The sequence below is a fragment of the Vitreimonas sp. genome (genome assembly GCF_036392335.1).
Taxonomy (GTDB): domain Bacteria; phylum Pseudomonadota; class Alphaproteobacteria; order Caulobacterales; family Aquidulcibacteraceae; genus Vitreimonas.
On record NZ_DASVYD010000060.1, the window covers coordinates 1 to 53,569 of the forward strand.

A 53,569-nucleotide genomic window follows, 5' to 3' on the forward strand; every position below is an offset into this window, starting at 1 on the left:
CGATCGCAGGGATCAATTCGGGCAACACCGACGCCCAGGTCGGACGCTCGCCTTCGGCAATGCCGCGCCGCGCGCAGCCCGTATACGCCACGCCTTCGAACAGCACGTGCGCCGTGTATGGCAGTTCGCCGCCGCTCGACGTGCAGGGCTGGTTCATGATCGTGATCGTCACCGCGCCGGCGACAACGCGCATGCCGCGTTCGCGATAATCACGCTCGCCCGGAATGCCGCCATCTTCACCCAAGCCCGGCCGCGAGAATTGCGCATAGTCGGGCAGCAAGCGAAGCTCCCACGCGCCCTCCGACGAGCCTTCGCCCGTGTCGAGCGCGCCAATGCCGCCCGACGCTTGAAACTCGCCCTCGAACAAGGCGCGCTGCTGCGCATTGGCGGGTCCGCCCAGCGCGGCCAATTGCTCCGCCGCCATCGTCGCTTCGCGCTCGGCGTTTGTGGGCAATGAGGGACCCTCTTCGGTCGCCTCCTGCTGGCGCTGACAGCCCGCAATCGCCACCGCCCCCAGCGCAAGCGCCGAGGCCAAGCACAGTCCGCGCACAAAGCCCCGCATGGGCGTCCCCCAATTGGCCGGCGCCCCCCAAGGGAGCCAGAGCCGCCGAGAACCTGTACCATAAAACAATGCAGCGTGATTCCGGCGCCCCACTTTATGAGTTTTTCGCCGGTGGGGGCTTGGCGCGCCTGGGCTTGGAACCGGATTTCGCCTGCGTTTTCGCCAATGACTTCGATCCAGCCAAGGCCGCCGCCTACCGCGCGGCCTGGGGCGAAGCCGACATGCGCCAGGGCGATATCTGGAGCCTCGGCGCTGCTGACCTTCCGGGCAAGGCCGCCCTCGCCTGGGCCAGCTTCCCCTGCCAGGACCTCTCGCTCGCAGGTGCCCGCCGCGGCTTGGCCGCGCCGCGCTCGGGCGCGTTCTGGGGCTTCCACAGGCTGATCGAGAAACTCGCCCACGAGAAGCGCGCGCCAGATGTGCTGGCGCTGGAAAACGTCTCAGGCCTGCTCAGTTCGCACGGCGGCGCGGACTTCACCGCCCTCGTCCACGCGCTCGACGGCCTCGGCTATCGCGTCGGCGCGCTGGAGATCGACGCCGCACTCTTCACGCCGCAATCGCGGCCACGCCTCTTCATCATCGCCGCGCGCAACGCGCCATCGCACCTCATTTCCTCCGGCGCGATTGAGCCGTTCCACTCAATGGCGCTTCGCAACGTCGTCGCGCGTTTGCCAGACAATCTACGCAAGCATTTCGTCTGGTGGCGTCTCGACACGCCGCCCAAGCGCAACACGCGCCTCGCCGACGTGCTCGAAGACGACAACGTCGTTTGGAACAGCGAAGAACAAACAGCAAAGCTGCTCTCGCAGATGAGCCCGCTGCAACGCGCGCGCGTTGATGCCCTGAGCCAGAGCGGCCAGCGCGAAGTCGGCGCCGTCTTCCGCCGTATCCGCATCGAGCACGGCGAACGCGTGCAACGCGCCGAAGCCCGCTTTGACGGCATCGCCGGCTGCTTGCGCACGCCCGCTGGCGGCTCGAGCCGGCAATTGCTGCTTTTCGTCGAAGGCGACAAAATTCGCTCGCGCCTGCTCACACCGCGCGAGGCCGCGCGCTTAATGGGCGTTCCAGACGAATATCCTTTGCCCGCAAGCCAGACTGCGGCGCTGCATCTGATCGGCGACGCTGTCTGCGTGCCGGTCGTGCACTGGCTGTCGCAACATCTTCTCCGTCCGCTCGTCGGCGCAGCGGCGGCGCGCAGAACCGCCTGATGGCGGGCAGCCACGACGTTTTCGATCCAACCAAACGCTCCGCCATCATGCGCGCGGTGAAATCGAGCGGCACGGCGCCGGAGCTTGCGGTCCGCGCCGCCGTTCGCGCGCTTGGTTACGGCCGCCGCTATCGGCTCAACGGCGCAGCGCTTCCCGGCAAACCCGATCTCGTCTTCGGCGCCATGCGCAAAGCCATCTTCGTACATGGCTGTTTCTGGCACGGGCACGACTGCAAACGTGGTGCGCGCCAACCCAAGGACAATTCCGCCTATTGGCGAGACAAGATCGCGCGCAATCGCGCCCGCGACGCCGCATCGCTCGCCGCACTCAAAGCGCAAGGTTGGCGCGCGCTTATTGTGTGGGAGTGCGAGACACGCCAAGCCGAGACGCTGTCACGCAAGCTCTCGGCTTTTCTCGCGAAGCAATGAGGGTCTCCTCTCCCGCTGACGTGGCCGAAACGCGCGCGGGAGAGGAGATCGGGGCGCTGAGGTCGCAGGAGGATGCTTGCCCCCGCCCCAATACGGTTCGCTCGGCTTCCAGAAGGTCCGCCAACGCGCTGGCGCCGAGCATCAAGACAATCGTCACGCGTCGGCCCCAGCTCTATTGCAAATCAGTCGCAATAGCAATGTCCGAAATGGGCCAATGCGTCAAGGCCGCCCCTGGCGGCTCGGCGCGGCTACGCCGCGGCGTTCTCCCTGCGGAGGACAATGGGTGCGGGGACGATAAAGGTGAAAGCCGACCCCTCGCCTGGCTCACTTCTGGCCGAGATCGTCCCGCCCATCGCCCGCGCCAAGCGCAGCGAGATCGCCAAACCCAAGCCAGGTCCATCCCCGTCGCCGCCCACGCGGTCACGATTGAAAATCGCCGCCAATTGGGCGCGCGACATGCCTGCGCCTGTATCCGTGATCACGAAGCTCAATTGCACATGTCCCGCCGTGTATCCGGGCGCAGCGCTCACGCGCATGCGCACGCCGCCATGCGTGGTGTAGCGCACGGCGTTGCCAAGCAGGTTGAACAGGACCTGGCGCACGCGCAGCGCGTCCATCTCGACGCAGATTGGCGTATCCGCCGAGATGTCGGCGAACAATTCCAGATTCTTGTCATGCGCCGCCGCGCGGAAAGAGTTCACCACGCTGCGCACCACATCGCGCACCACGGCCGGCGCGGGTTCGATGTGCAAGACGCCGTTCTCCAGGCGATCGAGGTCGGAGATGTCGGCCATGACCTGCTTCAGCACGGCGCCCGCCTGCAGCAGCGTCGCGACCTGGGCGCGTGCGTTGGGCGTCGCCGCCACCCGGCGCAGATGCTCCGCCGCGCCGATCAAGGCGCTCAAGGGCGTCCGCATTTCATCGTTGAGCCGCCGTATCGTATCGGTTTTCGCGGCGGCGGCCGCGGCGGCGGCTTGTTGCTCTCGCAGCGCCGCCTCCTCCGCACGCGCATGCGCGGCGTCCGAAGCCAGCAGGCTCTTCCACAGGTTCATGCCGAAGCCCAGCAGCAACAACCCGCCCACCAGGGGGGTGAGATCGTGCGTGTTTCGCCCGCCATTTAAGAAGAACTCAGCGACCGGCAATCCGAGCATGAAGCAGATTGTCGGCGTCACACTGGCAATCGCGAGCGGCGTCGACGCCCGCAGGCTGGCCGCCGCGTTCGCCAGCCCGCCGCACAAGAAGATGATCGTCAGCGAGTCGCTCGGCATATAAGGCGAAAACCAAAGCAATATCGCGAGCGAATTGCCGTAGAGGCTCTGGAGCACGCACCAGAGCATCATAGGGCCAAGGTTTTTCGGCGCGCGCCCCGCCGCGCTCTCGCGCGCGAGCCGCTCGAATACGGCGCGATCCGTCAGGATGACAGGTACGAGCCCGACCAACCAATAGAGCGGCCACCAATTGCCGACGAGCGATGTCGCAACGACCGCAACGATCGCGCATGACCCAATGCGCAACCACGCATTGCCCACACGCGCCTGACCGACCTCGATCAGCGCGCGCGCACGCCGATCGACCAAAGCCTGCGGCTCAACTGCGGCCCCCGCGGGCCGCTCAAGGGGATTGGCGGCGTCCAAAACGCCCGCAGTCTCATGACCGCATCCTGAAATCTGGTTAACTAACAGGCCATGCTTGCAGTCGCGCCGCGCCAGGCGCTTTCTGCACTGAAAGGGGATTTTCAAATGCGATCTTTCGCCCTCCTCTGTTTCTTATGCGCCTTGATCGCGTCACCTCCCGCCCGTGCCGACGTGGCGTCCGCGGGGCCCGGCGCCTTCCTGATCCAGGCGGAGACCGAGACCAGCGCCCCACCCGAGCAGACCTGGCGCGCACTCACGCGCCTGAACCGCTGGTGGAGTTCGGACCACACCTATTCGGGCGACGCGGCGCGCATGAGCGTCGATATCCGCGCCGGCGGGTGCTGGTGCGAGCGCTGGGATGGCCAATCCGTGGAGCATGGCCGGGTCATTCTGGTGATGGCCCGCGATGGCGTCCGCACGCTCCGTTTTGACGCCGCGCTGGGCCCGCTTCAGGAGCTTGGGGTGAGCGGGGTGTTGACCTTCACGCTGACACCACACGCCTCGGGCACGAAAGTCCAAATGAGTTATCGCGTGGCGGGGGACCCTACATTGGGGCTCGACCAGGTGGCGCCGCTGGTGGATATGGTTTTGATGGAACAATTCGGGCGTCTCGTTCGCTTTAGCACGTCCGGATCGGTCAATTAGACGGTGCTGTTCAGGGTGCGCTCAGGCAGGCGTCGTCATGTTCCGCGTCGGAATGGGGCTCGATTTTCAGTCGCCCGTTTTTGAACTGGAGGGATTTCAATGATCCGCAAATTTGTGGCTATGGCGGCCGCGGCCCTATTGATGGTCGGCTGCACCAACGTCGACCCTGTGACGGGCGAACGCACGCGTAACAATACCGGCACCGGCGCTATCGTCGGCGCAATCGCCGGCGCGGCGGCTGGCACGCTGGCCGGCGGCGACGACCGTCGCAACGCCATGATCGGCGCCGGCATCGGCGCGCTCGCGGGCGCGGCCATCGGCAATTACATGGACCGCACCTATCAGAATCTGCGCGAGCGTCTCGCCGGCACGGGAGTTGGCGTCACGCGCGTCTCGCAAAGCCAAATCATGCTGAACTTCCCGTCCGACCTCACGTTCGATTACGACCGTGACGCGGTGAAGAGCCAGTTCGTGCCCACGCTGCAAAACGTCGGCTCGGTGCTACGCGACTACGAGCAGACCACGGTTGACGTGTACGGTCACGCCGACTCGACCGGCTCGGACGCCTACAACCAAAATCTCTCTGAGCGCCGCGCAATGAACGTGGCTTCGGTGCTGATGCAGGGCGGCGTGATCCGTCAGCGACTGGTCGCGCAAGGCTTTGGCGAAAGCCGCCCGATCGCCGACAACTCGACGGACTCGGGCCGCGCCCGCAACCGCCGCGTTGAAGTTTATATCAGCGCCTTCCAGGGCTAAACTTAGCTGGCTGAAGCAACAGACGCCGTCGCGCCCCAAGCGCGGCGGCGTTCTCGTTAGAGAAGGGAGAACACCGTGCGCGCAGCTCTGGTCGGCATCGCCCTCATTCTCGGCGCCTGCACGCAGGCGGCGGAAGAAGCCCCGGCGGATGCAACGTTGGACGCGGAGATCGCCGCAGCCAACGCGGTGCAAGAGGCGCTTGCGCAAATGCCGCCCGCGGACGGCGCGCGCGCCGCCGGCGTCGAATTCCGCGGCGTCGGCCAAGAGCCCGGCTGGATCGTCGACATCTATCAGCGCGATCGCATCCGCCTGTTGTTGGATTACGGCGAAACGCTGCTCGATTTCCCGCTGCCCGCGCCCACCAATCCAGCGGAAGGCGCGACGCGCTACACAACGCAGGCCGATGGCCGCACGCTTGCGATCACAATCCGCCGCGCTCCTTGCGAGGATGTGATGAGCGGCGAACCCTACCCGTCCACGGTCGAGATCACGATCGACAACCGTACCCTGAACGGTTGCGGTAAGAGCGTCTAAGAAAAAGGCCCGCCGGCAAAACCGACGGGCCTCTTTGCTCTAGCCGCGCTGCGCTGGTTTGCGCTGCTTGCGATATTTCGGCGGCGCGCCGTCATTGGCCCACACGCTGTTGCCCTTGCGGTCGCGGCGATCGCCACGATCGCGCGTCTGCTCATCGCGCGCCTTTGTCGCCCCATGCCCCTGCTTGGCGTGCGCATGACCATGCGCGTCCGACGCATGATGCTTCTTTGGTCCGGCGCCCGGACGGCGCGGCTGTTGCGGACGGCCTTGCTTCTGACCTTGCGGGCGTGGGCGCGGCGTACGCTCATCCGCTTTTGGCGTCGGCAGGGACAGCGCATGCTTCATCACCGGCACGTCTTGCTTGGTGAGGCGCTGAATATCCTTCAGGTATGCGCGCTCGTCCGGCGCACAGAACGACACCGCCATACCGGCCTTGCCGCCGCGCGCCGTACGGCCGATGCGGTGCACATATTGCTCGGGCACGTTCGGCAGATCGAAATTGATCACGTGACTGACTTCGTCCACGTCGATGCCGCGCGCGGCGATCTCAGTGGCGACCAGCACGCGCGCCTTGCCCTTCTTGAACGCGTCGAGCGCGCGCTCGCGCTGGCCTTGGCTCTTATTGCCATGGATCGCTTCGGCGGCGAAGCCCGCGTCTTGCAGCTTGCGCATGACGCGGTCGGCGCCATGCTTGGTGCGCGCGAACACCAGCGCGCGGCTGATGCTGTCGTCGGCCAACATCGCGTGCAGCAGATCTTGCTTGCGCGAATGATCGACGTGCACCACCGCCTGTTCCACGCGCTCCGCCGTCGACGACACCGGAGTCACCGCGATGCGCTCCACGTCGCCGTTGAGGAATTGGCCCGCCAGTTCCGCAATCGGCTCCGGCATCGTCGCCGAGAAGAACAGCGTTTGACGCTTCTTCGGCACGAGCTGCGCGATGCGGCGCAGATCGTGAATGAAGCCCATGTCGAGCATGTGATCGGCTTCGTCGAGCACGAGGATCTCGACTTGATCGAGGCGCAGCGAACGCTGCGAGATATGGTCAAGCAAACGCCCCGGCGTGGCGACAAGAACGTCGACGCCGCGATAGATCGCTTGCTTCTGCTTGTGCATCGACGCGCCGCCGAACACGACAGCGGTCGACAGGCCAAGGAAGCGGCCATAGGCGCGGAAGCTGTCGCCGATTTGGCTCGCCAGTTCCCGCGTCGGCGCAAGCACAAGCGTGCGGCAGGCCTTCTCGCCGGCATGGCGGCGATCGGCGTGCAGACGATGCAGGATCGGCAGCGCAAACGCCGCCGTCTTGCCGGTGCCGGTTTGCGCCAGACCGATCAGGTCGCGCCCGCTCAGCACGATCGGGATCGCTTGAGTTTGGATGGGGGTCGGCGTGGCGTAGCCCTCCGCGGCGAGCGCCTTCAGGATGGGCGCCGCGAGGCTCAGGTCTTGGAATTGAGTCACAAAGATACTTTCGGCCCTACGCGGCATCGCGCGGGCGCTTCAAACACTGGAACGATGCGACGGCGAAGAAGGGCGGCGAGCGAAGCTCAAAGCCGAACGTCGATGGTGGCGTCCCTGGGGTGACCGCGTTCGCGCTGGGCTCTCAATCGGCCCGCGAACGGTCGCTGGACGGGGATATCGAGCAAAAGCATTGCTAAGTCAATAATCCGTTCGGAACAGGCCTCACGCCGTCTGCGTTGTTTGCGCACTGAATTTCAGGAGGTTCATATGCGTAAACTCTTTTTGACCGCTGGTGCGGCGTTGCTTCTTTCGGCCTGCGGCACGCAATTGGGCGACCGCATGGCGTCTGGCGCGGCCATTGGCGCGGGCACCGGCGCGGTGTTCGGCGGCGTCGGCGCGGTGCCGGGCGCCATCGTCGGCGCCGGCGTCGGAGCCTTTACACCGCCGGATAAGGTGAATCTCGGTGAGCCGGTCTGGGAAGACGACGGCGTCAACAAATAAGGCGAACTGGCGTCAGCCTCGCCTCCTGGGCGGCAAGACTGGCGCTGGCGTCCTAACCGCACTACCCAAAACGGGCGGCGCAGCGGAGCGCCGCCCGTTTGATGTTGAGGAGTAGCGCATGAACAAGCTGGTTCTTGTTGCCGCCGCGACCGTGGCGTTGGCCGGCTGCGGCACGCAGATGGGCGATCGCATCGCATCCGGCGCCGCCATTGGCGGTGGCGTTGGCGCGGTCGCCGGCGGTGTCGGAATCGTGCCGGGCGCCATCGTCGGCGCGGCTGTCGGCGCCTTTGCCCCGCCGGAAAATGTGAACCTGGGCGATCCAGTTTGGAAGGACGACTGATTGCGCGACCCACGGCGCGGGCCTAAAGGCTCGCGCCCATAGGCGCCCGTCTGTTCTGCGGGAGTGCCCCGAAGGACGAGAAATGGCCACGTTGGAATTCACCCGGCGCTACGCGATGGCGCATCGCTTGCTGGCGACCAAGAGCGCGAAATGCGCGATCCCGCACGGACACAACGAATTCGTCACAGTGCGACTCGAGCCCGAGCATCGCTTTCAATTCTCGGACGCCAATTCCGTCGCGCCGTTCGACGTGGTGAAGAAGCGTTGGCATCAATGGATCGACGAGCACGTCGATCATGCACTGCACCTGGGCGAGGCCGATCCGCTCATCGGCTATTTCCGCGACAACGAGCCCGAGCGTCTGTCGCAGATCATGACCTTCCAAGGCGATCCCACCACCGAAGCGCTCGCCGCCTGCTTCTGGCTCAAGCTCAGCGCCTTCATCGCCGACGACAAACTCCCCTTCATCCTGCGCGAAGTCCGCATCGAAGAAACCCCGACCAACACGGTGATCATCAATCACACCAATTTCGATCCGCGCACCTGCGGCCTCCGCGCTGGCGCCTGGCCGTGGCGCGCCGACATGAGCATCAACGATTTTTGAGCTAGCGTGGGTTCGACTCATATTGGAGCGCCCATGCCGTCCTTCCTGACCTCGCCGCAAGTCGCGCCGATCCTGATGTTGATCGCGTCGAACGTGTTCATGACGTTCGCCTGGTATGGGCATCTCAAGTTCAAATCGACGCCCCTGCTGATCGCCATCGTCGCGGCTTGGGGCATCGCCTTTATCGAGTATTGCCTGGCCGTGCCGGCCAACAGGATCGGCAGCGCGGTTTATTCGACGGCCGAACTCAAGACGATGCAGGAAGTGATCACGCTCGTTGTGTTCATCGGCTTCTCGACGCTCTTCCTGCGCGAGCAACTCGGCTGGAACCACTTGCTCGGCTTCGCCCTGATCGCCGCGGGCGCAGCGGTGGTGTTTCTCGGCAAGGCGCCCGCCTAAGAGAGAACCCACACCACCCACGGCGAACCGATTGCGGCCGCCATGGCGGTCTCGACGCCGACGCTTAAACGATTGAATGGCGTGTCCGCCCCATCGCGCCAGATCGCGACCAAACGGCCAAAGGCGGCGCCACCCCAGCCGGCGCTCAGCACCGCGACTGCGCCAATCGCGGCGACGCCCATGACGGGGTGGCCGGTGTAGAGGTAGTAGGCTGCGAACGCGAGACCAACGAGGTGTAGCCCGAGAAACACGCCGCCATAGGTGGCGCGAAACTCGGCGAAACCGCCGCCCTGCTCGTCCGCCTGCAAGCGGACGAGCTTGGAGGCCCAACGCGGATCAACCAATCCGCGCGCACCTAGATACACGCCGACCGTCAGCGCCAAAGCGCTGACGACCCATGCGACCGTGATCAACGCATGCCCGGAAGACTCACGCCTTCTTCCTTCTTGCGCTTGCCAGTCCAGCCGTAGCGCGCGAGTTCATTGAGCGCGATCGTGCGGGCGTGCACTTCATCTGGGCCGTCGGCCAGACGCAGCGTGCGGATGCCTGCGTAGGACTTGGCGAGGCCAAAATCTTGGCACACGCCCGCGCCGCCATGCGCTTGGATCGCATCGTCGATGATCTTCAGGGCCATGCGCGGGGCGGCCACCTTGATCATCGCGATCTCGTTCTTCGCAACCTTGTTGCCAACCGTGTCCATCATGTACGCGGCCTTGAGGCAGAGCAAGCGCGTCATCTCGATATCGATGCGCGCATCAGCAATGCGCTGTTCCCACACCGAATGCTCGGCGATCGTCTTGCCGAAGGCGACGCGGCTCGTGACACGCTTGCACAGCGCTTCAAGCGCGGCTTCCGCGGCGCCAATCGTGCGCATGCAATGGTGGATGCGGCCGGGGCCCAAACGACCCTGTGCGATTTCAAAGCCGCGCCCCTCGCCGAGCAGCAAGTTCTCGGCGGGCACGCGCACGTTCTTCAATTCGACTTCCATGTGGCCATGCGGCGCGTCGTCATAGCCGAACACGTTCAACGGCCGAATGATGTTCACGCCCTTCGTGTCGATCGGGACCAGGATCTGGCTCTGCTGTGAGTGCTTCGGGTTCTCCGGATTGGTCTTGCCCATCAGGATAGCGATCTTGCAGCGCGGATCACCGAGCCCCGACGACCACCATTTGCGGCCATTGATCACGTATTCATTGCCGTCGCGCTTGATCTCGCACTGGATGTTCGTCGCGTCCGATGAGGCCACCGCCGGCTCCGTCATCAGAAACGCCGAACGAATCTCGCCATTCATCAGCGGCTTCAGCCACTGATCCTTCTGCGCGCGCGTGCCATAGCGTTCGAACACTTCCATGTTGCCGGTGTCCGGCGCCGAGCAATTGAACACCTCGGACGCGAAACCGACGCGGCCCATCAGTTCGGCGAGCGGGGCGTATTCGAGATTGGTCAGGCCCGGCCCTTCGAACTCGAACGTGTCGTCCACATGCGCATGGCCGCTCGTCGGCGGCATGAACATGTTCCAGAGTCCTTGCGCCTTGGCCTTGGCCTTCAATTCCTCCAGCACGGGGATAACCTTCCAGCGGTCCCCTTCCTTCTGCTGCGCCTCATAGGTCGGCACCGCCGGATAGATGTGGTCGTCCATGAAGCGCTGGACGCGGTCGATCCAGGATTTGGTCTTTTCGGAATACTCGAACTGCATGGGCTTCCTCCGGCGTCTTGGATCGCTGTCTGGTCCTGTTCTCGTCGCCACGCTAAAGGGCTGGGCTTGAGGGGGCAACGCGACTTATGCGGCCTACCGCTACGAAACGGGGCGTGATGAAGCTCGAACACCGGACACTCGCGAACCCATGGGTCAGCCTTGAGCCGCTTGACACACGTCATCGCGCCGACCTCCGTGAGGCGATCGGCGATCCGCTCGACACGCTCAAATTCAGCCCGAGCGCCCCGCTCTTTCACGACGGCTTCGACGCCTTTTTCGATTGGCAATATGAACAGGGCTTGGCGGGTCGCTGGCTGCCCTACGCGGTCGTCGTGGACGGTCGCGCTCTTGGTCAGACGAGTTTCATCAACCCGCGCCCGTACGACGGCGGCGTTGAAATCGGCGGCACCTGGTATGCCGCCGCCGCCCGCGGCGGTCGGGTCAATCCGTCCTGCAAGTTGTTGTTGATGACGCACGCCTTCGACAGCGGCGCCGAGCGGGTTGAGCTCAAGACAGACGCAGAAAACGCCCAGTCCCGCGCCGCCATCCTGAAGCTGGGCGCGCAGTTCGAAGGCATCCACCGCCACCACATGCGGCGTCCCTGGGGCGGCTGGCGCGACACTGCTTGGTACTCGGTGCTGCGCGCGGAATGGCCGACGGTGAAAGTGCGGCTGGAGGCGCGGCTGCCGTGAGCGCGCTGACGACCTTGGCGCTGCTCGCGGTCGTCCTGATCACCGCAACTATTTCTGGCGTGTTCGGCATGGCCGGCGGGCTCATGTTGATGGGCGCGCTGACCCTGGTCATGCCGGTCGCCGCCGCCATGGTCTCGCACGGGGCCGTGCAATTCGTCTCCAACGGCTGGCGGGCGATTCTGCACCGCAAGCACATCGCTTGGCCAATCATTGTCTTCTACGGCCTTGGCTCAGCCATCGCAGCGGGCGTGCTGGCGCTTGTCACATATGAGCCGACAAAAGCGTGGGTTTATCTTTTGCTCGGGCTCGTCCCTGGGCTCGCCTGGCTGCCCAGGAGGAGCTTCCAACTCGACGCGGCCCGCCCCGTGTATGCGGTCGCCTGCGGGCTCTCCGTTACAGGCCTCAACGTGCTTGCGGGCGTTTCCGGCCCGCTGCTCGATGTCTTCTTCGTTCGCACCGCCCTGACGCGTCACGCCATCGTCGCCACCAAAGCCGCGACCCAGGCGTTCAGCCACACCGTGAAGATGATCTTCTACGGCGCTCCCATGCTCGGCGCCGCGCAATCCAGCGGACTGCCGCCCTGGTATTTCTTCGTTGTCGCCGCGCCGCTCGCCATGCTCGGCGCATGGTTCGGCGGCAAAGTGCTCGATCGCTTGAGCGATGTGAACTTTCTCAAATACACGCGCTGGATCGTGACAGGCTTAGGCGTTGTTTATCTCGTGCAGGCAGCGATGCTGTTCGCAAGCCGCTGAGTCCTCCCCCGAAACGACTTTCTTCGCAGTGTGTGCCGTACGAAAAAGCGCTTATAAACAATATGTTCGCCAAGGCGCACCGGCGCGGCGTTAAGACTCGCGAAACCATATTTCTCGTCCCATGCTGACTGAAAGATTCGGGACGGCAAATAATGCCTATCATTACGCATGTGCTGCTCTACGCCGGCTACGCGATGATTTCGTTCGCGACCGGCGCTGCGCTGATGCAGATCGGCGGCGAGCCTTTGGGCTCGTCGCTGCTCGGCGGCATCGCGCTGTTCAGCGCTTGCGCGGTGACGCATGCGGGCATCGCCTCAAGCGCCGCGGCGAACCGCATCGGCGGCGCTGAAAAGCGCTTGAAGGCGGACAGCGAACGCATTCGCTCCTCGCAACGCGAAATTCTCGCCGATATCGACGCGATCCAGACCCGTATGGATAGTCTGGAAGCGCAGATCGCGTTCGCGCCGCCGCAGCAACCCCAACTCGAAGCGCCGCAATCGCCTGCGGGGGCGCTTGAGCTGAAACTGATCGATCAGATCGTGGATAAGCTCGGCGCCGCCATGGACGCGCGCCTTCAAGGCATACAGGCAGGCGCGGTCGCGCCGATCAATCCGAACGCGACGCGCGGCCCGATGGATCTCGTACGCGAGGCGCTGCTCGAAAACCGCGTCGAATTGCACCTGCAGCCAATCGTGCAGCTGCCGCAGCGCAAAACCGCATTTTATGAGGGCTTCACGCGCCTCAAGGACGCGAACGGGCGTCTGATCCTGCCGCAGGAATTCATCCCCGCCGCCGAACAAGCGGGTCTGATGACCACGATCGACAACGTGCTGCTCTTCCGCTGCGTCCAGATCGTGCGCAAGCTGATGAAGCAGGACCGCCGCGTCGGCATTTTCTGCAATCTCACCCCCAGCGCGCTCGCCGATGAATTGTTCTTCCCGCAATTCCTCGACTTCATGCGCGAAAATCGCGACCTCGCCGGCAGCGTGATTTTCGAGATACCGCAGGACGCATACGAAAACCGCACCTCGATCGAGGCGCGCGCGATGTCCAAGCTGGTCGATCTTGGCTTCCGCTTCTCGATCGACAAGGTGACCAACGCGGCGATCGATCTGCCTGATCTTGAGCGCGCCGGCGTGCGTTATGTCAAAATGCCCGCACGCGTTCTGGTCGAACAAATTGTCATCGGCGGCGTGCGCCCGCGCTCAGCCATCACCCGCGAGATCGCGGCGATGGACATCTCGGCGGTGTTCCAGCGCTACGGCATCGATATTATCGCCGAGCGGATCGAGAATGAGGACGCCGTCCTCGAAGTGCTTGACCTCGACGTGCCGTATGGCCAAGGCCACCTCTTCGGCGCGCCGCGCGCGATCAAAGAGAGCCTGATGGAAGAGACCGCCCCGCCGCGCGACTTCCTGCTGAAGCAAAACGGCCGAGTCGCCTAGCGAATAGCGGGTAGCGAATAGACCGGGGCCGACGGCTGGCATCCCTACGCGCCATTCGCTATTCGCTATTTCCATGAAGATCATCGCCATCACCGGCGGCTCCGGCGCCGGCAAGACCACCATCGCGCGCGCGCTGGCGCACCGCCTGGGCGCGGGCGCTGTGGTGATCGCGGAAGACGATTATTACCGGTGCGCTTCAACCATTCCGAATTTTGACGCCGCCACACACAATTTCGATGCACCCTCGGCCAAGGAGCACGAGCTGCTGCGCGCGCATCTTGCGCTCGCCAAGAGCGGAGAAGCCTTCGACAAGCCGATCTACGATCTCGTCACCCATCGCCGCAAACCGGAGGTGGAGCGCATCGCCCACGCCGACACGATCATCGTCGAAGGCATTCTGCTGCTGGCCGCGCCTGAACTCGTACCCCTGTTCGATCTCAAAGTGTTCGTCAGCGCCGATGAATCCGTGCGCCTGGCGCGGCGCATGATCCGTGACGTCGAGCAACGCGGCCGTTCGGCGCGTTCGGTCATGTCGCAATTCTTCATGACCGTGCGCCCGATGCATGATGCCTATATCGAGCCCCAGCGCGCCTTGGCCGATCTGTTGCTGCACTGCCCCTACGATGCGGGGCCAGAGCACGCGGAAGCGAACGCCGCGGAGATCGCGGAGCGGCTCCGCTAATGCATATCCTTTCCTCCCTGGACGAAGTTCTCGACCGCTACGACGCGGTTTTCTGCGACGTGTGGGGCGTGCTGCATAATGGGAGACGGCTTTATCCGGGTGCGGCGCCGGCGCTCCAGGCCGCACGCAAGGCCGGCAAGACGGTCATCCTGCTGACCAACGTACCGAAGCCGCGCGGCCCCATCCCCGCCCAACTCGATCGCATCGGATGCCCGCGCGATGCCTGGGATGTGATCGTCACGTCCGGCGACGCCACGCGCTTCGAATTGGGCGCACGTGCGCCTGGGCCGGTGTTCAAGATCGGTCCTGAGGAATTCGATCGCACGCTCTGGGAAGGCCTTGGCCTCCAAACAGCGACGCTCGATCGAGCCCGCTTCGTCGCCATCTCGGGCCTGAACCGCGAAGACGAAACGCCAGAGGATTATGCGGACATCCTCGCGCAGGCCAAAGCCCGCGATCTGGAAATGATCTGCGCCAATCCAGACATTGTCGTGCGGGTGGGCGATCGGCTGGTTTGGTGCGCTGGCGCGGTCGCGCGCGATTACAGCGCCATGGGCGGGCGCGTCGTCATGGCCGGCAAGCCGCACGCGCCGATCTACGACTTGGCCTATCGAGAACTTGAAACGCACACGGGCCGCGCCATCGACAAATCGCGCATCCTCTGCATCGGCGACGGCGTGACCACCGATGTCGCCGGGGCCAATGGCCAAGGACTGGATTGCCTCTTTATCGCCTCGGGCATGCACGGCGAAGCGCTGTTCAGCAACGGCGCGCTCGACGCCGCCAAGATCGACGCCGCTCTCGCCGCCGAAGGCGTGCGCGCCACCTACGTGATGCCGGAACTGGCTTAGTAGGTCCGCACGCCCAAATCCTCGAACGCACGGGCGATGTGCGGTTCGAAATCGCGCGCGCGGTTCATGTCGTCACGGCCTTCATTGTCGCCGCTGCGCCGCCGCGCCACGCCACGACCGAACAGAGCGCTCGGATTGCCTGGCTCTACTTCGAGCGCCGCCTCATAGGAGGCCTGCGCGCCTTCCCATTCGCCAGCGCGCAATTGCAGCAGCCCGCGGCACAGTTGCGCCTGCACGTTGCGCGGATCGGCTTGCGCCGCGGCGTCCGCATCGGAACGAGCCCGCCCAAGATTGCCGTCCTGCATCAGAACGTTCGACCAGCAGCGGCCCGCCATCGCCGTCGTCAATTGCGGATTGATGTTGAGCGCGGCGCTGTAATCCTCGATCGCGCCCGCGTAATCGAGTGCGTTCTGCTTGATGAGCCCGCGACTGGCGTAGGCCGGCGCGTAACGACGATCAGCCGAGATGGCTTCGCCATAGGCCACACGCGCCGCCTCGGGATCACCGCGCAAGCGCGCCATCTCGCCCACGAAGAAATGCGCATCCGCGGCATATGCGCCGCTCGCAAGCAAGCTCTGCACTAATGGCTCAGCCGCATCCAATTGGCCTGAGGCAATCATGATCGACGCGCGACCTTTGAGTGCGAGCGCGTTGGTCTCATCGATCGCCAACGCCGCGTTGTAATCGCGCAAGGCGTCCGTGACATCGCCCGCCTCTTGCGTCGCCGCCCCGCGCCGCGCCAGCGCCACGCCGCGCTCGGCTTCTTCCAGCGTGCCCGTGTTGATCAGTTCGCCGCAGGCTTCCATCCGCGCTTCAGCTTCGGCGCTCTCATCGGCGCACAGGCCTCGGGCTTCAGCCAAAGGATCAGGCGGCGTGCGCTCGCAGGCCGCGACGGCCAACACGAAAGCCAGCCCCACACCCCAAACCCAGCGCATCGCCATGTGGCCTCCTTCAACGTCAAACCTAGACCGGCCGGCGCCCCAGCGCCTAGGATGGGCGCGACATATCAGGGAGAAAACGCGTGGCCAATTTGTTCGATCTGACCGGCAAGAGCGCCATCATTACCGGCTCCTCGCGCGGCATCGGCAAGGCCATCGCCCACCGCTTGGCGGAGCACGGGGCCAATGTCGTCGTGTCCTCCCGCAAGCTCGACGCCTGCCAGGAAGCCGCCGACGAGATCAACGCCAAGGTCGGCCGCAAAGCCGCCATCGCCATTCCAGCCAATATCGCCGCGAAAGAGGCGCTGCAGAACTTGGTCGACGAAACCAACCGCGCCTACGGCAAGATCGACATCTGCATCTGCAACGCCGCCTCCAACCCCTATTTCGGGCCGATGGGCGGCATCTCCGACGATCAATTCACCAAAATCCTGCAGAACAACATCATCTCAAATCACTGGCTGATCCAGATGTGCGCGCCGCAAATGCGCGAACGCAAGGACGGCGCGGTGATCATCATTTCGTCGATCGGCGGCCTCAAGGGTTCGAACGTGATCGGCGCCTACGACATTTCGAAAGCGGCCGACATGCAGCTCGCGCGCAACCTCGCCTGCGAGTTCGGGCCGGACAATGTGCGCGTCAACACGATCGCACCCGGCCTCGTGCAAACCGATTTTGCCAAGGCGCTCTGGGAAAATCCGGCGATCCTGAAATCTTCCACCGATCGGGCGGCCTTGAAGCGCATCGGCCAGCCGGACGAGATCGCCGGCATGGCGGTGCTGCTGGCGTCCAAGGCGGGCGCCTTCATAACCGGACAGACATTGGTGATCGATGGCGGGGTGACCGCGCTTTAGAACGCGCCAAGCACCGGCACGAGCTTCGACTTCAGCGATTGCGCGTTGAACGGCTTCAAGATGTAGCCCGTCGCGGAACGACGCTCCGCTTCCGAGCCTTCATTGCTGTCATTCGCAACCATCACGAACGGCGTTTGCTTGGTGCGTTCGTCGGCGCGCACGCGCTGCAACAATTCCATGCCGGTCATCGGCGTCATCGTCGAATCGGAAATGACCAGCGCGTAGTTCTTCTGGCTCATTTTGGCGAGAGCGGTGCGGCCGTCCGAGGCCTCGTCGATGTTGGTGAAACCCAATTGGCGCAGCAGATTGCGCATGATGCGGATCATGGTGTTGTAATCGTCCACGATCAGGATCGGGGCTGTCATCGACACGGACATATTCATTCTCCCGCATACCTCTGCGCGGCGTTGCTTTAGTCGGGTCGCGCCCGCCGCCGGGTCAGGGTGCGATGACCCGGCGGCGGAGCGTCCCGGCGATTTTTTCCGCCGTTATGGTGATCACAGATAGCAAAGAGCCGAAAATTTTCGGTAAAACAGCACTTAAGCATGAATGAACGCGGGCGCGGCCCGCCGCGAAGGACGCAAGACTTTGGAAACGCCCGCCGCTGCATCTGGTCGCCAACGCAAGACTTTGTGAACCAATGCGCCGCCACTCGCCCACAGACTCTATTCCTGACGACGCGCGCGGCGCAGCGATCGCGCTGGGCAATTTCGATGGCGTGCATCGCGGCCATCAAGCGGTGATCGCATCGGCGCGCGGGCACGGCGCACATCTCGGCGTCGCGCTGTTCTGCCCGCATCCGCGCCGGTTCTTTCAGCCGGACGCGCCGCCCTTCCGCCTCCAAAGCGACGCGCAGCGCGCGCGCGCGTTGGCGGCGCTCGGCGTAAAGGATTTGTTTGAGATTGGCTTTGACGCCGCGCTCGCCAGGCAGAGCGACGAAGACTTCGCACGCGCGCTGCTGCGCGATCGTCTGGGCGTCAAGCACGTGAGCGTAGGCGCGGACTATCGCTTCGGCCGCGGCCGCATGGGCGACGCGGCGCGGCTGCGAGAGCTTGGCGCCAGCTACGGCTTCAGCGTGGACGCAGTGGCCGCTGTGCAGATGGAAGGCGAGCGCTATTCATCCACCGCCGCACGGGCAGCCCTCGCGGCTGGAGATATGGCGCGGGCCGCCGCGATCCTGTCGCGCCCCTGGGCGATCGAAGGGATCGTGCAGCGCGGCTTTCAGCGCGGTCGTGGCTTTGGCTTTGCGACAGCGAATGTGCCGCTCGGCGAATACGCCCGCCCACGCCTCGGCATCTATGCCGTGCGCGTGAAATTCGACGGCGTATCATTACCGGGCGTCGCCAGCGTCGGCGTGAACCCGACTGTTGGCGCGCTGCCAGAGCCATTGCTCGAAGCCCACGCGTTCGATTTCGATGCCGATCTCTATGGCAAGACTGTCGAAGTCGAGATGATCGCCTTCCTGCGCGACGAGGCGCACTTCGCCGATGTCGACGCGCTCAAGATGCAGATGGCGGATGACGCCGCTCAGGCGCGCGCAATCCTCACTTAGGCGCTGAGCTGTTCAGCGGCCGGACGGGCCGGGATTTTCACTTCAGCCTCGCCTTCGAGCACGAGCGTATCGCCCACGCGGCATTCGCAGCGCAGCTTGGCGCGTCGGCCCTTTTCGACCAGTTCCACGATTTCGACGCTCGCGACGACGGTGTCGCCGATTTTTACCGGTGCCAGGAAACGCAGCGTCTGCGAGATATAGATCGCGCCCGGCCCCGGCATGCGGGTGCCGATCACCGCCGAGATCAGGCTCGCCGTATAAAGCCCGTGCGCGATGCGGCCGCCGAAGGGCGTCTTGGCGGCGAAATGCTCGCTCAAGTGGATCGGATTGCGGTCGCCGGAAAGCTCGGCGAAGCCGACCACGTCCGAGGCGCGGACGTGCTTGGAATAATCCTCGCGCATGCCGACGCTGAGGTCTTCGAAATAGAGCGATTGGGTCGAGGCCAGGGTCATGGGTCGAGAGCTTATGCTGCAATGCACAAAGCACAATCCCCCTCGCCTCAACGGCGGGCTTTGAAGAAATCCCTTAACAGCTTGGCTCCGGCTTCGGCCTCCACCCCCGCCGTCACCGCCGGCTTCCAATGACAGGTGGGCTGGTCGAACACCCTGGCCCCATGCGCCACGCCGCCGCCCTTGGGGTCCGAGGCGCCATAGACCAACCGGTTGATCCGGGCATTGGAGATGGCCCCAGCGCACATCGCACAGGGCTCGAGCGTCACATAAAGCGTCAGGCCGGGTTTCAGCCGGTAATTCTCCAGCGCGGCAGCCGCGTGGCGGAGTGCGATAATCTCGGCATGAGCGGTAGGGTCATGGAGCGCGATCGGCGCGTTCGCGCCTTCGGCGATGACCTCGCCTGCGCCGTCCACGATCACGCAGCCGATCGGCGCCTCGCCCGCCTCAGCGGCCGCGGCCGCCAGCGCCAGGGCGCGCGCCATATGCGCCTCGTCGCTCATGCCCGGCGCAAATCCAGCAGGTCGGCCACGACGGCCCCGGAAGCCAGCGTCTCGAACGAGCCCTCCACGATCGCCTCGCGATACATGCGCCGGGCCTCGTCGTCGGAATGGTGCATCCGGGTTTCCATCGCCTTCTTCCAGCTCGCCTCGTCGGGCCATTGGGCATAGGCGATATACACGCCTTCGCCCGCCGCGTGCAGCCGCGAGCCCCAGCCGCCGAACTCGGCTGCAATGCGCTCCGTCCCGCGTCGCCAACCGGCCTCGAATTGCGCCTCAAGCCCTGGTACGACGCGCCAACGATAGATCACTGCGAACATGGCGACCTCCTCAGAACCATTTAGCGACGGCGAGCGCATTGCCAAATTCTTGGCGCGCGCAGGCGTGTGCTCGCGCCGCGACGCCGAGCGGCTGATCGCCGACGGTCGCGTCAAGGTAAATGGCAAGGTGCTGGATACGCCCGCGTTCAAGGTGAGCGCGAAGGACAAGGTCCAGGTCGACGGCCGCCCAATTGGCGCGGTCGAGCCGACGCGCGTGTGGCGCTATCACAAGCCCACGGGCCTGGTGACCACGCACCGCGATCCTGCGGGCCGGCCCACCGTGTTCGAGCATCTGCCGCCCGGACTGCCGCGCGTGATCTCGGTCGGCCGTCTCGATCTCACCTCCGAAGGCTTGCTGCTGCTCACCAATGACGGTGAGCTCGCGCGCAAGCTCGAGCTGCCCTCAAACGGCTGGGTGCGCCGCTATCGCGCGCGCGCTTATGGCCGCGTGACGCAAGAGGAATTGGATCATCTGAAAGACGGCATCACCGTCGACGGCGTGCGCTATGGCTCCATCGACGCCAAGCTGGAACGCGGCGCCGGCGCCAATGCCTGGATCAGCGTGGCCATCACCGAAGGCAAGAACCGCGAAGTCCGCCGCGTGCTCGACGCCATCGGCCTCAAAGTGAACCGGCTTATTCGCGTGAGCTATGGGCCGTTCCAACTCGGCACGCTTGAGCCCGGCGCGGTCGAAGAAATTCCGCGCAAAGTGCTCAAAGAGCAATTGGGCAAGGATTTCGCCTAAGCGCTTGCCATCCGCAGGCCGCACGCGCAGCCTTGCCGCCATGCGTATACTCCTCTTCATCGCCGCCATCGTCTGCGCCGCGCCCGCCCACGCGCAAACCCTGGACGATCTCGCTTGGCTCAAAGGCTGCTGGCGCACGGAGGCGCCGCGCGTGGCGGAGAGCGGCTCGCAAACCACTGAGGTCTGGATCGATCCGCCGGGGCCCGCGCTCTTCGGCTATTCCTTCACCGAAGGCGAAGGCGCGGTGCAAGGCTGGGAGCAGATGCGCATCGACGCGGCCGATGGCGGCCGCCCACGTTTCGTAGCCATGCCCGGCGGCGGTGCGCCGATTGCGTTTCGCATGGTCGAGCAAATCAATCGCGATGATCCGGCGCAGCTCGCCGTGTTCGAAAACCCCGCGCACGATTACCCGCAGCGCGTCACCTATCGGCGCGACCGCAATCGCCTCACCGCCACGATCTCACGCGCCGATGGCTCCGATCCTTACACGTACGAATATCGCCGCATCAGCTGTTCGGGGAGCCTTCGACCATGACCTCACGCCGCCATGTGCTGCAATGGCTCGCCGCCGCGCCCGTGCTGAGCGCATGCGGCGGCAATGATCTGCCAGACCCGCTCGCGCCATGGCGCGATCCGGGCGCTGGCGAAACCGATCCGCGACGCTTCGCGCTCGCGCACGCCATCCTCGCGCCAAACCCACACAACACGCAGCCCTGGCTGGTCGAGATGCGCGGCGACGACGAAATGCTGCTGTTCTGCGATCTTGATCGCCGTCTGCCGTTCACCGATCCGTACGACCGCCAAATCACAATTGGCTGCGGCGCCTTCACCTATCTGTGCTGGATGGCCGTGTTGAAATCCGGCCATGGGTGCGAAATGAGCATCTTTCCCGATGGCGCGCCGGAGCCGGGCGCGCGGCTCGACGCACGTCCGTTCGCCCGCTTGCGCGTCGCCGGATCGCCGCCGCTACACGGTGCGGATCCCCTCATGGAATTCGTGTCCGTCCGCCGCACGAACCGTAACGAGTGCGAGCCGGTCATTCCAAGCGCGACCGCCATAGATACCGTGGCCAGCGCCGGCGTCGCATGGCTTGAACCTTCGCCCGACGAGCCGACCCCGCTCTCGGTGGCATGGGAAACTGAACAAACGCGCGTCGCGACGCTCCGCGATTTGGTATGGCGCGCGTTCGATCGCGAAATGCGCACGCGCGGCGCGCAAGAGGAAACCTATCGCTGGCTCCGCTTTGGTAGTGAAGAGCGCGCACGTCACCGCGACGGCCTCTATATCGACGTGCCAGCGGCGGGATTGCTGCGCGCGATCGGCATGTTGGACGAAGCGGATTTGCTCAATCCGGACTCCAGCGCCAACAAGCAGGCGGCCGCCGATTGGAGGCGCAAGGTCGACACCGCGCCGATGTTCATGTGGTTGACTACGCCAAGCGATAGCGCACGCAGCCGCCTCCATGCAGGCATGGCCTATGTGCGGATGAATTTGGCGGCCGCTCAAGCCAATCTCGCGATGCACCCATGGAGTCAGGCGCTGCAGGAATATACGGAAATGTCGGACCTGTACGCCGAGGCGCGCGACAAACTTGCGGCCGGCGATCGCACGCTGCAGATGCTATTCCGCCTTGGCCGCGCGGCGCCTGCGGAGCCAGCGGCGCGCCGAAGCCTTGACGCGCTGCTTAGGCCCGTTTCACCTTAAGCGTCGCGCCATCGACGCTGGCGATGACCACAGGCTGGCCCGCTTCCAGCGCTTCATCGCTCACCGCGCGCCATACTGTGTCCTGCACCTTCACGGAGCCGACGCCATTGGCGAAATTGGTGACCACGGCGCTCTCACCGATCAACGCCGCCGAGCGCTCGTTCAGCCCGCTCGCCGCGCCTTCATTGCGCCAACGCTGCACCAGAGGGCGTCCGAACGCGGTGAGCACCACAACTAGCACGCCAAAGATCGCCAATTCGGCGATCCAATTGGTGAACCCCATCCACGAGATCAGCGCCGTGATGAACGCCGCCACCGCGGGCCAAAGCAAATACGTCGTCCCCGTCGCCATCTCGGCGATCAGCAGGATAAGCCCCAACACGACCCAATGCTGCGGGCCGAATTCGGAGAACAAGGCAATCAGCGCGTCCATGAACGCAATGTAGCAATTCGCAACGCCGCCTGCCAGCGTTACCGCGTCGGCGGCACGGACGTGCGCGGCAGGCCTCCGCCATCGGCCTGCGTATTCAGCGCGCGCAGACCTTCGACCAAGCCTGCCAATCCGCCCAAATCCGCCGGCACGATCACTGTGCGCTGCTGGTTGGAGGTGGCGAGTTCGCCAAACGCCTCGACATATTTCAAACCAAGGAAGTAACGGATCGCATTCACGTCGCCCTTGGCGATGGCCTGAGAGACCATATCCGTCGCCTTGGCTTCGGCTTCAGCTTCCCGCTCACGCGCCTCGGCGTCGCGGAACGCGGCTTCGCGGCGGCCTTCGGCTTCGAGGATTGCCGCTTGCTTGGCGCCTTCGGCGCGCAGAATGGCGGCTTGCTTATCGCCTTCGGCTTCCAGAATTTGCGCACGACGTTCGCGCTCGGCCTTCATCTGGCGGGCCATCGACTGGGTGATGTCTTGCGGCGGCGAGAGATCCTTGATCTCGATGCGCATGACTTTCGTGCCCCACGCATCGGTCGCGGCGTCCACAACGCCCAGCAAGCGCGCATTGATCGAGTCACGCTGCGAGAGCACTTCGTCCAAATCCATCGCGCCGACCACGGTGCGGATGTTGGTCATGCAGAGATTCTGGATGGCGAGACGGAGGTTCTCCACTTCGTATGCCGCTTTCGCCGCATCAATGACCTGAATGAACACCACCGCGTCCACAGAGACGACGGCGTTGTCCTTCGTGATCACGTCTTGCCGCGGCACGTCGAGCACGGTTTCCATCATCGACAAGCGACGGCCGATGCGATCGACGAACGGCACGAGAAACGAGATGCCCGGCTTCAGCGTACGCGTGTAACGCCCGAAGCGCTCGGCCGTGAATTGACGGCCCTGCGGCACGACCTTGATCGCGCTGAATGCGAGCACCAGCGCCATCGCCGCGAAAATCAAAACGACTGTCGGCATTCTTATCCCTCCGCCGCTTCTGCGGCTCGCAGCTTAAAGCGTTACGCTCAGCTTAATTGGCCGAGCAGGTATTCGGCGCTGGAAACCTTGTATTCACCGCCTTCTTCGACGTTCAGCTGAGATACCACCCCGTCCTTGACGATCATTGAATAGCGCTTCGACCGCGGGCCCATCCCGAACTTGGAAAAATCCGCATCCAGGCCGACAGCGCGAGCGAATTCCCCTGAACCGTCAGCCAACATGATGATGTCGCCAAAGACATTCTGGTCCTTGGCCCATGCGCCCATCACGAAATGGTCGTTAACGGCCGTGCATGCGACCGCATCGACACCCTTGGCCCTGAAATCGGCAAGATGGTCACGAAAGCTCGGCAAGTGGCGGGCGGAACAGGTCGGGGTAAACGCCCCCGGCACCGCGAACAGGGCCACCGTCTTGCCCGCGAAGATTTCGCTGGTGCGCATCGGTTTCATGCCTTCGGGGCCCGGAACATTGAACTGCACGTCCGGCAGCGTCTCGCCAACTTTGATCATTGAGCCTCTCCTTAGAAGTTCCAGCTATTTAGGGCGCTCGGTCCCCAGATGCGAGCGCCCCCTTGCGCCAAATCGCCTCCGGCCCGACGATGCAAATATGACAGACACGCTCATGGGCAAGCTTCTCGTCGCCATGCCTGGGATCGGCGATCCTCGGTTTGAGCGTTCCGTCATCATGATGTGCGCCCATGACGGCGACCACGCGATGGGTGTGATCATCAACAAGCCCAAAGAAGAGCTCACCCTCTCCGATGTGCTGGATCATCTGGGCCTGGAGGCCGACGAGACATTAGCTGACCGCATTGTGCTCGATGGCGGGCCCGTGCGGCCGGATCGCGGCTTCGTACTCCACTCAGAAGATTTCGCCGCCGGAGAAGGCACGCAGGACGTCTGCCCCGGCATTCGCCTCACGGCCACCCGCGAAGTCTTAGAGGCTGTCGCCGGCGATCACGCGCCGGCGCGTTTCCTGCTTGCGCTCGGGTGCGCCGGTTGGAGCGCGGGCCAATTGGAGGACGAGCTGCGCCACAACGCCTGGCTCATCGTCGATGCCGACAACAGCATCATCTTCGACGATCGCCACGAAGACAAATGGACCCGCGCCATCCAGAGTCTGGGTTTCGATCCAGCGCAATTGAGCGATAACGTCGGCAACGCCTAAGCGCACGGCGATGCGCGCAACACGCGCTTGGCCGACGCTGGGTATTTCGCCAACGCAGCCGCCGGCCGCACCGGCCGCCGCACCAATTCGCCGCCGCAATTGGGGCAATGCCCTTTCAAAGCGCTATCCGCGCATTCCGCGCAAAATGTGCACTCAAAACTGCAGATACGCGCGTCTGCGCTCTCCGGCGGCAGATCGCGGTCACAGCATTCGCAATTGGGCCTGAGTTCCAGCATCACGCAGCTCCGGTGAGGTGTTCGATCGCCTCGCGCCGTTGTGCAGCGAAGGTTGAGAACAATTGCTTCACCGCCTCGATCGTTTCCGCATCCGCCGTCTCCGGCCGTCCGCAGCTGAACGGCGGCGCCGGCGCGTATTCGATCGCGAGCTGGATCATCTTTGCGACTTTCTCACCCGCCAAGTCGGCCACGATGCTCAGTGCAATATCAATCCCGGCCGTCACGCCGCCGCCGGTGATCGCATTGCCGTCCCGCACGACGCGCGCGTCATCCGGGATTGCGCCAAACATCGCGAGCAACTCGCGATACGCCCAATGGCTGCCCGCGCGCTTGCCATTGAGCAGCCCCGCCGCCGCCAGGATCAACGAGCCCGTGCACACGGAGGTGACGTATTGGGCGTGTTCGCCCAAGCGCTTCACCTCAGCCATGAACGTTTGGTCCTGCATCGCCTCGGTTTGTCCAGGGCCGCCAGGGATCATGATCAAGTCGGCGCGATCGACATCGGCCAGCGCGCGCAGACCGGCGAAGGTCAACCCCATTTCGCTCACCAATTCGCCGCCATCCTTAGAGGCAAGGATCACCTCCGCGTTCGGCATCCGCGCCAGCACTTCATACGGCCCCGTGAAATCGAGCTGGGTCAGGCGCGGATAGAGAATGAAAACGATACGGAATTGGTCGGCCATCGGCGGGCTCCTGATTGACACGGGGGTTATGGCGCGGGATGTCTTTGGCGCAAATGTCAAAGAAACCTCCTTTTCCGCCAAAGCCGCGCACGGTGCTCATGGCCGTGTTCGAGGACTTTCAGATCCTCGACGCCGCCGGCCCGATCGCCGCATTCGAGATTGCCGCGCGCTACGCGCCCGGCGCCTATCAGGTGCGCGTGGCCGCGCGCGCGCCCGGCCTAGTGGCCTCGTCCTCCGGCGTTCGCTGGCCTGCGGAAGCGCTCAAGGGCCAGACCAAGATCGACACGCTCATCGTCTCCGGCGGCAATGGCACCTACGGCGCGATGCAGGATTCCGCCTTCGTCGCCGCGATCAAGCGCCTCTCCACGCGCGTGCGTCGCACCGCCAGCGTCTGCTCCGGCGCCTTCCTGTTGGCGCAAGCCGGGCTGCTCGAGGGCAAGCGCGCGACAACGCATTGGCGCCGCGCGCCCTTACTGCAGAAGGCCTTTCCCAACGTGCGCGTCGACGCCGATTGCATCCACATCAAGGATGGAAACGTCTGGACCTCCGCCGGCGTCACCGCGGGCATCGATCTCGCGCTCGCCATGATCGCAGAAGACCTCGGCGAGAGAATCGCCACCGACGTTGCGCGCGAGATGGTCGTGTACGCCAAGCGCCCAGGCGGTCAGGCGCAGCATTCAGCGCTGCTTGATCTCGATACGCCAAGTTCACGCTTCGCCGAACTGAACGCCTGGATGCGCGATCACCTGCACGAAGACCTCTCCGTCGATTGCCTCGCCGCACAGGCCGCCATGAGCCCGCGCAATTTCGCGCGCGCCTATGCCGCCGAGACGGGTGTGACACCTGCCAAGGCGGTCGAGCGCCTACGCGCTGACGCCGCACGCGCCGCGTTGCAGCAAGGCGCCTCGGTCCAGGACATTGCCGAACGGACAGGCTTCGGCGATCCGGAGCGCATGCGTCGCGCTTTCATTCGCCTCTATGGCGCTCCGCCCGCCGCCATGCGCCGGACGCTGCGCTAACTTGACGCCAGCCGCGTTCCAGCGGACCACTTTCGCCCATGGCTGAACCGCAAAAATCCATCTTCGTCACAGGCGCCGGCTCCGGCATTGGCCGCGCCACCGCAAAGCTCTTCGCCGAGCGAGGGTGGTTCGTCGGCCTGTTCGATGTCGATCCGAAAGGCTTGGAAGAAACCGCGGCGATGCTGCCCGAAGGCCAGCGCATCTCGATGGTGTTTGACGTGCGTGATCGCAACGGTTGGGCGCGCGCGGTGGAATCCTTTGGTCAAGCCACCAATCGCCACATGCATGTGCTGTTCAACAATGCGGGCGTCGGTCGCGGCGGCTTCATCGAAGAAATGCCGGACGACGACATTGATCTCGTCATCGATGTAAATCTGAAAGGCGTGATCAATGGCGTGCGCGCGAGCTTGCCTTTGCTGCGCGAAACACCGGGCGCACGCATCGTCAACACCGCTTCTGTTGCAGGCATTTTCGGCGCGCCGAAACTCGCCGTCTATGTCGCGACGAAATTTGCCGTGCGCGGTTTGACGGAGGCTCTCGATGCGGAGTTCTCGCGTTACGGCGTAAGCGTCGCGAGCTTGATGCCCTGGTTCATCGACACCGCGATCCTTGGCAACTTTGCCGAAGAAGGCTCGAACCGCACGCTCAAGGATTCGCTCACAGAAAACAAAACGCCGATCTATCCCGTGAGCATGGCGGCTGAGCGCGCGTGGGACGCCGCGCATGGCAAGGAGCTGCACTACATGGTCGGCAAGGAAGCCGAACGCGCGCGGTTCGCGGCGCGCTTCTTTCCCAATGCGATGCGCAAACGCTTACGCAATTTCATTCCCGACGAATGAGCCAAACAAAAACCCCGGCGGAGACGCCGGGGTTTTCATTTCAGACTTGAAGCTCTGATCAGGTCGCCGCGTTCGTAACGATATGGTTCGCCGCCTCGGTATCGGCCGGCGCGTCCGTCAGCACCGGCGCCGCTTCGGCCGGCGCATCCATGATCGATTCGGTCGTCGCCGCGTCGGTCACACCTTCGACCTCAACGCCATCCTGAACCAGATCGTCCGCGGCCGTCGTGCGGCGGACGCCCGTGCCGCGGCGGCGGGCCAGGGCTTCCTGGTAGTACGCGCGCTCGGAGCGGTTCGGGAAACGGTAGAAGACGTGGCTGCCGACATTGACCGTCTCAACCAGGCCCGAATTCCAGACCGGGTTCACGGCGTGCGTGTGATAGTGGGTGGCGCCCTGCGTGATCGGACGGGTGTAGCCCAGCATCACTGCCGTCGCGACCCGCTGCGCGCGCTCCCAGGCGCGGCCACGCGGGCGATGACCGAGCGAGCCGTCGCAGGTGAAGGTGAATTGGCAGCCGGTCGCCCGGTGCGAACCCTGATAGACGACGCCGCAGATCGAGTTCGGATACGCATTCGAGCGCACCCGGTTCATGATTACTTCGGCCACGGCCGCCTGACCGCGCTGGCTTTCGCCGCGGGCCTCATAATAGATCGCTTGGCTCAAGCAGGCGTGCTGACGCGCATCGATCTGCGGCTCAGCCGGGGTCGCTTGATCCGGCGTCGTCGCCGAGGACGGGCCGCGCAGAACCGCTTGCACCATCATCGCGCGCGCATCGGCGCTTTCGAACAGGGTTGCGCTGCCACGGGCGCGCAGGCCGTCGGTGGTGCGGAAGGAGGTCAGCTCAACGCGCGCATTCGGCTCGGTGTTCGACGCCAATTGCTGCTGCAGTTCAGCCTGGAAAGCAGTGGACGTAGCGGCCCATTCAGCGCCGTCGCGCTGTTCGGCGGCGCGATGCGCGATCAGGGGCATCGCAACCGCGGCGGCTGCAAGGCACATGATCGTGGCCGCGCCCTGGCGCACGGCCAGGGGATTACGCTCGATCTCCACCATCACTTGGGTCCGAATCTCACCCGCAAAGATAGCCAGTCGACGCCAGAACAACGATAAATGCATTAAGCCCCGCTTAACGCTGTGCAGATTTGGCACAAGTAACCGCCAGATAATCTGCAACAGACCATACCATTTCGCTCCGGCAATGTTTTGCTCGGAGGCCTGCGGGGGATACAGGACCTGCGCCCCGGGGGCGATTGTCTTTTTGTTCATGGTCCGGGTTCCCGCGATTTCTAGCTGACTTGGACTCCCCGGTGCGGCCCTGAGGTCACGCCGAGAAAGCCCAAACCGGCCAAAGTCTTGCGAGCCCCGTGCCAGTTCACCGAGCAGGCGAAACGGGCCGCGACCGCCGGTCGCGCCCGTCGCAGGCGGTTTCCGTAACGTCAGATACGGTTTCGGGTGCCCGTCAGCGCTTGCTGTTGAGGGCGGCCTGTGCGGCGGCCAGGCGGGCAATCGGCACCCGATACGGCGAGCAAGAGACGTAATCGAGGCCCACGCGCTCGAAGAACGCCACCGACGCCGGGTCGCCGCCGTGCTCTCCGCAAACGCCAAGTTTCAGCCCCTGCCGAACCGCCCGCCCCCGTTCGCAGGCGAGCCCGACGAGTTCGCCGACGCCATCGGCGTCGACGGTCACGAACGGATCGGTCGCCAACACGCCACGGTCGACATAGGTTCCGAGGAACTTGCCTGCGTCGTCGCGCGAAAGCCCCATCGTCGTCTGCGTGAGGTCGTTGGTGCCGAACGAGAAGAACTCGGCCGCCTCCGCGATCTCGCCCGCCTTCAGCGCCGCGCGCGGCAGCTCGATCATGGTGCCGACGAGATACTCAACGCGCCGCCCGCGCTTGGCGAACACCTCTTCGGCGATCGCATCGACGCGCGCTTTCAGGAGTTCGAATTCCTTTTTCGCGATCACGAACGGGATCATGATTTCCGGAATGGGGGCCGCGCCCTTCTCGGCGACATCGCACGCCGCTTCGAACACGGCGCGCGATTGCATGTCGTAGATTTCCGGGAAGACGATGGCCAAACGGCAGCCGCGGAAGCCGAGCATTGGATTGCTCTCGGCCAAATCCTTCGAGCGCGCGAGCAGCGCCTTCGCATCCAGCCCCGTCGCCTTCGCAACGTCGGCGCAATCTTCTTCCGTGTGCGGCAAGAATTCATGCAGCGGCGGATCGAGATAACGGATCGTCACCGGGCGCGCGCCCATCGCTTCAAAGATCTCGACGAAATCCTTGCGCTGGTGCGGGAAGAGTTTGTCGAGCGCGGCCACGCGCGCCGATTGCTTCTCGGCCAGGATCATCTCGCGCACGACAGCAATGCGCTCGGCGTCGAAGAACATGTGTTCGGTGCGGCACAAGCCGATGCCTTCAGCGCCGTACTTCACCGCCGTCGCCGCATCCAGCGGCGTTTCGGCGTTGGCGCGCACCTTCATGCGGCGCGCCTTATCGGCCCAGCCCATCAACGTGCCGAAATCGCCGGTCAGCTCCGGCTGCACCATCTCGGCGGCGCCCAGCAACACTTCGCCGGATGACCCATCGACCGTAATCACGTCGCCCTTCTTCACCACGCGACCCAGCGCGCGGAATTCGCCATGCTTCATATCGATGCGCAGGTCGCCCGCGCCTGACACGCACGGCCGGCCCATGCCGCGCGCGACCACGGCCGCGTGGCTGGTCATGCCGCCACGCGCCGTCACGATCGCTCTCGACGCATGCATGCCGTGAATGTCTTCGGGGCTGGTCTCGTCGCGCACCAGGATCACATCGACTCCGTCGCCGGCGAGCTTTTCGGCCTCATCGGCGTCGAACACGACTTTGCCAACCGCCGCGCCGGGCGAGGCCGGCAAGCCTTTGCAGATGATGTCGCGCTTGTAGCCCGCCGCGATGGTGGGGTGCAGCAATTGATCGAGTGCGGCCGCATCGACGCGCAGCACGGCTTCGTCCTGCGTGATCAACCCTTCGCTCGCCATATCGACCGCGATCTTCAGCGCCGCTTTCGCCGTGCGCTTCCCGTTGCGGGTTTGCAGCATGTAGAGCTTGCCGCGTTCGACGGTGAACTCCAGATCCTGCATGTCGCGATAGTGCGCTTCGAGCTTTTGATAGACGCGCACCAGCTCCGCATAGACTTCCGGCATCGCCTCTTCGAGCGATTCACCCGGCTCCTTCATTTCCAAACGCGCCGCTTTCGTCAGCGCTTTCGGGGTGCGGATGCCGGCGACGACATCTTCGCCCTGCGCGTTGATGAGGAACTCGCCGTAGAATTTCTTCTCGCCTGTGCTCGGATCGCGCGTGAACGCCACGCCGGTGGCCGACGTCTCGCCCATATTGCCGAACACCATCGCCTGCACGTTCACAGCCGTGCCCCAGCTTTCGGGGATGTTGTTATGCTTGCGATAGAAGATCGCGCGATCGTTCATCCAGCTTGAGAACACGGCGCCGATCGCGCCCCAGAGCTGCTCCTTCGGATCGTTCGGGAACGGCTTGCCCAGCTCGCGCTCCACCGCGCGCTTGTATTCGGCGACAACGACTTTCCAATCGTCCGCCGTCAGCTCGGTATCGGTGCGATAATCATTGGTGTCTTTGTGCGAACCGAGAATTTCCTCGAACACGCCGTGCTCGAGTTCGAGCACCACGTCCGAATACATCTGAATGAAGCGGCGATAAGAATCGTAGGCAAAGCGCGCATCGCCCGAGAGCTTGGCGAGGCCCTCGACCGTCTCATCATTGAGACCAAGGTTCAGCACCGTATCCATCATACCCGGCATCGACGCGCGCGCGCCGGAACGCACGGAGACGAGCAGCGGGTTCGCTGGATTGCCAAACGCCTTGCCGGTCTTCTTCTCGAGCGCCGCCAACGCGGCATCGACTTGGCCCGCGAGTTCCGGCGGGTACGCACGATCATTGGCGTAGAATGCGTTGCAGACTTCAGTCGTCAGCGTAAAGCCGGGCGGCACCGGCAGATCGAGCCGCGCCATTTCCGCGAGATTGGCGCCTTTGCCGCCGAGCAGCGATTTCAGCGACGCATCGCCCCCGCTCTCGCCGCCGCCAAACCCGTAAACCCATTGCTTTGCCGACATTCGCTTGTCCGTTCTTCATGCTCCCCCGTTCACGGGGGAGCTGTCAGCGCGCAAAGCGCGATGACTGAGGGGGGCGTTGCGTATCCACGCGCACTACCCCCTCCGGCTCGCTTTGCTCGCCACCTCCCCCGCGTGCGGGGGAGGAAAACTAGCCTTCGATCTTGGAGAAATCCGCGACCGCAGACAGCGCCTCACGTAACCGCGAGAGCAGCAAAAGTCTATTGCGGCGCAGCATGGGATCTTCGGCGTTGACCAGGACACGCTCGAAGAATTCGTCCACCGGCGCGCGAAGACCGGCGAGCGCCTTCATCGCGGACGCGAAGTCTTCCCGATCCACCGCCGACCGCGCGGTCGGCACAGCGCTGTCGAGTGCGGCATGGAGCGCCTTCTCGGCAGGTTCCGCGAGCTTGGCGGCATCGACTTGGCCTTGGGCCTCGTCGGCGCTCCATTTGCCCTTCTTCTCCTCCGCCGCGAGGATATTGGCCGCGCGCTTATAGCCCGCGAGCAAGTTCGCGCCGTCTTCCGTTTTCAGGAACGCATCGAGCGCTTCAACGCGCGCGACGATGCGAACGAGGTCGTCGTCGCCAAGTGCGAAGACGGCGTCGACGAGGTCGTGGCGCTTGCCTTGGTCGCGGAGCTGAACTTTGAGGCGATCTGCTAGGAAGGCCAAAAGCGAGCCTGACCAATTTCCTTCACAGAAGAACTCAAGCGGGTCCATTCCTGCGATGCGCGCTGCCGCAAACCACTCCGTTGTGTGCACTGGCACGCCTTGGGCCGATACACGCGAGCAAGGGGCACGGAGGCGCAGGCGGATAGGCGCTCGCAATCTCTGCTCTAAAACGATCCGGACGAACCCGAGCGCCATGCGCCGAAGCGCAAACGGATCGCTCGATCCCGTCGGCTTTTCGTCGATCGCCCAGAACGCAACGAGCGTATCCAGCTTATCCGCCAGCGCGAGCGTTACGGCGACTTTGTCTTCCGGCACGCGATCGTTTGGGCCGAGCGGGCGGTAGTGATCTTCGATCGCGGCGGCCATCGATGGGTTGGCGCCCTTCTCCAGCGCATAAAGCTGACGCCCAACTTGGCCCTGCAGCTCCGGAAACTCGCCGACCGTCTCCGTCACCAAATCCATCTTGGCGAGTTCGGCGGCGCGCGCGACCAGCGTTTTGTCAGCGCCCGTCACGTCGCAGAGTTCGACAGCCAGCGCCTTCACGCGCTCGACCTTATCCCACACAGAGCCCAGCTTCTGGTGAAAGACGATCTTCTTCAGCTTCTCGCGTCGCTCATCCGTGTAGAGCGGCGTTTTCTTATCCGTATCCCAGAAGAAGCGCGCATCGTTCAGGCGCGCCGACAGCACGCGCGCATTGCCCGCCGCGATCGCCTTGCCGCCATCCTTCGCCTCGACGTTCGCCACCACCACGAAATGCGGCGCGAGCTTGCCGCTCTTCGGATCGCGCACCGCGAAATATTTCTGGTGCGTCCGCATCGATAGCCGGATCACTTCGCCCGGCAGATCGAGAAACGCGGGGTCCATGTCACCCAACAGCGTCACCGGCCATTCGACCAGCCCGCACACTTCTTCAAGCAGGCCAATATCCTCGACCAGTTCGAGTTGTCTGTCGGCGCAGAGCTTCTTCGCTTGCTCCAGAATGATCGCCTTGCGCTCTTCGCGGTCGATCAACACCTTCGCGTCGCGGAGCTTGGCGGCGTAATCGGCAAAGTCACGCGGCTTGATCGCGGCGGGCCCATGAAAGCGATGGCCCCAGGTCTCGGGCTTTGCGCCAACGCCTTCGATCTCGATCTTCACCGGCGCGCCATCGAACAGGCACAGCACATTGTGCAGCGGCCGCACCCATTGCAGATCGCTCACACCCGAGCGCATCGATTTCGGCCACGGAAACGCGCGCACGATCTCCGGCGTGATCTCCTGCACGATCGCCGCTGTCGCGCGCCCCGCGCGCTCGATTCTAGCGACGTAAAACGCGCCCTTCTTATCCTCGACCACTTGCGCTTGATCGATCGACGCCAGCCCCGCGCTCTTCAAAAAACCCTGGATCGCCTGATCCGGCGCACCCACGCGCGGGCCTTTCTTCTCTTCGTTCACGTCCGCCGCCTTCGCCGGCAGATCCTCGATCACGAGGCCCAAACGGCGCGGCGAAGAAAACGTCTTGATCGCTTTAGGTTCGAGACCAGCCGCCTTCAGCTTCTCTCCAAAAGCCCGCGCCAAATCCTCCTCCGCGCGCTTCTGCATGCGCGCAGGAATTTCCTCGGAGAATAATTCAAGAAGAAGTTGGGGCATTAGCTTTGGCTCTCCGCCCAAGCGCTCGCGCAGCCCTTCGCCAAATCGCGCACGCGGGCGATGAAGCTTTGCCGCTCGGTCGGCGAGACCACGCCGCGCGCGTCGAGCAGATTGAAGAGGTGCGAGGCTTTCAGCGTGTAATCGAACGCCGGCAACACAGCGCCTGCCTCCAACAGACGCTTCGCCGTCGCTTCCGCATCGGCGAACCAACGCAGATTTTGCTCAGGGTCACTCAGTTCAAAATTGAAGCGCGATTGCTGCTTCTCGTTTTCGAGAAACACATCGCCATAGGTCAGCGGCGTCGCAGAATCCGGATCGTTGAACGGCAGATCATAAACGCGATCGACGCCGAACACGTACATCGCCAAGCGCTCGAGCCCGTAGGTGAGTTCGCCGCTCACCGGGCGCACGTCCAGGCCGCCGACTTGTTGGAAGTAGGTGTATTGCGACACCTCCATCCCGTCGCACCACACTTCCCAGCCCAAGCCCCAGGCGCCGACGGTCGGGTTCTCCCAATCGTCTTCAACGAAGCGAATGTCGTGCAGCAGCGGATCAATGCCGATGCGCTGAAGCGAGTTCAGATAAAGCTCCTGCAGGTTCGCCGGGTTCGGCTTCAGGATCACTTGGAACTGATAATAGTGCTGCAGCCGGTTCGGGTTCTCGCCATAGCGCCCGTCCTTCGGCCGCCGCGACGGCTGCACGTAGGCCGCGCGCCACGGCTTCGGCCCCAGCGCGCGCAATGTGGTCGCCGGGTGCAACGTGCCGGCGCCGACCTGCTCGTCATAGGGCTGCAGGATCGCGCAGCCCTGCTCGGCCCAGTAAGTCTGGAGCGTCAGGATCACGTCCTGGAAACAACGGGGCGGGCGGTGCGACATGGGGGCAGACGGGTAAAGCCGCCCGCCCCCTTGTTCAAGTTCCTAGCGGAGGAAATCCGCGACCGCCGCCTGGAACGCGGCCGGCTGGTCGAACATCATGAAGTGATAGGCGCCGTCGACGCGCACGAAAGTGACGTTGGGCGCGCCGGCATAGGAGCCGCGATAGAGCCCATCGATCATCGCCTCCGGCCCCATCGCCGGATCGTAGGCGTAAAGCACCGTCAGCGGCGTCGCCACCTGGGCGAGTTCGGCGCGCAGGTCAGTGATCATCACTTCGTACATCGCCTGCGCAAACGTGGCCCGGTCTGAAGCCTGGCTCCAGGCCACCACCTCGGCGCGGCGCGCTTCGGTCTTCACCAGACGGCCAGCACCGCCGCTCTGTTGCGCGGCGAAGCTCGCATCATCCATCGCGGCAATCTGATCGCGCATCATGCGCGCCTGCGGCTCCACGTTCGCGGCCGTCACGTGCGGACCGAACATGGCGCTAAAGAAGGGCAGCGAATCCACGATCATCACCCGGCCGACGCGCTCGGGATGGCGCCGCGCCAGCATCAAACCAGCGAAGCCGCCCATGGAATGGCCGACGATCGCCGGGCGCTCGATGCCGTTCGCTTCAATATAGCGCGCCAAGTCTTCCACGAGCGGCGCGATCACTTCGCCCGCCGGCGCGCCAACGGGTTCGCCGGCAAAGCCCGCCACCTGCACCAAATGCACGCGATGGTTCGCCGCGATCGCATCGACCTGGCCCGCCCAAACATCACGGCTGGAGCCAAGGCCTGGGATCAAGATCACGTCCGGCCCCCGCCCCCGCACTTCAACGCTGAAGCGGCTCGGTGTGAACGATTGGGCGTGTGCATCCTGTTGCGGCAGCGCGGTGATCGCGGCGACGGCTGCGAGCACGGAGATCAGAATTCTTCGAGTCAATTTAAACACAAGACTTCTCCTTCGGCGCTGACGCGCCGTTTGTTTGTCAACGGTTTGAGGGTGATTACTCGGCCGCTTGCGCGGACTCGTCGGCGCTGAATATCTGCTCGATCGGCAAGCCAAAGATGGCGGCGATCTTGAACGCGAGCGGCAGCGAAGGATCGTATTTGCCGGTCTCGATCGCATTCACGCTTTGGCGTGACACTTCGAGCTTGTCGGCCAAATCCGCCTGGCTCCAATCGCGTTCAGCGCGAAGCACTTTGAGGCGGTTTTTCATTTGTAGCGCAGCCTCACGATGCAGAGCGCGACACCCCACGAGAAGATCAGTGTCGGCAAGACCCAGATGAGCGGCAGATGCGGAAAGCCCGCCCATTCCTCCAAGAAGCCATAGCTGAACGACCCAAAGCCGGTGACGCCCGCCGCAATGGCGACTGCTTCACTCTGAATCTGGCGCTGGAACTCATCCATACCCTTCAGAAAAACAAGGTAAGCGCGCAGCATCAGCAAAGCCGGCAGCATCGGCAGCAGTGCGATCACGACCACCGCCCATTGCGGCGGCTCCTGATTGAGCGTCAGTGCGCCGCCAATGACCACGCCCGCATACAGCGCGCCGGCAATGAGCATGTCGCGCGAGTAGCGCTTAGCGGCCAGTGAGGTCTTTTCCCGTTCCATGTGGTCCCCCTTAACCGAAGAAGCCAAGCGACATGGCCAGGGCGACCAGCGCCCCGACGCCGAAAATGCCGCCCCAGGGCCAATCGCGAAGTTTCGTCATGTCCATCTCCATCAAGTGAGCTTGTCTTGATGACAAGGATACTTGTCCGATCTGGACCGAATGTCAAGCACACTTAGCAAAAATGTTGGTGTCCTTGACGTTTGCGCTTCCGCCGGAATCCGCTTCATGCTCCGGCCCATGGCGATTTGTGGGATCGACGAGGCGGGGCGCGGGCCCTGGGCGGGGCCAGTGGTGGCCGCGGCGGTCATCCTACCCGCCAAGAAGCGGCCCAAGGGGCTGGCGGATTCCAAGCAGCTGACGGGCGAGGCGCGGGAAGAATTGGCGCTGGCCATTCGCGCCTGCGCGGCTGTCGGCGTGGGCGTCGCCACACCCGACGAGATCGATCAGATCAACATCCTGCAGGCGACGTTTTTGGCCATGCGCCGCGCCTTTGATGCGCTGCCCGAGCGCCCCGTCGCGGCGCTGATCGACGGCAATGCAGCGCCAGAACTTCCCTGCGCCATCGAGATGATCATCGACGGCGACGCTTACGTCGCCTCGATCTCGGCCGCCTCGATTATCGCCAAGGTCGAGCGCGACCGCATGATGGTCGAACTCTGCGCGCAATATCCGGGCTATGCGTTCGCCAAGCATAAGGGCTACGGCACGCCCGAGCACCAGAAGGCGCTGGCCGAATTAGGCCCCTGCGCCATCCATCGTCGCTCGTTCAAGCCGGTGCGCTTGGCCGCCGGGCTCGCCGCCTAGGCGCGGCGCGGTTTACTTCGCGTCCGCGCTCACCCATGTTCGCGAACATGTCACAATCGACCGCCGCCGGACGTCAGGGCGACCTCTCCGTCGCGACCCTCTGGATCATCTGCATCATCAGCTACCTCGCCATCATGGTGACGGCGGCGTTCGCACAGGATTTCCTGCAGGGCCCTGGCCGTAATTGGGAGCTTGGACCGCTCGAAACCGGTCAGAACATCCTTCTGCTGATCGCGCTGATCATCGTCATCCAAGTCGCTATCCGAGCCGAGGAAAAGCTGCTGCGCTGGTGGATGATTTTCGTGGCGCTCGGCACCTTCTTCCTGCTCGGCGAAGAAGCGAGCTGGGGGCAGCATTATTTCAACTGGGAAACCGGCGGCTGGTTCGCGCGGGTCAACGACCAAGGCGAAACCAATTTCCACAACACGCCAGACGGCTGGCTCGATCAAAAGCCACGCGCGATCCTGCAATTGGGCATGATCCTCGGCGCGATCGTGCATCCGCTGCTGCAGAAATTCCGCAACGGGCGCGGCCTGTTCGACAATCCGTGGTGGCTCGCGCCGACCTTCGCCAGCATGCCGCCGGTGGTGATCTCATTGCTCGCCGGCTTGCCGAAGGCGATCGACAAGCTCGCCATCCTGCCTTTCCAGCTTCAATTCACGCGCGTCAGCGAGATCGAAGAGCTCTTCATGTACGCCTTCTTCGTGGTGTACGCGCTGTCGCTGCGTGGGCGCCTCGCCTACCGCAAGGCACAAGGGACGGTGTCAAGCTGAGAAAGCATGGTTAACGACCACGCGGACTCTTGATTCCTGATTCGCGTCAAGCTTGAATCGATCCCCTCACGGGGGACGAATGTCAGCGCGCCAACTCAAAGACCGGATCATCGAAGGCGATTGCGTCGAAGCGATGCGCAAATTGCCTAAGGGCTGCGCCGATCTCGTCTTCGCCGACCCGCCTTACAACATGCAGCTCGGCGGTGCGCTCACGCGGCCGGATCAAAGCCATGTCGATGGCGTCGATGACGAATGGGACAAGTTCGCCGACTTCAAATCCTATGACGAATTCACCCGCGCCTGGCTCGCCGAAGCCCGCCGCTGCCTGAAGGATGACGGCGCGATCTGGGTGATCGGCGCCTATCACAACATCTTCCGCGTCGGCGCCATCATGCAGGACCTTGGGTTCTGGATCTTGAACGACATCGTCTGGCGCAAGACCAACCCGATGCCGAATTTCAAAGGCACCCGCTTCACCAACGCCCACGAAACCCTGATCTGGGCCGCCAAGTCGAAGGATGCGAAATACACCTTCCACTATGACGCGCTGAAAATGCTCAATGACGATCTGCAGATGCGCTCCGATTGGACGCTGCCGCTCTGCACCGGCGGCGAGCGTTTGAAAGACCGCGAAGGTCGCAAGCTGCATTCGACGCAAAAGCCCGAAGCGCTGCTGCACCGCGTCGTGCTCGCCACCTCGCGTCCGGGCGAAACGATCCTCGACCCGTTCTTCGGCACCGGCACCACGGGAGCTGCAGCCAAGCGCTTGGGTCGCCATTATATCGGCATCGAGCGCGACGAGACTTACATCGCCGGCGCCAAAGCGCGGTTGAAGAAAATCACACCCGCAGCGCCCGAAGATCTCGCCGTCACGCGCTCGAAAAAGGAAGAGCCGCGCGTGCCGTTCGGACAAGTGATCGAAGCCGGCCACATCCATCCCGGCGACTGGCTGGTCGCGCCCAACGGCAAACGCGCCCGCGTGCGCGCCGATGGCAGCTTGGCTTACGGCGATGTCACGGGCTCGATCCACCGCGTCGGCGCGGTCGTTTCCGACGCGCCAGCCTGCAATGGCTGGACCTTCTGGAGCCTTGAAACCAAGCAAGGCCCCAAGAGCATCGATCTCTTCCGGCGCGAAATCCGCCGCGAAATGGCGATGTCGCTCGGCGCGTAAGCGCCCGCACACTCCGTCCCTGCGCTTCGTCGTGATCGGCATGCAATCCGTCGCAAAACGCAGCGATGGACACATCCATGATGCACTGCGTCTGCATCTCAGTCCCGCGGGTCGAATAAACCTCGGGAGTTACTATGAAACGCTTGTTCATGATTGCTGCGGTGTGCGTGGCGCTGTCGCCGCTTGCCGCAAATGCGCAAGAACGCATGAGCGACACGGCTTATCTTTCGGCCAATCGCTGCCTGGCTTACGCCGATCTGCCGGCGCTCCAGTCGGACCCGGTGAACTTCACCAGCCTGCGTGAGGCTGTAAACACCGGCACACGCGATTTCGACATTCGTGCACGCGCGCGTGAATTCGAACGCAGCTTGCGCGTGCGCGCACGCGTCACGGGCGCCGATGAGCTTCGCGAGCGCCGCGAAGAAGCATGTTCCGGATTTGTGGAAAGCGGATTGGTGCAGTTGAACACGTCAGCTGCGTCTTAATGTGGGGGCCGAGGGGGCGCCGCGCCCATGCGCACGGCGTCCCTTTGGCGCGCCCGCCGCGAGCTTCCGATTGACGCCGCGCCAGCGGCGCTTAAATCTCGCGCCCCATGGCCGAGAAGCAGGACATACACGCCGTTGAGGCAGCGCTTGGCAAAGCCGAGCTGATGGCGGCGCTGAGCCCGGCGACGCGCACCAAGCTCGCCAAGCAAGGCCAACCCATCGTGGTTGAGTCCGGCAAGCTGCTTTTCGCCAAGGGCGATAAGGGCGACGCGCTCTATGTGCTGATGGAAGGCGAGATCGAGGTCCGCACTTCGACCGAGGCCGGCAAGGACGTGCGTATCGCCGCGCTGAAGCCTTACGCCGTCATTGGCGAAATGGCCGTGCTCGACGGCGGTGTGCGCTCGGCCGACATCGCCGCCATCCGCAAATCGCGCCTCCTCCGCATCGGTCGCGACCAGGCCATCGCCGCACTCGAGTCCGAGCCCAAGGCGCTGCTCAAACTCATCGCCGAACTCAGCAAGCGCCTGCGCCACGCGGATTCCGCGCTGGAAGACGCGCACACGCTCGATCTCGGCGGTCGTCTCGCTTTGCGCCTGCTCGACGAAGCCGGCGATGGCGCCACCGTCACGCTCACGCAAACCGAGATCGCGCGCCGCATCGGCGCCAGCCGCGAGAAGGTCAATCGCAAGCTGCACGAATGGGTCGATGAAGGCTGGATCAATATGGGCCGCGCCGGCATCAAACTCGTCGCGCGTGACAAACTCAAAGCGCTGATCCAAGAATCTCGGGCCACCTAGGCTCGGGCGCACGCCTGGAGAATGAGCAAAAGGCGGACTACAAGATGCGATGCTTGTTTGGTTCTGGCCGCCGCCCGAGAATTGCCACCCCAAAGAAAACCCTCTCGCCTATTTGGGCTGGATTGCTCTGCAGGTAGCCTGGGCGGCGCTTTTGACGCTTGCGGTAATGTTCATCATCCCGATCGTGCGAGATACTCTGACCAACTGGCGCTTGTAGGTTGTCCGCAGAGAGCAATTACGCGTTCCGCGCGCTCGGCACACCGCGCTGTGCCCGCAGTCACGGCAACGCTGCGGCAACACCGCTACACCATCCTCACTGATCACCCGCCGCGCTTCTCCTTCCTGAGCGCCCCGGGCCAGACGGATCGCCGCGAGAGCCAAACGCGTCGATCACCAACAGCAAGGACGCGGAGCAGCTCCCCTCCGCGTCCTTAGCTTGTTTAAGCCTTGCCGCTCGCCGCCGCCAACCGCGCCAAACTCTCCGGCGACCATTGCTTGGCCGTGTCGTAATAAATCTCGAACGCCGGCGTATCCTCTGGCAGCTTCACCCATGGCACGCGGCTGCGCGTGAAAATGTGCGCGTCTGGCTTGATGGCATGCGGCGCATCCAGCGTCGCCACGCGCACGAAGCGCATCCATGTGCGCCGGCCATAATTGCTCCACAACGCCACTTCGCATTTCGGGCAGCGGTGCACTTCGTGACCACGCCCACTCGGACTCGGCATCTCGATCACGACCGGCTCGCCAGACAGCATTTCGATCCGTGACGTCTCGATCATCGCGTTGATGGCGAACGCGCCGCCGGTCTGCTTCTGGCAATCCAGGCAATGGCAGCAATTGGTGAACATCGGCCGTGATGTCAGCCGGTAGCGCACCGCGCCGCATGAGCATCCGCCTTCGAAGGTTTCACTCATCGCTCGCCTCCTGCAGCAACGCCGCCTTCTTGAACACGGTCGGCAGCGCGCGCGCATCGCCCCACCAGCCTTCGCCCCTGGGCGCGGCATCCGCCACATAAACATGAAGCGTCAACGCAAAATGCGTGAACACGTGCCGCACTGCGCCCGCCTCGCGCCATTTCGCTTTGGCCGGCGCGTGCTTCAAAGCTTCGGCGCGCGTCCAAGCTTCGCCACGCCATTCCGTCGTCGGCAACGCCGCCATGCCGCCGAGCAAACCTTTATCCGGCCGCCGCACCAACCAGATCGCGCCATCGCGCTCCGCACGAAACGCCACGCCAAACCGCTCCGGCCGCGCCACCTTCGCGAGCTTGCGCGGATAGCTCTCCGGCGCCCCGCTCGCATACGCCGCGCATTCGTCGATCCACGGACACGCAGAACATTTCGGCGATTTCGGCGTACAGATCGTCGCGCCCAAATCCATCAGCGCCTGCGCCCAGTCTCCGGGGCGATCGTCGGTCACCAAAGCGCCAGCCAGCGCCTTCAATTCCGCCTTCGCCGTCGGCAGTGGCGCCTCCACCGCATAGAGTCGCGCCATCACGCGCTCCACATTGCCGTCGACGACGTTCGTCGCCTCGCCATAAGCGATCGCCGCGATCGCCGCCGCCGTGTACGGCCCCACGCCCGGCAGCTCGCGCCAGCCGGCCTCGTCCGCCGGGAAGCCGCTCGCCGCCAGCGCCTGCGCCGCCGCGTGGAGGTTTCGCGCCCGCGAATAATAGCCAAGCCCGGCCCACGCCTCGAGCACATCATCGCGGGCCGCGCCCGCCAGCGACTCAACATCCGGCCAAGCGGCGAGGAACTTCGCGAAATAGGGCCCGACGGCGGCCACCGTCGTTTGCTGCAACATGATCTCGGAGAGCCACACCCGGTAAGGATCAGGCCGGCCCTCGCGCAGCCGCCAGGGCAGGTCGCGACCGTTGCGGTCGTACCATTTCAGCAACGATTTCCACAACTTATCCCGAGTCGCGAGCGCCTTATCCCCAGGCCGAGATGGTTTGTGAGCAAGCGCGGGCATGGAGCGTCTTTACCCTTTGTTCATGGCTTTACGATTCGCTCAACGGTCGATGTCCCTGCGCGACCGCTTCCGCCCGGCCAAGGACTCCTTCTATGGCCCCGCCGCCGAAGCCCTCAATGAGGGCCGCGCAGCGCGTGAACTTGCGGCGAAGCGCGGCAGGGCCGTGATTGCGCCGCCCCCGAACGCAAGCAAGGCCCTGACGGCGGTGGTTCGTCCGCTGCTCAAAGGCACGGGCCTTGGCATCAACGAACTCAAGCGGAATTGGGCCGAAATCGCCGGCGACAGCTTCGCCCGCGCCACCCCGGAGCGTCTTGTCGCGGGGGTCCTCACCCTGAAAGTTCCCGGCGCACTTGCCCCGTTCCTGCAACAACAAACCCCACTCCTGCTCGAGCGGTTGAAGACCGCCGGCGCCAAGATCAAATCCATTAAAATCGAGCAGCGCACCGCAGCGCCTCCCAAGCAAACCAACGTCGCCCCGCTGAAGCGGACGCTCTCCCCGGCCGAAGAGGCCGCGTTGGCGCAAGCGCTTGACCCTGTGGCCGACCCCGGCCTGAAATCGGCGCTGATGCGGCTTGGGCGCGCGGTCAAGCAGGGCTGAGGTTTCCCTCGCCCGCAAAAGACTCTATGCCTCCCGGCCAAATCTGGAGGTTTCGTATGATCGTAATGGGCCGTCGTGGTTTGCTTCTGGGCGCGAGCGCATTGGCGCTTGCGGGCACGCTCGCGGCGTGCGGCGGCGGCGGCGCAGGCACCGCGGTGAACGCCGACGACATCGTATTGGGCGCCGAGAATGCGCCGGTCACCATGATCGAATACGCCTCCTCCACGTGCGGCCATTGCGCGGCCTTTCACGAAGCGGTGTGGGAGCAATTGAAGTCGACCTATATCGACACCGGCAAAGTCCGCTTCATCTTCCGCGAATTCCCCACCGCGCCAGCGCCCGTCGCCGTCGCCGGCTTCCAACTCGCTCGCTGCGGCGGCGCCTCGAACGAGCAATATTTTGCGCGCCTCAGCGAACTCTTCCGCCAGCAGCAAGCGATCTTCGCCGCCGGCACGATGGAAGGCATCCGGGCGAAGTTCGTTGAGATCGGCGGCGCCGCAGGGCTTTCGGCTGATCAGGTCAATCAGTGCATCGCCGACGAAGAAGGCGGCGAGCGCGCCCGCCGCATCATCGAAGGCGCCAGCGCCTTCAACGTCACCGGCACCCCCACCATCATCATCAACGGCCAGAAAATCGAGGATCCGAGCGTCCAGACCTGGGAAGGTCTGTCGCGCATCCTCGAGGCTGAACTGGCCGGCTAACGGAGCGGGCGCGGCCACGTGCAGATCACCGAGCTGCGCCTCCACGGCTTCAAGAGCTTCGTCGATCCCGCACGCGCGCCGATCGAACAGGGCCTGACCGGCGTCGTCGGGCCGAACGGTTGCGGCAAATCCAATCTGCTGGAGGCCGTGCGCTGGGTGATGGGCGCGACAAGCGCCAAATCCATGCGCGCCTCCGACATGGAGGATGTAATCTTCGCCGGCAGCGCTGGAAGGCCAGCACGCGAGTTCGCCGAAGTCACGCTTGTCCTTTCGAACGCGCGCGGCCGCGCGCCGGCGCCGTTCCATACGGAGGACACACTCGAAGTCTCGCGCCGCATTCGTCGCGGCCTAGGCTCGACCTATCGCATCAACGGCAAGGAAGTCCGCGCCAAGGACGTCCAGCTCTTGTTCGCCGACGCCGCGACCGGCGCGAACTCGCCAGCGTTAGTACGCCAAGGTCAGATCAGCGAATTGATTGGGGCCAAGCCGCAGAACCGCCGCCGCATCTTGGAAGACGCCGCCGGTATCGCCGGTCTGCACGCGCGCCGCCACGAAGCCGATCTCAAGCTCAAAGCCGCCGAGACCAATCTCACGCGCCTGGATGAAGTGCTCGGTGAAATCGAAGCGCAAGCCGCGAGCTTAAGAAAGCAAGCGCGCCAAGCCGAGCGCTACAAGGGGCTCGCACAGACACTGCGCGAAACCGAAGCACTGCTGCTGCATCGGCGCTGGAGCGAAGCGCGCGAGCGCCATGCCGAGGCGCAGGGTTTCCTCCGCGATGCGGAGCGCGCCGTCGCGCAAGCCGCCGCTGATGCAAGTGCGGCCGAACGCGCCGCCGAAGCAGCGCGCGACGCGCTTGCGCCGCTACGCGAAGAGGAAGTCGTCGCCGCCGCCGTGTTGCGCCGCCTCGAAGGCGTCCGCGTCGGCCTCGAACGCGACGTCGCTGAAGCCGACGCCGTGATCGCGCGCTGCGATGAAGATGCAAACCGCGCACGCGGCGAAGCCGAACGGCTCGAAGCGCTCAAATCCGATTCCGCGCAATCGCTCGCGCGCCTCGAAACCGAAGCTGAAGCACTAGGCTCCGGCGATGGCGCCGAAGCGCAAGCCATCTTGAAGCGCGCGCAAGATGCCGAAACCGCGACCGCCAAAGCGCGCGCGGAAGCGGAATCCAAACTCGAAGCCATCGCTGCGGACGCCGCCGCCAAGCGCGCCCGCGCACAAGCCCTGGCTGACGCCGCCAATGCCGCCCGCACCCGCGCGCAACGCGCCGAAGAACGCAAACGCGCGCTCGACGCCCAGATCGCAGCGCTCGCCGCCACCGCCGACATCGACGCGCGCATCGCCGCCGCCAAAGCCAAAGCCGAAACCGCGCACGCCGAACACGCCCAGCTCCGCACCGAACTCGCCAACGCCGAGGCTGCGCTCAAGAAAGCCGAAAGCGCCGACGAAACCGCGTGGGCCGCCTATCGCCCCGCCGAAAGCGCGCTACGCGAACTCGAAGCCGAAGTGCGCGCGCTCGATAAACTCGCCCCGCCCGAGAATGCGAAATTCCCGCCGGTGCTCGCCTCCATCGATGTCGAGCCCGGCTACGAACGCGCGCTCGCTGCAGCGCTCGGCGACGATCTCGACGTCTCCACGCACGCCGAAGCGCCCGCGCATTGGGGCGGCGCCGAAGCGCCCACGCCCAACCTGCCGCCGGCCGCGCAATCGCTGGCGCGCTTCGTCAAAGCGCCGGCCGCGCTCGCGGCGCGCTTGGCGCTCATCGGCGTCGTCGATGCGAAAGACGGCGCCAAACTCGCCAAACAACTCACACCGGGTTCGCGCCTCGTTTCAATCGAGGGTGATCTCTGGCGTTGGGACGGGCTCGTCCGCCGCGCCGACGCCCCACAACCCGCCGCCGCGAAACTCGAACACAAGAACCGCCTCGCCGCCGCGCGCAAGGAACTGAAGAGCGCCGAAGACAAACTCGCGAAAGCCAAAGCCGTGTGGGAAGCCGCGAAGGCCGAGCGCCAAGCGCTCGATTCCAAAGCCCGTGCGCTGCGCAGCGAAGCCCCCAAGCGCGCCGCCGCCGAAGCCGACGCCACGCGCGACGTCGAACGCTTAGAGGCCGAACGCACGCGCCTGAGCGAGCGCGGCGCCGATTTGCAAGCGCAAGCGCAGACGCTCAGCGCCGAACTCAACGAAGCGCGCACGGCGCTGCAGGAAGCGGAAGCCGCGACGAAAGAAGCGCCTGCGCCTGCCGACGATTCCGCGCTCACCCAAGCCCGCGCCGCTGTCGATGCCGCCCGCCGCGCCGCCGCCGAAGCCAGCGCCGAGGCGCAAGCGCTGATCCGCGACAAGGCCCAACGCGATAGCCGCCGCGCCGCCGTGAATGCCGAAACCGCGCAATGGCGCGCGCGCATTGCTGACGCCGAAAAGCGCCTCGCCGCTATCGCCGCCGAACTCGACGCCATCGAAATCCGTCGCGACAAAGCCAAAGCCGCCCCCATCGAAGCCCGCGCCAAGCTCGAAGCCCTGATGGAAGAAGCCGGCGCCGCCGAAGCGCGTCGTCAGCAAGCCAGCGATAAGGTCGCCGAAGCCGAAGCCGCCGCGCGCCAAGCCGGCGAATACGCCAAGCTTCAAGACCAAGCCCACGCCGCCGCCCGCGAACGCCGCGCCGGCGCCGAAGCCCACGCCAGCGCCGCAGCCGCCCGGGTCGAAGACATTGTCACCCTCGCCCGCGAGCAAACCGGCCACGCGCCCGAAGAGCTCGCCTCCGCCGCAGGGCCCCTCATCAGCGGCCCGCTCGGCACCGCCTCGATCCAAGAAATCGAAAAGCGCTTCGACCGCCTCAAGGCCGAGCGCGACGCCGCCGGCCCCGTGAACCTTCGCGCCGACGAGGAACTCGCCGAGGCCCAAGAGCGCATCGATACGCTGTCGCGCGAAAAGGACGACGTGGTTCAGGCCGTGACCAAGCTCCGGCGCGCCATCACCACGCTCAACAATGAAGGCCGCGAGCGGCTAATGAAGGCGTTCGAGCAGGTCGACGCCCATTTCGCCCAGCTCTTCGCCACCCTGTTCGAAGGCGGCCAGGCCGCGCTCAAGCTCACCGAAAGCGAAGATCCGCTGGAAGCCGGCCTCGAGATCTTCGCCCAGCCGCCCGGCAAGCGCCTGACCAACCTCAATCTGCTCTCCGGCGGGGAACAGGCGCTGACGGCCACGGCGCTCATCTTCGCCGTGTTCCTGGCCAATCCGGCCCCGCTCTGCGTGCTGGACGAAGTCGATGCGCCGCTCGACGACGCCAATGTGGACCGCTTCTGCCGCATGCTGGAGGAAATGAAGCGCCTCACCACCACCCGCTTCATCGCCATCACCCACAACCCGGTGACGATGTCCCGGATGGACCGCCTCTACGGCGTCACCATGCCGGAACAAGGCATGAGCCAGCTCGTCAGCGTCGACCTCGGCCGCGCCCAGGCGCTGGCGGCGGAATGATCTTGCGAAAGAAACCCTCTCCCTTGCGGAGAGGGTCGCCGCGAAGCGGCGGGGTGAGGGGCGTTCCGCCAATGCGGTGTTTGGCGCGCTTGGCCGCGTCAAATTCTCATAGATCGCGCGAGCTTATCGCCCCTCACCCCCTGCCCCCTCTCCGCGAGGGAGAGGGGGTTTTGCGCCACACCATATGTCGCACCCGGCTTCCTTGACCCGGTAATCGCCCCTGCTAGTTTCCGCGCGCGCGAATAAGGGGGCTTGAAAGAGTCGCCCTTACTCGTGCATCGACCGTTCAATGGCTGACAGAAAACCGCCGGAGGACGCCCTCTCCAATCTACGCCGCCGCGTTGACGCGGCGCGTGGCGAGGGTCCTCAGAACACCCCGCCCGCCTTAAGCCCAGCAGCACTGGGTCTTCGGTACGGCGGAGAGTTTGGCGCGGCGATTATTGTCGGCGGGTTGCTCGGCTACGGGGCGGATTATTTTCTGAACTCCCAACCTTGGGGTTTGGTGATCGGCGTCGGGCTGGGTTTCGTGGCGGGCGTCGTGAATGTGGTGCGCGTCGCGCAAACCTATTCCCGCGCCAACCCGGTCGATCCCAACGCGCCGTCCATACCGGACGACGAAGAGGACTGAGCGGTTAAGTGGCGAACGATCCGATCAAGCAGTTTCACATCGAGCCACTCGTCGAGTTTCAACTCGCCGGCTGGGACGCGAGCTTCACCAATGCGAGCCTCGCGATGGTGGCCGGCGCTGGTTTGGCTGCGTGGTTCTTCAATTGGGCGATGAAGCCGGCAGCTCTCGTGCCGGGCCGCGCGCAAGTTGTCGCTGAAGGCGCGTACGACTTCATTCGCGGCATGCTGAAGGACGGCGCCGGCGAAGAAGGCGTGCGCAAATTCCTACCCTTCGTCTTCACGCTCTTCCTGTTCATTTTCATGTCGAACATGCTGGGAATGTTCCCCGGCGTCTTCGGCGTGCACCACATCTTCACGCCGACCAGTCAGATCGTCGTCACCGCCGCGCTCGCGCTCATGGTGTTCTTCACGGTCATCATCGTCGGCTTCGCCAAGAACGGCCTGAGATTCTTCAAGCTCTTCGCGCCGTCGGGCGTGCCTGGCTACATCCTACCGTTCGTGATCCTGATCGAAGTGATCTCGTTCTTCTCGCGCCCGCTCAGCCACGCGGTTCGTCTCTGGGCGAACATTCTGGCGGGTCACATCCTGCTCAAAGTCTTCGCCGGCTTCGTGCCGGCGTTGGCCGCTGCCGGCGGCATTTTCACGGCGCTCTCGATCCTGCCGCTGGCAATGACCGTGGCGCTCTACGGCCTCGAGTTCCTGGTCGCGTTTCTGCAAGCCTACGTGTTTGCGATCCTGACCTGCATCTATCTCAACGACGCTCTTCATCCGGGGCACTAACGCCCCTCAATCACAGCCAAAAGTTTTTCGAAGGAGTTCATCATGGACGCGGAAGCCGCAAAGTATATCGGTGCTGGTCTGGCCTGCTTGGGCATGCTTGGCGCTGCCATCGGCGTGGGCAACATTTTCGGCAGCTTCCTCTCTGCCGCGATCCGTAACCCGTCGGCCGCGCAAGGCCAGTTCGGCAACCTGATCTTCGGCTTCGCCGTGACGGAAGCTCTCGGCATCTTCTCGCTGCTGATCGCCATCCTGCTGCTGTTCGTGGTGTAATGGCCGACCCGCACGCCACCGACGCTAGCGCTGTGGACGCGGCTCACGCCGTGGACGCCGCGCATGGGGCTGACGCCGCTGCAGCCGCCGCTCATGGCGGCGAGCACGCGGCGACGTTCCCGCCGTTCGACCAATCGCTGTTCTCGAGCCAGCTCATCTGGTTCGCGATCACGTTCGCGGCGCTCTATTTCGTCGTCTCGCGCTTCATCATCCCGAACGTCTCGACCGTTCAGGCCAAGCGCGCCGGCACGATCTCGAGCGATCTCGACGCCGCGGCGCTGAAGAGCGCCAAGGCCGAAGAAGCGCGCACGGCGATGGAAAAGGCGACGGCTAAAGCGCGTGCGGACGCCCGCGCGACGGTTGACGCCGCCCGCGCCGAAGTCGTGGCGAAGCTGACAGCCGAGCAAGAGCAAGCCGAGGCCCGCCTCGCCGAGCGTATCGGCGCAGCGGAAGCCAAGGTCACCGCCGCCCGCACCGCGGCACTCGCGGAAGTACCTGGCATGGCCGACGCTCTGGCGCGCGACATCGCCGCCAAGCTCGTCCCGGCCAACGCGTAAGGAGAGCGTGATGGAAATCACCGCAACCGAAATCGCGTTCCTCGCGCTGGTGCTGTTCATCGGCCTGCTGGTGTACCTGAAGGTGCCGGCGGCGATCATGGGCGCGCTCGACAGCAAGTCCCAGGCGATCGCCAAGGAATTGCACGACGCGCGCAAGCTGCGTGAGGAAGCCGAAGCGCTGCTGGCCGAGTACGAAGCCAAGCGCGCTGCGGCCGAAGCGGAAGCCAAGGCGATCGTGGACAGCGCCAAGGCGCAAGCCGCTCTCGTGGCGGAAGAAACCCGCGCCTCCATGACAGCCGCAATCAAGCGCCGCGAGCAACAAGCCGAGGACCGCATCGCCCAAGCTGAAGCGCGCGCCTCTGCTGAAGTCCGCGCCGCTGCGGCTGAGGCGGCTCTGGCCGCGGCCGAAAAGCTGATCCGCGAACGCATGAGCGACAAAGCCCAAAGCGCTCTCGTCGCCGAAGGCGTCGCGGAGCTCGGCCGCAAGTTCGGCTAAGCGAACCACACAGCTCAGAAAGTTTGAGGGCGGGGCTGCGCGGCTCCGCCCTCTTCCTTTTGCGCCCCGCACTGCGAACCGATCGCAGGTTTGACACGCCGGAGCGCACGCCCTAATCCACGCGCATTCTTCGGGGAGTAGCCGGCCGCTTTAGCGGCGCCCGCCGTCAACATACTTGCCCCTCACGAGGCATGGCGCGGGAGACGGACGACAGTCCGGATTGGCGAGACCGACGATACCGCCGCAAGCGTGGGCCGCTTGTGTGCGTGTGTCGTCGTGTCGGTGCAGGCCCTGGAAGTTTTTCAAATGGACGCACTCTGGATTTCGACGGGCATCGTCGCGCTCGCGGAGATCGGCGACAAAACCCAATTGCTCGCCATCGTGCTCGCCGCCCGGTTTCGCAAGCCGCTGCCGATCATTGCCGGCATTCTCGTCGCCACGCTGCTGAACCACGCCGCCGCCGCCAGCCTCGGTTACATCATCGCGCAATGGCTGAGCGGCGATCTCTTCCGCATCGCCGTCGGCGTCAGCTTCGTCGCCATGGCCGCATGGGCGCTGATCCCAGACAAGGACGACGACCGCGCTGAAAAAATGAATGCGGGCGGCATCTTCCTCACGACGCTGGCTGCCTTCTTCCTGGTCGAGATCGGCGATAAAACCCAGATCGCCACCTCCCTGCTCGCCGCGCGCTATCAAGAGATCGTGCTGGTCACCGCCGGCACAACCCTCGGCATGATGCTCGCCAACGTGCCCGCCGTGTTTCTGGGCGAAGCCGTCACAAAGATCGTGCCGCTGAGCTACGTGCGCATTGCCGCAGCGCTCGTGTTCGCCGCCATTGGCGTCTGGGTCATCCTCGTGGCGCTGATGTAACTATGCGCCCCACCGCGTGTGGAGCTGTCGAGCCCAGCGAAACTGAGGGGCGCGTGCCCAGTCAGCAACGCGCCCCTCCGCTTCGCGCTGCCCGTTCGCCACCTCCCCGCATGCGAGGGAGGATCGCTCGCCCTTCACGGGGCAGACGTTACTCTGCGGTCCGCACCTCAACGGGCGCCGCGGCGAGGCGGAGCATCAAACGACGACGACGCACCAGAGGCCACCAATCGTAGAGAATGATCTCCAGCGGTCGCCAATTCGCCACCCAGCCCAGGATAAACAATCCCTCCGCCACGAAGCGCGTCAGCGGCGTCTCGCCGAACATGGTCGTCACAAGCGCGCTGGCGCCGACACACAACGCCAGAACGGCAAGGCCGATGAATAAGGAGGCGCGGCCCACGCGAAACAATTCATGCAGATCGCCCAGGAGTCGCTGCGCGCGCATGCCGAAATGCTGCTTGACCGCCGCGGGCAGTGCGCCCGCCGCCTCGCTCTCGGCCTCCATGCGCGGTGCGTGCACCACGATCCGCAGCCGCGCCTCACGCGGCAATTCCCGCGCCCAATCGACGATGAATGCTTCCGCGCCGCCCGATAGGTCACGCGACGGCAACGGAAACGGGTCGAACGGATCGAACAGATTGGCGATCCTCTCGACGCGCAACTCGATCGCGGCGTGAGGATCGCTCATGGCGTTTGTCTATTCCGCCGCCTGCTTTGCCGCGCTGTTCGCTTCGGGCTTCCAGCGCAGCTTGGGCGAACGCGCGGCGCGGGTGTCGTCCAGGCGGCGCATCGGCGCGAGCTTCGGCGCTTGCTTGAAGAACTCGACCTCGCCCGCGTTCACCCGCTCCGCGAGCGCGATCATCACGTCGGCAAAGCGATCGAGTTCGCGCTTCGGCTCAGTCTCGGTCGGTTCGATCAGCATGGCGCCGTGCACGACCAGCGGGAAATAGGTCGTGAACGGATGATAGCCCTCGTCCAACAACGCCTTCGCCATATCGATCGTCTCGACGCCCTTCGGCTTGATCGAGCTATCGTCCAGCAACACTTCGTGCATGCAGGGCCGCTCGCCGAACGGCGCGTTGAAGTGCGGCTTCAGGCGCGCCAGCAGATAATTGGCGTTCAGCACCGCGTCTTCCGCCACTTGGCGCAGACCATCGCTCCCGTGGCTCATCATGTAGGTGAGCGCCCGCGTGAACATGCCCATCTGGCCGTGGAACGCGCACATGCGGCCAAACGCTTGCGTGCCGTCGCTATGCTCGCGCAACTCACGTACGTCGCCGCGCTTCACTATGTGCGGCACCGGCGCGAACGGCGCGAGTGCGGCTGAGAGCACAGTCGGGCCCGCGCCCGGCCCGCCGCCGCCATGCGGCGTCGAGAACGTCTTGTGCAGATTGATGTGCATCGCATCGATGCCCAGATCGCCGGGGCGCACCTTGCCGACGATCGCGTTGTAATTGGCGCCATCGCAATAGAAATAGCCGCCCGCCTCATGGATCGCATCGGCGATGCGCTTGATCTCCGGCTCGAACAAACCGCACGTGTTCGGGTTCGTCATCATGACGCCGGCCACATCCGGCCCCAGCTTGGCCACCACGTCATCCAAATGCACGCGCCCATCATCGCGTGCGGGAATCTCATCGACGATGAAACCCGCCGCCACCGCGGTCGCCGGGTTCGTGCCATGTGCGCTTTCGGGCACCAGAACGCGACGGCGCGTCTCCGCTTCGCCGCGCGCTTCGAGTGCGGCCTTGATCGCCAGCATGCCGCAGAATTCGCCATGCGCGCCGGCCTTCGGCGACAGCGCCACCGCTGGCATACCGGTCAATTCCATCAGCCAATGCGCCAGCTCGTCCATGAGTTCGAGCGCGCCTTGGATCGTGGAGGTCGGCTGCAGTGGGTGCAGATCGGCGAAGCCTTCAAACCGCGCCGCGCGTTCGTTCAAGCGCGGATTGTGCTTCATCGTGCACGAACCCAGCGGGAAGAGGCCGAGATCAATCGCGTAATTCTTTTGGCTCAAGCGCACGAAATGGCGCACCGTCTCAGGCTCCGAGAAGCCCGGCAGCTCCAGCGCCGCCTTGCGACCTAACCCGCCCAGCTTCTCGTACGCGCCGCCCTTCGGCTCAGGCAGATCAACGCCCGTCCCGGTCGCGTGACCCGTCTCAAAAATCAGCGCCTCGGCCTGTTGCAGACCCTTGTTGCCGGATGTGGTTTCGTAGCTCATTGGGCCAGCACCTTCTTCAGCGCATCGGCGTAGGTCGCGATGTCGTCGTGCGTGTTCATTTCCGTGGCGCAGGTGATGAGCACATCGTCCATGCCCGCCTTCGGATCGAGGCGGCTCATCGCGACACCCGCGATCACGCCCTCCGCGGCCAACGTATCGACCACGCCTTGCGCCGGTTTCGGCAAGCGCACCGCGATCTCGTTGTAGAAGCGCGTCGTCAGCACCTCGACGCCAGGCACGGCGCCCAAAGCGAACGCCAGCTGCGTCGCCTTTTCGTGATTGAGCGCGGCGAGCTGGCGCAAGCCCTTCTCACCCAACAGCGTCATGTGGATCGTCCACGCCAGCTGGCAGAGGCCGGAATTGGTGCAGATGTTCGACGTCGCCTTCTCGCGGCGAATGTGCTGCTCGCGCGTCGACAGCGTCAGCACGAAGCCGCGCTTGCCATCTGCGTCCAATGTTTC

63 protein-coding genes (1 of these 63 cut by a window edge) are annotated in these 53,569 nt (G+C 64.5%); 36 read left to right on the forward strand and 27 right to left on the reverse strand.

Annotated features, from left to right (window positions below; genetic code table 11):
• Positions 1–562 (reverse strand): hypothetical protein (locus tag VF769_RS13865; protein ID WP_331009015.1); only part of this gene is annotated, 562 nt, incomplete at its 3' end.
• Positions 563–630: 68 nt separating this feature from the next.
• Between VF769_RS13865 and VF769_RS13870 the strand changes: the two genes are divergently transcribed.
• Complete coding sequence (locus VF769_RS13870; RefSeq protein ID WP_331009016.1) at positions 631–1,767, forward strand: DNA cytosine methyltransferase; 1,137 nt, start codon at positions 631–633, stop codon at positions 1,765–1,767.
• Entirely contained in the window at positions 1,767–2,195 is a 429-nt protein-coding gene (locus tag VF769_RS13875; RefSeq protein WP_331009017.1) for a very short patch repair endonuclease, read from the forward strand. Before VF769_RS13870 ends, VF769_RS13875 begins: the two co-directional genes overlap by 1 nt.
• Positions 2,196–2,443: 248 nt before the next feature.
• On the opposite strand, the gene VF769_RS13880 is transcribed toward VF769_RS13875, so the two are convergent.
• Positions 2,444–3,772: a sensor histidine kinase gene (locus tag VF769_RS13880; RefSeq protein ID WP_331009018.1), complete on the reverse strand. Its 1,329-nt coding sequence runs from the start codon at positions 3,770–3,772 to the stop codon at positions 2,444–2,446.
• Between the two features lie 228 nt (positions 3,773–4,000).
• Between VF769_RS13880 and VF769_RS13885 the strand changes: the two genes are divergently transcribed.
• The 3 genes from VF769_RS13885 to VF769_RS13900 all read left to right on the forward strand — a co-directional run bounded on the left by VF769_RS13885 (position 4,001) and on the right by VF769_RS13900 (position 5,764).
• On the forward strand, positions 4,001–4,474 hold the full coding sequence (locus tag VF769_RS13885) for an SRPBCC domain-containing protein (protein WP_331009019.1): 474 nt from the start codon (positions 4,001–4,003) through the stop codon (positions 4,472–4,474).
• Positions 4,475–4,573: 99 nt separating this feature from the next.
• Positions 4,574–5,230 carry an OmpA family protein gene (locus tag VF769_RS18465; RefSeq protein ID WP_349258150.1) on the forward strand — a complete coding sequence of 219 codons (657 nt, stop codon included), beginning with the start codon at positions 4,574–4,576 and terminating at the stop codon, positions 5,228–5,230.
• A gap of 75 nt (positions 5,231–5,305) precedes the next feature.
• Positions 5,306–5,764 (forward strand): hypothetical protein, encoded by a 459-nt coding sequence (locus VF769_RS13900; protein ID WP_331009020.1) that lies wholly within the window; start codon positions 5,306–5,308, stop codon positions 5,762–5,764.
• 39 nt (positions 5,765–5,803) lie between these two features.
• On the opposite strand, the gene VF769_RS13905 is transcribed toward VF769_RS13900, so the two are convergent.
• On the reverse strand, positions 5,804–7,222 hold the full coding sequence (locus VF769_RS13905) for a DEAD/DEAH box helicase (protein ID WP_331009021.1): 1,419 nt from the start codon (positions 7,220–7,222) through the stop codon (positions 5,804–5,806).
• Between the two features lie 231 nt (positions 7,223–7,453).
• Between VF769_RS13905 and VF769_RS13910 the strand changes: the two genes are divergently transcribed.
• The 4 genes from VF769_RS13910 to VF769_RS13925 all read left to right on the forward strand — a co-directional run bounded on the left by VF769_RS13910 (position 7,454) and on the right by VF769_RS13925 (position 9,066).
• Positions 7,454–7,723: a DUF6861 domain-containing protein gene (locus VF769_RS13910; RefSeq protein ID WP_331009078.1), complete on the forward strand. Its 270-nt coding sequence runs from the start codon at positions 7,454–7,456 to the stop codon at positions 7,721–7,723.
• 118 nt (positions 7,724–7,841) lie between these two features.
• The gene (locus VF769_RS13915) at positions 7,842–8,063 is read left to right on the forward strand and encodes a hypothetical protein (protein ID WP_331009022.1); all 222 of its coding nucleotides are present in this window, start codon (positions 7,842–7,844) and stop codon (positions 8,061–8,063) included.
• Between the two features lie 82 nt (positions 8,064–8,145).
• The gene (locus VF769_RS13920; RefSeq protein WP_331009023.1) at positions 8,146–8,667 is read left to right on the forward strand and encodes a 6-pyruvoyl trahydropterin synthase family protein; all 522 of its coding nucleotides are present in this window, start codon (positions 8,146–8,148) and stop codon (positions 8,665–8,667) included.
• A 33-nt stretch (positions 8,668–8,700) separates the two neighbouring features.
• The gene (locus VF769_RS13925) at positions 8,701–9,066 is read left to right on the forward strand and encodes a DMT family protein (RefSeq protein WP_331009024.1); all 366 of its coding nucleotides are present in this window, start codon (positions 8,701–8,703) and stop codon (positions 9,064–9,066) included.
• Here the strand turns inward: VF769_RS13925 and VF769_RS13930 are convergent.
• Both VF769_RS13930 and VF769_RS13935 read right to left on the reverse strand, forming a co-directional pair.
• The gene (locus tag VF769_RS13930; protein ID WP_331009025.1) at positions 9,063–9,479 is read right to left on the reverse strand and encodes a hypothetical protein; all 417 of its coding nucleotides are present in this window, start codon (positions 9,477–9,479) and stop codon (positions 9,063–9,065) included. The genes VF769_RS13925 and VF769_RS13930 overlap by 4 nt on opposite strands.
• Positions 9,476–10,762 (reverse strand): acyl-CoA dehydrogenase family protein, encoded by a 1,287-nt coding sequence (locus VF769_RS13935; RefSeq protein ID WP_331009026.1) that lies wholly within the window; start codon positions 10,760–10,762, stop codon positions 9,476–9,478. Before VF769_RS13935 ends, VF769_RS13930 begins: the two co-directional genes overlap by 4 nt.
• Before the next feature lie 116 nt (positions 10,763–10,878).
• Between VF769_RS13935 and VF769_RS13940 the strand changes: the two genes are divergently transcribed.
• The 5 genes from VF769_RS13940 (at position 10,879) to VF769_RS13960 (ending at position 15,184) form a co-directional block, all read left to right on the forward strand.
• Positions 10,879–11,454 carry a GNAT family protein gene (locus VF769_RS13940; RefSeq protein WP_331009027.1) on the forward strand — a complete coding sequence of 192 codons (576 nt, stop codon included), beginning with the start codon at positions 10,879–10,881 and terminating at the stop codon, positions 11,452–11,454.
• On the forward strand, positions 11,412–12,206 hold the full coding sequence (locus tag VF769_RS13945; RefSeq protein ID WP_331009028.1) for a sulfite exporter TauE/SafE family protein: 795 nt from the start codon (positions 11,412–11,414) through the stop codon (positions 12,204–12,206). Before VF769_RS13940 ends, VF769_RS13945 begins: the two co-directional genes overlap by 43 nt.
• A gap of 152 nt (positions 12,207–12,358) precedes the next feature.
• Positions 12,359–13,651 carry an EAL domain-containing protein gene (locus VF769_RS13950; protein ID WP_331009029.1) on the forward strand — a complete coding sequence of 431 codons (1,293 nt, stop codon included), beginning with the start codon at positions 12,359–12,361 and terminating at the stop codon, positions 13,649–13,651.
• Positions 13,652–13,724: 73 nt separating this feature from the next.
• On the forward strand, positions 13,725–14,333 hold the full coding sequence (udk, locus tag VF769_RS13955; protein ID WP_331009030.1) for a uridine kinase: 609 nt from the start codon (positions 13,725–13,727) through the stop codon (positions 14,331–14,333).
• Positions 14,333–15,184 carry a TIGR01459 family HAD-type hydrolase gene (locus VF769_RS13960; RefSeq protein ID WP_331009031.1) on the forward strand — a complete coding sequence of 284 codons (852 nt, stop codon included), beginning with the start codon at positions 14,333–14,335 and terminating at the stop codon, positions 15,182–15,184. Before udk ends, VF769_RS13960 begins: the two co-directional genes overlap by 1 nt.
• Here the strand turns inward: VF769_RS13960 and VF769_RS13965 are convergent.
• Positions 15,181–16,125, reverse strand: coding sequence for a tetratricopeptide repeat protein (locus VF769_RS13965; RefSeq protein ID WP_331009032.1), 945 nt, complete (start codon positions 16,123–16,125; stop codon positions 15,181–15,183). The genes VF769_RS13960 and VF769_RS13965 overlap by 4 nt on opposite strands.
• Before the next feature lie 80 nt (positions 16,126–16,205).
• On the opposite strand from VF769_RS13965, the gene VF769_RS13970 reads away from it, so the two are divergent.
• Positions 16,206–16,976: an SDR family oxidoreductase gene (locus tag VF769_RS13970; RefSeq protein WP_331009033.1), complete on the forward strand. Its 771-nt coding sequence runs from the start codon at positions 16,206–16,208 to the stop codon at positions 16,974–16,976.
• Here the strand turns inward: VF769_RS13970 and VF769_RS13975 are convergent.
• Positions 16,973–17,353, reverse strand: coding sequence for a response regulator (locus VF769_RS13975; protein WP_331009034.1), 381 nt, complete (start codon positions 17,351–17,353; stop codon positions 16,973–16,975). The two genes, VF769_RS13970 and VF769_RS13975, sit on opposite strands and share 4 nt — an antisense overlap.
• Before the next feature lie 263 nt (positions 17,354–17,616).
• Between VF769_RS13975 and VF769_RS13980 the strand changes: the two genes are divergently transcribed.
• Positions 17,617–18,528, forward strand: a complete 912-nt coding sequence (locus tag VF769_RS13980; RefSeq protein WP_331009035.1) for a bifunctional riboflavin kinase/FAD synthetase — start codon at positions 17,617–17,619, stop codon at positions 18,526–18,528.
• On the opposite strand, the gene VF769_RS13985 is transcribed toward VF769_RS13980, so the two are convergent.
• From VF769_RS13985 to VF769_RS13995, 3 genes are read right to left on the reverse strand one after another with little or no spacing between them, the layout of a single operon-like run.
• On the reverse strand, positions 18,525–18,980 hold the full coding sequence (locus VF769_RS13985; protein ID WP_331009036.1) for a MaoC family dehydratase: 456 nt from the start codon (positions 18,978–18,980) through the stop codon (positions 18,525–18,527). The genes VF769_RS13980 and VF769_RS13985 overlap by 4 nt on opposite strands.
• Positions 18,981–19,027: 47 nt before the next feature.
• Positions 19,028–19,480, reverse strand: coding sequence for a tRNA adenosine(34) deaminase TadA (tadA, locus tag VF769_RS13990; protein ID WP_331009037.1), 453 nt, complete (start codon positions 19,478–19,480; stop codon positions 19,028–19,030).
• Entirely contained in the window at positions 19,477–19,797 is a 321-nt protein-coding gene (locus VF769_RS13995; RefSeq protein WP_331009038.1) for an antibiotic biosynthesis monooxygenase family protein, read from the reverse strand. Before VF769_RS13995 ends, tadA begins: the two co-directional genes overlap by 4 nt.
• On the opposite strand from VF769_RS13995, the gene VF769_RS14000 reads away from it, so the two are divergent.
• Genes VF769_RS14000 through VF769_RS14010 form a run of 3 tightly spaced genes read left to right on the forward strand, consistent with a single transcriptional unit; the run spans position 19,796 to position 22,246 of the window.
• Complete coding sequence (locus tag VF769_RS14000; protein ID WP_331009039.1) at positions 19,796–20,542, forward strand: pseudouridine synthase; 747 nt, start codon at positions 19,796–19,798, stop codon at positions 20,540–20,542. The genes VF769_RS13995 and VF769_RS14000 overlap by 2 nt on opposite strands.
• Positions 20,543–20,582: 40 nt before the next feature.
• Positions 20,583–21,077 (forward strand): DUF6265 family protein, encoded by a 495-nt coding sequence (locus tag VF769_RS14005; protein WP_331009040.1) that lies wholly within the window; start codon positions 20,583–20,585, stop codon positions 21,075–21,077.
• On the forward strand, positions 21,074–22,246 hold the full coding sequence (locus VF769_RS14010) for an Acg family FMN-binding oxidoreductase (protein ID WP_331009041.1): 1,173 nt from the start codon (positions 21,074–21,076) through the stop codon (positions 22,244–22,246). The genes VF769_RS14005 and VF769_RS14010 overlap by 4 nt, the downstream gene beginning before the upstream one ends.
• Here VF769_RS14010 and VF769_RS14015 read toward each other — a convergent pair.
• From VF769_RS14015 to VF769_RS14025, 3 genes are read right to left on the reverse strand one after another with little or no spacing between them, the layout of a single operon-like run.
• Positions 22,227–22,679: an NfeD family protein gene (locus VF769_RS14015; RefSeq protein WP_331009042.1), complete on the reverse strand. Its 453-nt coding sequence runs from the start codon at positions 22,677–22,679 to the stop codon at positions 22,227–22,229. The two genes, VF769_RS14010 and VF769_RS14015, sit on opposite strands and share 20 nt — an antisense overlap.
• Before the next feature lie 38 nt (positions 22,680–22,717).
• Positions 22,718–23,656: an SPFH domain-containing protein gene (locus VF769_RS14020; RefSeq protein ID WP_331009043.1), complete on the reverse strand. Its 939-nt coding sequence runs from the start codon at positions 23,654–23,656 to the stop codon at positions 22,718–22,720.
• A gap of 47 nt (positions 23,657–23,703) precedes the next feature.
• Positions 23,704–24,186: a peroxiredoxin gene (locus VF769_RS14025; protein WP_331009044.1), complete on the reverse strand. Its 483-nt coding sequence runs from the start codon at positions 24,184–24,186 to the stop codon at positions 23,704–23,706.
• 97 nt (positions 24,187–24,283) lie between these two features.
• Between VF769_RS14025 and VF769_RS14030 the strand changes: the two genes are divergently transcribed.
• Positions 24,284–24,844 (forward strand): YqgE/AlgH family protein, encoded by a 561-nt coding sequence (locus tag VF769_RS14030; protein WP_331009045.1) that lies wholly within the window; start codon positions 24,284–24,286, stop codon positions 24,842–24,844.
• Here VF769_RS14030 and VF769_RS14035 read toward each other — a convergent pair.
• Together VF769_RS14035 and VF769_RS14040 are read right to left on the reverse strand one after the other, a co-directional pair.
• Positions 24,841–25,080: a DUF1272 domain-containing protein gene (locus VF769_RS14035; protein ID WP_331009046.1), complete on the reverse strand. Its 240-nt coding sequence runs from the start codon at positions 25,078–25,080 to the stop codon at positions 24,841–24,843. The two genes, VF769_RS14030 and VF769_RS14035, sit on opposite strands and share 4 nt — an antisense overlap.
• A complete protein-coding gene (locus VF769_RS14040; protein ID WP_331009047.1) occupies positions 25,080–25,763 on the reverse strand; it encodes a DJ-1/PfpI family protein in 684 nt (227 codons plus the stop codon). The genes VF769_RS14035 and VF769_RS14040 overlap by 1 nt, the downstream gene beginning before the upstream one ends.
• Before the next feature lie 53 nt (positions 25,764–25,816).
• Between VF769_RS14040 and VF769_RS14045 the strand changes: the two genes are divergently transcribed.
• Together VF769_RS14045 and VF769_RS14050 are read left to right on the forward strand one after the other, a co-directional pair.
• A complete protein-coding gene (locus VF769_RS14045) occupies positions 25,817–26,782 on the forward strand; it encodes a GlxA family transcriptional regulator (protein ID WP_331009048.1) in 966 nt (321 codons plus the stop codon).
• 38 nt (positions 26,783–26,820) lie between these two features.
• Positions 26,821–27,621, forward strand: a complete 801-nt coding sequence (locus tag VF769_RS14050; protein WP_331009049.1) for an SDR family oxidoreductase — start codon at positions 26,821–26,823, stop codon at positions 27,619–27,621.
• A 58-nt stretch (positions 27,622–27,679) separates the two neighbouring features.
• On the opposite strand, the gene VF769_RS14055 is transcribed toward VF769_RS14050, so the two are convergent.
• From VF769_RS14055 to VF769_RS14085, 7 genes are all read right to left on the reverse strand, one after another.
• Positions 27,680–28,735 carry a cell wall hydrolase gene (locus tag VF769_RS14055; protein ID WP_331009050.1) on the reverse strand — a complete coding sequence of 352 codons (1,056 nt, stop codon included), beginning with the start codon at positions 28,733–28,735 and terminating at the stop codon, positions 27,680–27,682.
• Positions 28,736–29,078: 343 nt separating this feature from the next.
• Positions 29,079–31,748: a pyruvate, phosphate dikinase gene (ppdK, locus tag VF769_RS14060; protein ID WP_331009051.1), complete on the reverse strand. Its 2,670-nt coding sequence runs from the start codon at positions 31,746–31,748 to the stop codon at positions 29,079–29,081.
• Between the two features lie 148 nt (positions 31,749–31,896).
• Positions 31,897–34,047 (reverse strand): glycine--tRNA ligase subunit beta, encoded by a 2,151-nt coding sequence (gene glyS / locus VF769_RS14065; RefSeq protein ID WP_331009052.1) that lies wholly within the window; start codon positions 34,045–34,047, stop codon positions 31,897–31,899.
• Positions 34,047–34,922: a glycine--tRNA ligase subunit alpha gene (locus VF769_RS14070; RefSeq protein WP_349258151.1), complete on the reverse strand. Its 876-nt coding sequence runs from the start codon at positions 34,920–34,922 to the stop codon at positions 34,047–34,049. The genes glyS and VF769_RS14070 overlap by 1 nt, the downstream gene beginning before the upstream one ends.
• Positions 34,923–34,964: 42 nt before the next feature.
• The gene (locus tag VF769_RS14075) at positions 34,965–35,855 is read right to left on the reverse strand and encodes an alpha/beta hydrolase (protein ID WP_331009054.1); all 891 of its coding nucleotides are present in this window, start codon (positions 35,853–35,855) and stop codon (positions 34,965–34,967) included.
• Positions 35,856–35,910: 55 nt separating this feature from the next.
• A complete protein-coding gene (locus VF769_RS14080; RefSeq protein WP_331009055.1) occupies positions 35,911–36,123 on the reverse strand; it encodes a helix-turn-helix transcriptional regulator in 213 nt (70 codons plus the stop codon).
• On the reverse strand, positions 36,120–36,518 hold the full coding sequence (locus VF769_RS14085; RefSeq protein ID WP_331009056.1) for a hypothetical protein: 399 nt from the start codon (positions 36,516–36,518) through the stop codon (positions 36,120–36,122). Before VF769_RS14085 ends, VF769_RS14080 begins: the two co-directional genes overlap by 4 nt.
• A gap of 226 nt (positions 36,519–36,744) precedes the next feature.
• On the opposite strand from VF769_RS14085, the gene VF769_RS14090 reads away from it, so the two are divergent.
• The 5 genes from VF769_RS14090 (at position 36,745) to VF769_RS14110 (ending at position 40,549) form a co-directional block, all read left to right on the forward strand.
• A complete protein-coding gene (locus VF769_RS14090; protein WP_331009057.1) occupies positions 36,745–37,323 on the forward strand; it encodes a ribonuclease HII in 579 nt (192 codons plus the stop codon).
• Positions 37,324–37,370: 47 nt separating this feature from the next.
• Entirely contained in the window at positions 37,371–38,096 is a 726-nt protein-coding gene (locus VF769_RS14095; protein WP_331009058.1) for a hypothetical protein, read from the forward strand.
• A 79-nt stretch (positions 38,097–38,175) separates the two neighbouring features.
• Entirely contained in the window at positions 38,176–39,267 is a 1,092-nt protein-coding gene (locus tag VF769_RS14100) for a site-specific DNA-methyltransferase (RefSeq protein ID WP_331009059.1), read from the forward strand.
• Positions 39,268–39,401: 134 nt separating this feature from the next.
• The gene (locus VF769_RS14105; protein ID WP_331009060.1) at positions 39,402–39,752 is read left to right on the forward strand and encodes a hypothetical protein; all 351 of its coding nucleotides are present in this window, start codon (positions 39,402–39,404) and stop codon (positions 39,750–39,752) included.
• 107 nt (positions 39,753–39,859) lie between these two features.
• A complete protein-coding gene (locus VF769_RS14110; protein WP_331009061.1) occupies positions 39,860–40,549 on the forward strand; it encodes a Crp/Fnr family transcriptional regulator in 690 nt (229 codons plus the stop codon).
• Between the two features lie 440 nt (positions 40,550–40,989).
• Here the strand turns inward: VF769_RS14110 and VF769_RS14115 are convergent, their stop codons facing one another.
• Both VF769_RS14115 and mutY read right to left on the reverse strand, forming a co-directional pair.
• Positions 40,990–41,463 (reverse strand): GFA family protein, encoded by a 474-nt coding sequence (locus VF769_RS14115; protein ID WP_331009062.1) that lies wholly within the window; start codon positions 41,461–41,463, stop codon positions 40,990–40,992.
• Positions 41,456–42,517, reverse strand: coding sequence for an A/G-specific adenine glycosylase (mutY, locus tag VF769_RS14120; protein WP_414731782.1), 1,062 nt, complete (start codon positions 42,515–42,517; stop codon positions 41,456–41,458). Before mutY ends, VF769_RS14115 begins: the two co-directional genes overlap by 8 nt.
• 49 nt (positions 42,518–42,566) lie before the next feature.
• Here mutY and VF769_RS14125 point away from each other — a divergent pair, with 49 nt between their 5' ends.
• From VF769_RS14125 to VF769_RS14165, 9 genes are all read left to right on the forward strand, one after another.
• Entirely contained in the window at positions 42,567–43,115 is a 549-nt protein-coding gene (locus VF769_RS14125) for a DciA family protein (RefSeq protein WP_331009064.1), read from the forward strand.
• Positions 43,116–43,171: 56 nt separating this feature from the next.
• Complete coding sequence (locus VF769_RS14130; protein WP_331009065.1) at positions 43,172–43,816, forward strand: DsbA family protein; 645 nt, start codon at positions 43,172–43,174, stop codon at positions 43,814–43,816.
• An 18-nt stretch (positions 43,817–43,834) separates the two neighbouring features.
• Positions 43,835–47,287: a chromosome segregation protein SMC gene (gene smc / locus VF769_RS14135; RefSeq protein ID WP_331009066.1), complete on the forward strand. Its 3,453-nt coding sequence runs from the start codon at positions 43,835–43,837 to the stop codon at positions 47,285–47,287.
• Positions 47,288–47,576: 289 nt separating this feature from the next.
• Entirely contained in the window at positions 47,577–47,915 is a 339-nt protein-coding gene (locus VF769_RS14140; RefSeq protein WP_331009067.1) for an AtpZ/AtpI family protein, read from the forward strand.
• A gap of 8 nt (positions 47,916–47,923) precedes the next feature.
• A complete protein-coding gene (locus VF769_RS14145; protein ID WP_331009068.1) occupies positions 47,924–48,694 on the forward strand; it encodes a F0F1 ATP synthase subunit A in 771 nt (256 codons plus the stop codon).
• Between the two features lie 42 nt (positions 48,695–48,736).
• On the forward strand, positions 48,737–48,964 hold the full coding sequence (locus tag VF769_RS14150) for a F0F1 ATP synthase subunit C (RefSeq protein WP_135210903.1): 228 nt from the start codon (positions 48,737–48,739) through the stop codon (positions 48,962–48,964).
• Positions 48,964–49,521 (forward strand): hypothetical protein, encoded by a 558-nt coding sequence (locus tag VF769_RS14155; protein WP_331009069.1) that lies wholly within the window; start codon positions 48,964–48,966, stop codon positions 49,519–49,521. The genes VF769_RS14150 and VF769_RS14155 overlap by 1 nt, the downstream gene beginning before the upstream one ends.
• A gap of 10 nt (positions 49,522–49,531) precedes the next feature.
• A complete protein-coding gene (locus VF769_RS14160; protein ID WP_331009070.1) occupies positions 49,532–50,017 on the forward strand; it encodes an ATP F0F1 synthase subunit B in 486 nt (161 codons plus the stop codon).
• Between the two features lie 306 nt (positions 50,018–50,323).
• Entirely contained in the window at positions 50,324–50,887 is a 564-nt protein-coding gene (locus tag VF769_RS14165; protein WP_331009071.1) for a TMEM165/GDT1 family protein, read from the forward strand.
• Positions 50,888–51,035: 148 nt separating this feature from the next.
• Here the strand turns inward: VF769_RS14165 and VF769_RS14170 are convergent, their stop codons facing one another.
• The 3 genes in view from VF769_RS14170 to gcvPA are tightly spaced (at most 9 nt apart) and all read right to left on the reverse strand, a layout consistent with a single transcriptional unit that may run on beyond the window.
• The gene (locus VF769_RS14170; protein WP_331009072.1) at positions 51,036–51,575 is read right to left on the reverse strand and encodes a hypothetical protein; all 540 of its coding nucleotides are present in this window, start codon (positions 51,573–51,575) and stop codon (positions 51,036–51,038) included.
• Positions 51,576–51,584: 9 nt separating this feature from the next.
• On the reverse strand, positions 51,585–53,108 hold the full coding sequence (gcvPB, locus tag VF769_RS14175; protein WP_331009073.1) for an aminomethyl-transferring glycine dehydrogenase subunit GcvPB: 1,524 nt from the start codon (positions 53,106–53,108) through the stop codon (positions 51,585–51,587).
• Positions 53,105–53,569, reverse strand: partial view of an aminomethyl-transferring glycine dehydrogenase subunit GcvPA gene (gene gcvPA, locus VF769_RS14180; RefSeq protein WP_331009074.1) — the 3' end only. Its footprint extends 882 nt past the window's final position; only the last 465 of its 1,347 coding nucleotides appear in the window; its start codon lies off the right edge, out of view — the gene reads right to left on this strand; its stop codon occupies positions 53,105–53,107. The genes gcvPB and gcvPA overlap by 4 nt, the downstream gene beginning before the upstream one ends.

Excerpts from the sequence above, each read along its gene's own strand:
- VF769_RS13870 (WP_331009016.1), top strand. The coding sequence starts at position 631 with ATGCAGCGTGATTCCGGCGCCCCACTTTATGAGTTTTTCGCCGGTGGG.
- VF769_RS13875 (WP_331009017.1), top strand. The coding sequence starts at position 1,767 with ATGGCGGGCAGCCACGACGTTTTCGATCCAACCAAACGCTCCGCCATC.
- VF769_RS18465 (WP_349258150.1), top strand. The coding sequence starts at position 4,574 with ATGATCCGCAAATTTGTGGCTATGGCGGCCGCGGCCCTATTGATGGTC.
- VF769_RS13915 (WP_331009022.1), top strand. The coding sequence starts at position 7,842 with ATGAACAAGCTGGTTCTTGTTGCCGCCGCGACCGTGGCGTTGGCCGGC.
- VF769_RS13920 (WP_331009023.1), top strand. The coding sequence starts at position 8,146 with ATGGCCACGTTGGAATTCACCCGGCGCTACGCGATGGCGCATCGCTTG.
- VF769_RS13925 (WP_331009024.1), top strand. The coding sequence starts at position 8,701 with ATGCCGTCCTTCCTGACCTCGCCGCAAGTCGCGCCGATCCTGATGTTG.
- VF769_RS13935 (WP_331009026.1), bottom strand. The coding sequence starts at position 10,762 with ATGCAGTTCGAGTATTCCGAAAAGACCAAATCCTGGATCGACCGCGTC.
- VF769_RS13940 (WP_331009027.1), top strand. The coding sequence starts at position 10,879 with ATGAAGCTCGAACACCGGACACTCGCGAACCCATGGGTCAGCCTTGAG.
- VF769_RS13945 (WP_331009028.1), top strand. The coding sequence starts at position 11,412 with ATGGCCGACGGTGAAAGTGCGGCTGGAGGCGCGGCTGCCGTGAGCGCG.
- VF769_RS13950 (WP_331009029.1), top strand. The coding sequence starts at position 12,359 with ATGCCTATCATTACGCATGTGCTGCTCTACGCCGGCTACGCGATGATT.
- udk (WP_331009030.1), top strand. The coding sequence starts at position 13,725 with ATGAAGATCATCGCCATCACCGGCGGCTCCGGCGCCGGCAAGACCACC.
- VF769_RS13960 (WP_331009031.1), top strand. The coding sequence starts at position 14,333 with ATGCATATCCTTTCCTCCCTGGACGAAGTTCTCGACCGCTACGACGCG.
- VF769_RS13965 (WP_331009032.1), bottom strand. The coding sequence starts at position 16,125 with ATGGCGATGCGCTGGGTTTGGGGTGTGGGGCTGGCTTTCGTGTTGGCC.
- VF769_RS13975 (WP_331009034.1), bottom strand. The coding sequence starts at position 17,353 with ATGTCCGTGTCGATGACAGCCCCGATCCTGATCGTGGACGATTACAAC.
- VF769_RS13980 (WP_331009035.1), top strand. The coding sequence starts at position 17,617 with ATGCGCCGCCACTCGCCCACAGACTCTATTCCTGACGACGCGCGCGGC.
- VF769_RS13985 (WP_331009036.1), bottom strand. The coding sequence starts at position 18,980 with ATGACCCTGGCCTCGACCCAATCGCTCTATTTCGAAGACCTCAGCGTC.
- tadA (WP_331009037.1), bottom strand. The coding sequence starts at position 19,480 with ATGAGCGACGAGGCGCATATGGCGCGCGCCCTGGCGCTGGCGGCCGCG.
- VF769_RS14000 (WP_331009039.1), top strand. The coding sequence starts at position 19,796 with ATGGCGACCTCCTCAGAACCATTTAGCGACGGCGAGCGCATTGCCAAA.
- VF769_RS13995 (WP_331009038.1), bottom strand. The coding sequence starts at position 19,797 with ATGTTCGCAGTGATCTATCGTTGGCGCGTCGTACCAGGGCTTGAGGCG.
- VF769_RS14005 (WP_331009040.1), top strand. The coding sequence starts at position 20,583 with ATGCGTATACTCCTCTTCATCGCCGCCATCGTCTGCGCCGCGCCCGCC.
- VF769_RS14010 (WP_331009041.1), top strand. The coding sequence starts at position 21,074 with ATGACCTCACGCCGCCATGTGCTGCAATGGCTCGCCGCCGCGCCCGTG.
- VF769_RS14015 (WP_331009042.1), bottom strand. The coding sequence starts at position 22,679 with ATGGACGCGCTGATTGCCTTGTTCTCCGAATTCGGCCCGCAGCATTGG.
- VF769_RS14020 (WP_331009043.1), bottom strand. The coding sequence starts at position 23,656 with ATGCCGACAGTCGTTTTGATTTTCGCGGCGATGGCGCTGGTGCTCGCA.
- VF769_RS14025 (WP_331009044.1), bottom strand. The coding sequence starts at position 24,186 with ATGATCAAAGTTGGCGAGACGCTGCCGGACGTGCAGTTCAATGTTCCG.
- VF769_RS14030 (WP_331009045.1), top strand. The coding sequence starts at position 24,284 with ATGACAGACACGCTCATGGGCAAGCTTCTCGTCGCCATGCCTGGGATC.
- VF769_RS14035 (WP_331009046.1), bottom strand. The coding sequence starts at position 25,080 with ATGCTGGAACTCAGGCCCAATTGCGAATGCTGTGACCGCGATCTGCCG.
- VF769_RS14040 (WP_331009047.1), bottom strand. The coding sequence starts at position 25,763 with ATGGCCGACCAATTCCGTATCGTTTTCATTCTCTATCCGCGCCTGACC.
- VF769_RS14045 (WP_331009048.1), top strand. The coding sequence starts at position 25,817 with ATGTCAAAGAAACCTCCTTTTCCGCCAAAGCCGCGCACGGTGCTCATG.
- VF769_RS14050 (WP_331009049.1), top strand. The coding sequence starts at position 26,821 with ATGGCTGAACCGCAAAAATCCATCTTCGTCACAGGCGCCGGCTCCGGC.
- VF769_RS14055 (WP_331009050.1), bottom strand. The coding sequence starts at position 28,735 with ATGCATTTATCGTTGTTCTGGCGTCGACTGGCTATCTTTGCGGGTGAG.
- ppdK (WP_331009051.1), bottom strand. The coding sequence starts at position 31,748 with ATGTCGGCAAAGCAATGGGTTTACGGGTTTGGCGGCGGCGAGAGCGGG.
- glyS (WP_331009052.1), bottom strand. The coding sequence starts at position 34,047 with ATGCCCCAACTTCTTCTTGAATTATTCTCCGAGGAAATTCCTGCGCGC.
- VF769_RS14070 (WP_349258151.1), bottom strand. The coding sequence starts at position 34,922 with ATGTCGCACCGCCCGCCCCGTTGTTTCCAGGACGTGATCCTGACGCTC.
- VF769_RS14080 (WP_331009055.1), bottom strand. The coding sequence starts at position 36,123 with ATGAAAAACCGCCTCAAAGTGCTTCGCGCTGAACGCGATTGGAGCCAG.
- VF769_RS14085 (WP_331009056.1), bottom strand. The coding sequence starts at position 36,518 with ATGGAACGGGAAAAGACCTCACTGGCCGCTAAGCGCTACTCGCGCGAC.
- VF769_RS14090 (WP_331009057.1), top strand. The coding sequence starts at position 36,745 with ATGCTCCGGCCCATGGCGATTTGTGGGATCGACGAGGCGGGGCGCGGG.
- VF769_RS14095 (WP_331009058.1), top strand. The coding sequence starts at position 37,371 with ATGTCACAATCGACCGCCGCCGGACGTCAGGGCGACCTCTCCGTCGCG.
- VF769_RS14100 (WP_331009059.1), top strand. The coding sequence starts at position 38,176 with ATGTCAGCGCGCCAACTCAAAGACCGGATCATCGAAGGCGATTGCGTC.
- VF769_RS14105 (WP_331009060.1), top strand. The coding sequence starts at position 39,402 with ATGAAACGCTTGTTCATGATTGCTGCGGTGTGCGTGGCGCTGTCGCCG.
- VF769_RS14110 (WP_331009061.1), top strand. The coding sequence starts at position 39,860 with ATGGCCGAGAAGCAGGACATACACGCCGTTGAGGCAGCGCTTGGCAAA.
- VF769_RS14115 (WP_331009062.1), bottom strand. The coding sequence starts at position 41,463 with ATGAGTGAAACCTTCGAAGGCGGATGCTCATGCGGCGCGGTGCGCTAC.
- mutY (WP_414731782.1), bottom strand. The coding sequence starts at position 42,517 with ATGCCCGCGCTTGCTCACAAACCATCTCGGCCTGGGGATAAGGCGCTC.
- VF769_RS14125 (WP_331009064.1), top strand. The coding sequence starts at position 42,567 with ATGTCCCTGCGCGACCGCTTCCGCCCGGCCAAGGACTCCTTCTATGGC.
- VF769_RS14130 (WP_331009065.1), top strand. The coding sequence starts at position 43,172 with ATGATCGTAATGGGCCGTCGTGGTTTGCTTCTGGGCGCGAGCGCATTG.
- VF769_RS14140 (WP_331009067.1), top strand. The coding sequence starts at position 47,577 with ATGGCTGACAGAAAACCGCCGGAGGACGCCCTCTCCAATCTACGCCGC.
- VF769_RS14150 (WP_135210903.1), top strand. The coding sequence starts at position 48,737 with ATGGACGCGGAAGCCGCAAAGTATATCGGTGCTGGTCTGGCCTGCTTG.
- VF769_RS14155 (WP_331009069.1), top strand. The coding sequence starts at position 48,964 with ATGGCCGACCCGCACGCCACCGACGCTAGCGCTGTGGACGCGGCTCAC.
- VF769_RS14160 (WP_331009070.1), top strand. The coding sequence starts at position 49,532 with ATGGAAATCACCGCAACCGAAATCGCGTTCCTCGCGCTGGTGCTGTTC.
- VF769_RS14165 (WP_331009071.1), top strand. The coding sequence starts at position 50,324 with ATGGACGCACTCTGGATTTCGACGGGCATCGTCGCGCTCGCGGAGATC.
- VF769_RS14170 (WP_331009072.1), bottom strand. The coding sequence starts at position 51,575 with ATGAGCGATCCTCACGCCGCGATCGAGTTGCGCGTCGAGAGGATCGCC.
- gcvPB (WP_331009073.1), bottom strand. The coding sequence starts at position 53,108 with ATGAGCTACGAAACCACATCCGGCAACAAGGGTCTGCAACAGGCCGAG.